Annotated in this window: 52 protein-coding genes, 4 tRNA genes and 2 pseudogenes (1 of these 58 running past the window's edge); 20 read left to right on the top strand and 38 right to left on the bottom strand. The window is 63.7% G+C overall.

Annotated features, from left to right (window positions below; translation table 11 throughout):
• Positions 1-172, bottom strand: partial view of a putative 2-dehydropantoate 2-reductase gene (locus tag ACLEJP_RS23550; RefSeq protein WP_440810397.1) — the start only. Its footprint begins 776 nt before the window's first position; only the first 172 of its 948 coding nucleotides appear in the window; its start codon is at positions 170-172; its stop codon lies beyond the left edge, outside the window.
• Between the two features lie 230 nt (positions 173-402).
• On the opposite strand from ACLEJP_RS23550, the gene ACLEJP_RS23545 reads away from it, so the two are divergent.
• Positions 403-1,479 (top strand): 3-deoxy-7-phosphoheptulonate synthase, encoded by a 1,077-nt coding sequence (locus ACLEJP_RS23545; RefSeq protein ID WP_440810395.1) that lies wholly within the window; start codon positions 403-405, stop codon positions 1,477-1,479.
• Between the two features lie 81 nt (positions 1,480-1,560).
• Here the strand turns inward: ACLEJP_RS23545 and ACLEJP_RS23540 are convergent, their stop codons facing one another.
• Entirely contained in the window at positions 1,561-1,842 is a 282-nt protein-coding gene (locus tag ACLEJP_RS23540) for a GNAT family N-acetyltransferase (RefSeq protein WP_025338432.1), read from the bottom strand.
• Positions 1,843-2,352: 510 nt separating this feature from the next.
• Between ACLEJP_RS23540 and oprI the strand changes: the two genes are divergently transcribed.
• Positions 2,353-2,604 carry an outer membrane lipoprotei OprI gene (gene oprI, locus ACLEJP_RS23535; protein ID WP_003259780.1) on the top strand — a complete coding sequence of 84 codons (252 nt, stop codon included), beginning with the start codon at positions 2,353-2,355 and terminating at the stop codon, positions 2,602-2,604.
• Between the two features lie 132 nt (positions 2,605-2,736).
• On the opposite strand, the gene ACLEJP_RS23530 is transcribed toward oprI, so the two are convergent.
• The 3 genes from ACLEJP_RS23530 to ACLEJP_RS23520 form a co-directional block, all read right to left on the bottom strand.
• Complete coding sequence (locus ACLEJP_RS23530; RefSeq protein WP_225777169.1) at positions 2,737-3,714, bottom strand: L,D-transpeptidase family protein; 978 nt, start codon at positions 3,712-3,714, stop codon at positions 2,737-2,739.
• Between the two features lie 111 nt (positions 3,715-3,825).
• The gene (locus ACLEJP_RS23525) at positions 3,826-4,116 is read right to left on the bottom strand and encodes a hypothetical protein (RefSeq protein ID WP_225777168.1); all 291 of its coding nucleotides are present in this window, start codon (positions 4,114-4,116) and stop codon (positions 3,826-3,828) included.
• A gap of 58 nt (positions 4,117-4,174) precedes the next feature.
• Positions 4,175-4,780, bottom strand: a complete 606-nt coding sequence (locus ACLEJP_RS23520; protein WP_225777167.1) for an arylesterase — start codon at positions 4,778-4,780, stop codon at positions 4,175-4,177.
• A gap of 10 nt (positions 4,781-4,790) precedes the next feature.
• Between ACLEJP_RS23520 and ACLEJP_RS23515 the strand changes: the two genes are divergently transcribed.
• Together ACLEJP_RS23515 and ACLEJP_RS23510 are read left to right on the top strand one after the other, a co-directional pair.
• The gene (locus ACLEJP_RS23515) at positions 4,791-5,474 is read left to right on the top strand and encodes an ABC transporter ATP-binding protein (RefSeq protein WP_440810392.1); all 684 of its coding nucleotides are present in this window, start codon (positions 4,791-4,793) and stop codon (positions 5,472-5,474) included.
• The gene (locus tag ACLEJP_RS23510; protein ID WP_440810390.1) at positions 5,474-7,981 is read left to right on the top strand and encodes an ABC transporter permease; all 2,508 of its coding nucleotides are present in this window, start codon (positions 5,474-5,476) and stop codon (positions 7,979-7,981) included. The genes ACLEJP_RS23515 and ACLEJP_RS23510 overlap by 1 nt, the downstream gene beginning before the upstream one ends.
• Positions 7,982-8,022: 41 nt before the next feature.
• Here the strand turns inward: ACLEJP_RS23510 and greB are convergent, their stop codons facing one another.
• The 4 genes from greB to ACLEJP_RS23490 all read right to left on the bottom strand — a co-directional run bounded on the left by greB (position 8,023) and on the right by ACLEJP_RS23490 (position 11,011).
• Positions 8,023-8,496: a transcription elongation factor GreB gene (gene greB / locus ACLEJP_RS23505; RefSeq protein WP_440810388.1), complete on the bottom strand. Its 474-nt coding sequence runs from the start codon at positions 8,494-8,496 to the stop codon at positions 8,023-8,025.
• A gap of 11 nt (positions 8,497-8,507) precedes the next feature.
• Positions 8,508-8,816: a hypothetical protein gene (locus ACLEJP_RS23500; protein ID WP_225777163.1), complete on the bottom strand. Its 309-nt coding sequence runs from the start codon at positions 8,814-8,816 to the stop codon at positions 8,508-8,510.
• Positions 8,817-9,055: 239 nt separating this feature from the next.
• A complete protein-coding gene (locus ACLEJP_RS23495; protein WP_440810386.1) occupies positions 9,056-9,493 on the bottom strand; it encodes a DoxX family protein in 438 nt (145 codons plus the stop codon).
• A gap of 111 nt (positions 9,494-9,604) precedes the next feature.
• Entirely contained in the window at positions 9,605-11,011 is a 1,407-nt protein-coding gene (locus ACLEJP_RS23490) for a transglycosylase SLT domain-containing protein (protein WP_440810384.1), read from the bottom strand.
• A gap of 152 nt (positions 11,012-11,163) precedes the next feature.
• Here ACLEJP_RS23490 and ACLEJP_RS23485 point away from each other — a divergent pair, with 152 nt between their 5' ends.
• The 3 genes from ACLEJP_RS23485 (at position 11,164) to ACLEJP_RS23475 (ending at position 14,001) form a co-directional block, all read left to right on the top strand.
• Positions 11,164-11,964: a TatD family hydrolase gene (locus ACLEJP_RS23485; protein ID WP_440810382.1), complete on the top strand. Its 801-nt coding sequence runs from the start codon at positions 11,164-11,166 to the stop codon at positions 11,962-11,964.
• A 115-nt stretch (positions 11,965-12,079) separates the two neighbouring features.
• Complete coding sequence (locus ACLEJP_RS23480; RefSeq protein WP_440810380.1) at positions 12,080-13,558, top strand: methyl-accepting chemotaxis protein; 1,479 nt, start codon at positions 12,080-12,082, stop codon at positions 13,556-13,558.
• Positions 13,559-13,632: 74 nt separating this feature from the next.
• On the top strand, positions 13,633-14,001 hold the full coding sequence (locus ACLEJP_RS23475; protein WP_440810378.1) for an Mpo1-like protein: 369 nt from the start codon (positions 13,633-13,635) through the stop codon (positions 13,999-14,001).
• 43 nt (positions 14,002-14,044) lie between these two features.
• Here ACLEJP_RS23475 and ACLEJP_RS23470 read toward each other — a convergent pair whose 3' ends face one another.
• The 3 genes from ACLEJP_RS23470 to ACLEJP_RS23460 all read right to left on the bottom strand — a co-directional run bounded on the left by ACLEJP_RS23470 (position 14,045) and on the right by ACLEJP_RS23460 (position 15,994).
• Positions 14,045-14,842 (bottom strand): acyl-CoA thioesterase, encoded by a 798-nt coding sequence (locus ACLEJP_RS23470; protein WP_440810376.1) that lies wholly within the window; start codon positions 14,840-14,842, stop codon positions 14,045-14,047.
• Between the two features lie 76 nt (positions 14,843-14,918).
• Positions 14,919-15,698 (bottom strand): CHAD domain-containing protein, encoded by a 780-nt coding sequence (locus tag ACLEJP_RS23465; protein ID WP_440810374.1) that lies wholly within the window; start codon positions 15,696-15,698, stop codon positions 14,919-14,921.
• 17 nt (positions 15,699-15,715) lie between these two features.
• On the bottom strand, positions 15,716-15,994 hold the full coding sequence (locus ACLEJP_RS23460; protein ID WP_225777155.1) for a hypothetical protein: 279 nt from the start codon (positions 15,992-15,994) through the stop codon (positions 15,716-15,718).
• Between the two features lie 181 nt (positions 15,995-16,175).
• Here ACLEJP_RS23460 and ACLEJP_RS23455 point away from each other — a divergent pair, with 181 nt between their 5' ends.
• On the top strand, positions 16,176-17,216 hold the full coding sequence (locus ACLEJP_RS23455) for a patatin-like phospholipase family protein (RefSeq protein ID WP_289132593.1): 1,041 nt from the start codon (positions 16,176-16,178) through the stop codon (positions 17,214-17,216).
• A 67-nt stretch (positions 17,217-17,283) separates the two neighbouring features.
• Here the strand turns inward: ACLEJP_RS23455 and ACLEJP_RS23450 are convergent, their stop codons facing one another.
• From ACLEJP_RS23450 to ACLEJP_RS23400, 11 genes are all read right to left on the bottom strand, one after another.
• Positions 17,284-19,155, bottom strand: a complete 1,872-nt coding sequence (locus ACLEJP_RS23450) for a SurA N-terminal domain-containing protein (RefSeq protein ID WP_440810371.1) — start codon at positions 19,153-19,155, stop codon at positions 17,284-17,286.
• Between the two features lie 184 nt (positions 19,156-19,339).
• Positions 19,340-19,612 (bottom strand): nucleoid-associated protein HU-beta, encoded by a 273-nt coding sequence (gene hupB / locus ACLEJP_RS23445; protein ID WP_003250246.1) that lies wholly within the window; start codon positions 19,610-19,612, stop codon positions 19,340-19,342.
• Positions 19,613-19,764: 152 nt separating this feature from the next.
• Entirely contained in the window at positions 19,765-22,161 is a 2,397-nt protein-coding gene (gene lon / locus ACLEJP_RS23440; RefSeq protein WP_440810369.1) for an endopeptidase La, read from the bottom strand.
• A 163-nt stretch (positions 22,162-22,324) separates the two neighbouring features.
• A complete protein-coding gene (gene clpX / locus ACLEJP_RS23435) occupies positions 22,325-23,608 on the bottom strand; it encodes an ATP-dependent Clp protease ATP-binding subunit ClpX (RefSeq protein WP_003250242.1) in 1,284 nt (427 codons plus the stop codon).
• A 108-nt stretch (positions 23,609-23,716) separates the two neighbouring features.
• Positions 23,717-24,358, bottom strand: a complete 642-nt coding sequence (gene clpP, locus ACLEJP_RS23430) for an ATP-dependent Clp endopeptidase proteolytic subunit ClpP (RefSeq protein ID WP_003259400.1) — start codon at positions 24,356-24,358, stop codon at positions 23,717-23,719.
• 91 nt (positions 24,359-24,449) lie between these two features.
• Entirely contained in the window at positions 24,450-25,763 is a 1,314-nt protein-coding gene (tig, locus tag ACLEJP_RS23425; RefSeq protein ID WP_440810367.1) for a trigger factor, read from the bottom strand.
• Between the two features lie 246 nt (positions 25,764-26,009).
• Entirely contained in the window at positions 26,010-26,309 is a 300-nt protein-coding gene (locus ACLEJP_RS23420) for a DUF6388 family protein (RefSeq protein WP_440810365.1), read from the bottom strand.
• 228 nt (positions 26,310-26,537) lie between these two features.
• Positions 26,538-26,613: transfer RNA gene (locus tag ACLEJP_RS23415), tRNA-His, on the bottom strand.
• A gap of 36 nt (positions 26,614-26,649) precedes the next feature.
• A tRNA-Leu gene (locus ACLEJP_RS23410) sits at positions 26,650-26,734 on the bottom strand.
• Positions 26,735-26,786: 52 nt separating this feature from the next.
• Positions 26,787-26,862, bottom strand: a tRNA-His gene (locus ACLEJP_RS23405).
• Between the two features lie 40 nt (positions 26,863-26,902).
• Positions 26,903-26,979: transfer RNA gene (locus ACLEJP_RS23400), tRNA-Arg, on the bottom strand.
• Positions 26,980-27,250: 271 nt separating this feature from the next.
• On the opposite strand from ACLEJP_RS23400, the gene folD reads away from it, so the two are divergent.
• A complete protein-coding gene (gene folD, locus ACLEJP_RS23395; RefSeq protein WP_296234884.1) occupies positions 27,251-28,105 on the top strand; it encodes a bifunctional methylenetetrahydrofolate dehydrogenase/methenyltetrahydrofolate cyclohydrolase FolD in 855 nt (284 codons plus the stop codon).
• Between the two features lie 134 nt (positions 28,106-28,239).
• Here the strand turns inward: folD and ACLEJP_RS23390 are convergent, their stop codons facing one another.
• The 6 genes from ACLEJP_RS23390 to ACLEJP_RS23365 are packed head-to-tail and all read right to left on the bottom strand — an operon-like array spanning position 28,240 to position 34,159.
• Positions 28,240-29,979, bottom strand: a complete 1,740-nt coding sequence (locus ACLEJP_RS23390) for an ABC transporter substrate-binding protein (RefSeq protein ID WP_440810362.1) — start codon at positions 29,977-29,979, stop codon at positions 28,240-28,242.
• A gap of 39 nt (positions 29,980-30,018) precedes the next feature.
• The gene (locus ACLEJP_RS23385) at positions 30,019-30,291 is read right to left on the bottom strand and encodes a DUF2160 domain-containing protein (protein WP_440810360.1); all 273 of its coding nucleotides are present in this window, start codon (positions 30,289-30,291) and stop codon (positions 30,019-30,021) included.
• A 12-nt stretch (positions 30,292-30,303) separates the two neighbouring features.
• Entirely contained in the window at positions 30,304-31,104 is an 801-nt protein-coding gene (locus ACLEJP_RS23380) for a carbohydrate ABC transporter permease (protein ID WP_296234880.1), read from the bottom strand.
• Positions 31,105-31,107: 3 nt separating this feature from the next.
• On the bottom strand, positions 31,108-31,971 hold the full coding sequence (locus ACLEJP_RS23375; RefSeq protein ID WP_440810357.1) for a carbohydrate ABC transporter permease: 864 nt from the start codon (positions 31,969-31,971) through the stop codon (positions 31,108-31,110).
• A complete protein-coding gene (locus ACLEJP_RS23370) occupies positions 31,968-33,065 on the bottom strand; it encodes an ABC transporter ATP-binding protein (protein ID WP_440810355.1) in 1,098 nt (365 codons plus the stop codon). Before ACLEJP_RS23370 ends, ACLEJP_RS23375 begins: the two co-directional genes overlap by 4 nt.
• Entirely contained in the window at positions 33,065-34,159 is a 1,095-nt protein-coding gene (locus ACLEJP_RS23365; RefSeq protein WP_440810353.1) for an ABC transporter ATP-binding protein, read from the bottom strand. Before ACLEJP_RS23365 ends, ACLEJP_RS23370 begins: the two co-directional genes overlap by 1 nt.
• 224 nt (positions 34,160-34,383) lie before the next feature.
• On the opposite strand from ACLEJP_RS23365, the gene ACLEJP_RS23360 reads away from it, so the two are divergent.
• Positions 34,384-36,132, top strand: a complete 1,749-nt coding sequence (locus tag ACLEJP_RS23360; RefSeq protein WP_440810351.1) for a sigma-54-dependent Fis family transcriptional regulator — start codon at positions 34,384-34,386, stop codon at positions 36,130-36,132.
• A gap of 82 nt (positions 36,133-36,214) precedes the next feature.
• Here the strand turns inward: ACLEJP_RS23360 and ACLEJP_RS23355 are convergent, their stop codons facing one another.
• From ACLEJP_RS23355 to ACLEJP_RS23345, 3 genes and pseudogenes are all read right to left on the bottom strand, one after another.
• Positions 36,215-37,903 (bottom strand): putative bifunctional diguanylate cyclase/phosphodiesterase, encoded by a 1,689-nt coding sequence (locus tag ACLEJP_RS23355; protein WP_440810349.1) that lies wholly within the window; start codon positions 37,901-37,903, stop codon positions 36,215-36,217.
• A 13-nt stretch (positions 37,904-37,916) separates the two neighbouring features.
• Entirely contained in the window at positions 37,917-39,086 is a 1,170-nt protein-coding gene (locus tag ACLEJP_RS23350; protein WP_440810411.1) for a methyl-accepting chemotaxis protein, read from the bottom strand.
• A 114-nt stretch (positions 39,087-39,200) separates the two neighbouring features.
• Positions 39,201-39,482 (bottom strand): annotated as a pseudogene (locus tag ACLEJP_RS23345) (PAS domain-containing protein); the annotation flags it as partial.
• 455 nt (positions 39,483-39,937) lie between these two features.
• On the opposite strand from ACLEJP_RS23345, the gene ACLEJP_RS23340 reads away from it, so the two are divergent.
• The 4 genes from ACLEJP_RS23340 (at position 39,938) to ACLEJP_RS23325 (ending at position 43,836) form a co-directional block, all read left to right on the top strand.
• Entirely contained in the window at positions 39,938-41,248 is a 1,311-nt protein-coding gene (locus ACLEJP_RS23340; protein ID WP_440810347.1) for a C4-dicarboxylate transporter DctA, read from the top strand.
• Positions 41,249-41,292: 44 nt separating this feature from the next.
• Positions 41,293-41,997, top strand: a complete 705-nt coding sequence (locus ACLEJP_RS23335; RefSeq protein ID WP_440810345.1) for a FadR/GntR family transcriptional regulator — start codon at positions 41,293-41,295, stop codon at positions 41,995-41,997.
• A 16-nt stretch (positions 41,998-42,013) separates the two neighbouring features.
• Positions 42,014-42,682, top strand: a complete 669-nt coding sequence (locus tag ACLEJP_RS23330) for a GntR family transcriptional regulator (RefSeq protein ID WP_440810343.1) — start codon at positions 42,014-42,016, stop codon at positions 42,680-42,682.
• Positions 42,683-42,774: 92 nt separating this feature from the next.
• Positions 42,775-43,836 carry a hypothetical protein gene (locus ACLEJP_RS23325; protein ID WP_440810341.1) on the top strand — a complete coding sequence of 354 codons (1,062 nt, stop codon included), beginning with the start codon at positions 42,775-42,777 and terminating at the stop codon, positions 43,834-43,836.
• Positions 43,837-43,875: 39 nt separating this feature from the next.
• Here the strand turns inward: ACLEJP_RS23325 and ACLEJP_RS23320 are convergent, their stop codons facing one another.
• A complete protein-coding gene (locus tag ACLEJP_RS23320; RefSeq protein WP_440810339.1) occupies positions 43,876-44,304 on the bottom strand; it encodes a PACE efflux transporter in 429 nt (142 codons plus the stop codon).
• A 103-nt stretch (positions 44,305-44,407) separates the two neighbouring features.
• Here ACLEJP_RS23320 and ACLEJP_RS23315 point away from each other — a divergent pair, with 103 nt between their 5' ends.
• The 3 genes and pseudogenes from ACLEJP_RS23315 (at position 44,408) to ACLEJP_RS23305 (ending at position 47,316) form a co-directional block, all read left to right on the top strand.
• Positions 44,408-45,286, top strand: coding sequence for a LysR family transcriptional regulator (locus tag ACLEJP_RS23315; RefSeq protein ID WP_440810337.1), 879 nt, complete (start codon positions 44,408-44,410; stop codon positions 45,284-45,286).
• Between the two features lie 143 nt (positions 45,287-45,429).
• A pseudogene (gene mcpA / locus ACLEJP_RS23310) lies at positions 45,430-46,461 on the top strand (methyl-accepting chemotaxis protein McpA); the annotation flags it as partial.
• Positions 46,462-46,575: 114 nt separating this feature from the next.
• Positions 46,576-47,316, top strand: a complete 741-nt coding sequence (locus ACLEJP_RS23305) for a methyl-accepting chemotaxis protein (protein ID WP_372241569.1) — start codon at positions 46,576-46,578, stop codon at positions 47,314-47,316.
• Between the two features lie 43 nt (positions 47,317-47,359).
• On the opposite strand, the gene ACLEJP_RS23300 is transcribed toward ACLEJP_RS23305, so the two are convergent.
• The 3 genes from ACLEJP_RS23300 to ACLEJP_RS23290 are packed head-to-tail and all read right to left on the bottom strand — an operon-like array spanning position 47,360 to position 50,005.
• The gene (locus ACLEJP_RS23300) at positions 47,360-48,424 is read right to left on the bottom strand and encodes a YkvI family membrane protein (RefSeq protein ID WP_440810335.1); all 1,065 of its coding nucleotides are present in this window, start codon (positions 48,422-48,424) and stop codon (positions 47,360-47,362) included.
• A gap of 54 nt (positions 48,425-48,478) precedes the next feature.
• Complete coding sequence (locus ACLEJP_RS23295; protein ID WP_225777134.1) at positions 48,479-48,856, bottom strand: RidA family protein; 378 nt, start codon at positions 48,854-48,856, stop codon at positions 48,479-48,481.
• A 12-nt stretch (positions 48,857-48,868) separates the two neighbouring features.
• Entirely contained in the window at positions 48,869-50,005 is a 1,137-nt protein-coding gene (locus tag ACLEJP_RS23290; RefSeq protein ID WP_440810332.1) for an NAD(P)/FAD-dependent oxidoreductase, read from the bottom strand.
• 111 nt (positions 50,006-50,116) lie between these two features.
• Here ACLEJP_RS23290 and ACLEJP_RS23285 point away from each other — a divergent pair, with 111 nt between their 5' ends.
• A complete protein-coding gene (locus ACLEJP_RS23285) occupies positions 50,117-50,710 on the top strand; it encodes a helix-turn-helix domain-containing protein (protein WP_440810330.1) in 594 nt (197 codons plus the stop codon).
• Positions 50,711-50,841: 131 nt separating this feature from the next.
• The gene (locus ACLEJP_RS23280; protein ID WP_289132648.1) at positions 50,842-51,627 is read left to right on the top strand and encodes a sulfite exporter TauE/SafE family protein; all 786 of its coding nucleotides are present in this window, start codon (positions 50,842-50,844) and stop codon (positions 51,625-51,627) included.
• Between the two features lie 3 nt (positions 51,628-51,630).
• On the opposite strand, the gene ACLEJP_RS23275 is transcribed toward ACLEJP_RS23280, so the two are convergent.
• Positions 51,631-52,170, bottom strand: coding sequence for a histidine phosphatase family protein (locus ACLEJP_RS23275; RefSeq protein ID WP_440810408.1), 540 nt, complete (start codon positions 52,168-52,170; stop codon positions 51,631-51,633).
• A gap of 185 nt (positions 52,171-52,355) precedes the next feature.
• On the opposite strand from ACLEJP_RS23275, the gene ACLEJP_RS23270 reads away from it, so the two are divergent.
• On the top strand, positions 52,356-53,558 hold the full coding sequence (locus ACLEJP_RS23270) for an MFS transporter (RefSeq protein WP_440810328.1): 1,203 nt from the start codon (positions 52,356-52,358) through the stop codon (positions 53,556-53,558).
• A 41-nt stretch (positions 53,559-53,599) separates the two neighbouring features.
• On the opposite strand, the gene ACLEJP_RS23265 is transcribed toward ACLEJP_RS23270, so the two are convergent.
• Entirely contained in the window at positions 53,600-55,408 is a 1,809-nt protein-coding gene (locus ACLEJP_RS23265) for an ABC transporter ATP-binding protein/permease (protein ID WP_440810326.1), read from the bottom strand.
• Positions 55,409-55,583: the final 175 nt, after the last annotated feature.

Genomic DNA, 55,583 nt, shown 5'->3' with positions numbered 1-55,583 from the left:
GCAGGGTGCCGTGCACGTCACTGTCCACGGTCAACCCGCGCTCACGCACAACCTCGTACTCGCTGCGCAACAGAAAATGCACATCGCAGCCGGCCCGGGCCAGCATCAACCCATAGAAGCCGCCGATGGCACCACTGCCGATAATGCCGATACGTGGGGTATACGAATGCATGCCGATCTCCCGATAAAAGTCAGGCTTCTTTTTACACAGGTTGCGCAGTGCCGGGCAGCCTGTTTGCGGCAAACACCCGCCATCTCGGAAAAACCCCACACGGACGGGGCCCAGCCCATTGTCGCGCCACCTGTAACGCGCTAAGGTTCGGCTCCCCGCTGCGATTATTCTTGCTGCTGGGCCGCACGGGGATAGTTGGCGGCCGGCACCGTGACCTGACGAGTAACACGATGGCTGATTTACCGATCGATGACTTGAACGTTGCCTCCAACGAGACGCTGATCACCCCCGATCAGCTGAAGAAGGAAATCCCCCTCAGCGCCAAGGCCCTGCAGACCGTGACTGCGGGTCGTGAAGTGGTGCGCAATATTCTCGACGGCAAGGACCATCGCCTGTTCGTCGTGGTCGGCCCTTGCTCCATCCACGACATCAAGGCGGCCCACGAGTACGCCGAACGCCTCAAGATACTGGCCGAGGAAGTGTCCGACACGCTGTACCTGGTCATGCGCGTGTACTTCGAAAAACCGCGCACCACCGTCGGCTGGAAAGGCCTGATCAACGACCCGTACCTGGATGACTCGTTCAAGATCCAGGATGGCTTGCACATCGGCCGCAAGCTGCTGCTGGACCTGGCTGAAATGGGCCTGCCGACCGCCACCGAAGCGCTCGACCCGATTTCCCCGCAGTACCTGCAGGACCTGATCAGCTGGTCGGCCATTGGTGCTCGCACCACCGAATCGCAGACCCACCGCGAGATGGCCTCTGGCCTCTCCTCGGCGGTCGGCTTCAAGAACGGCACCGATGGCGGCCTGACCGTTGCCATCAACGCCCTGCAGTCGGTGTCCAAGCCGCACCGCTTCCTCGGCATCAACCAGGAAGGCGGTGTATCGATCGTCACCACCAAGGGCAACCCGTACGGTCACGTGGTACTGCGCGGCGGCAACGGCAAGCCGAACTACGATTCGGTCAGCGTCGCCCTGTGCGAGCAGGACCTGGCCAAGGCCCGGATCAAGGCCAACATCATGGTCGACTGCAGCCACGCCAACTCCAACAAGGACCCTGCCCTGCAGCCGCTGGTGATGGAGAACGTTGCCAACCAGATTCTCGAAGGCAACCAGTCGATCATCGGGCTGATGGTCGAGAGCCACCTGAACTGGGGCTGCCAGTCGATTCCGAAGAACCTGGACGAGCTGCAGTATGGTGTGTCGATCACCGATGCCTGCATCGACTGGTCGGCTACCGAGAAGACCCTGCGCAGCATGCGTGCCAAGCTGAAGGATGTGCTGCCGCAGCGCAAGCGCGGCTGATACAAGAAGGCGGGGCCGCGTTGTGCCCCCATCGCTGGCTTACCGGCGATGGGGCGCAACGCGGCCCCGCCTTTTTTAGAATCAGACCTTGCTGGAATGCCGCTGCTGGCGCTCCATGTAGCGCTCTACATACGAACAGGACGGAATCACCGTGTAACCCATCTGTTCGGCGTACTCCAGGGCCCGCTCGGTCAGCGCGGCTGCAATCCCGCGACCACGCAGGGCGTTGGGCACGAAGGTGCGATAGATGTCCAGCGTCTGCTTGCCCAGATCCATGTACGTCAGATAGGCACGATGACCGTCCACGTTGGTCTCGAACTGATGACCGGCCTGGTCATGGTGGATGGTCAGCGCTTCGCTCATCACTACTCCTCGCAGGTCTTCTCGGCAGACCCATACCTTAACCGATGGTGGTTTATCCGGCACAGAATCCTCTACGCCACCTGTTGCCCCTTCGACCACCGAACGATTGCAATCGTTCGGAACCTCTGGCACTCACAAGATAGTAGGCGCCGCCAGCGGGATTGCTCAAGGTGGTGGCGGTTAAAAATGGCGAAAATGCAGCCAGAGCGACTCTTGGCCGCATGCCGGCAGGCCACACCGGATGTACTAGGGCTTAAGACGCTGAAGGACAGTTAAAGTCACCGTTAGTTCAGCAAAAAAGTTGCCGTAGTACAAACGCTTGCGCGCCCTGCGCGTTTTTTACACAGTACCTGCCGCGAATCTTGTCAGGACAGCGCCAGGCAACATTTTTTTTGCAGTTCTTGCGCTTAGTCAGTTTACTTACTACAAGTAATGGGTACTATGTACGCCGGCCAGTTTCTCTTTTCCGAGAGATGGCTATTTAATAGAAAGTCCTTGAAGGGGAACACGATGAACAACGTTCTGAAATTCTCTGCTCTGGCTCTGGCCGCAGTTCTGGCTACCGGTTGCAGCAGCGTATCCAAAGAAACCGAAGCTCGTCTGACTGCGACTGAAGACGCAGCAGCTCGCGCTCAAGCTCGTGCTGACGAAGCCTACCGTAAGGCTGACGACGCACTGGCAGCCGCTCAGAAGGCTCAGCAGACCGCTGACGAAGCCAACGAGCGCGCTCTGCGTATGCTGGACAAAGCCAGCCGCAAGTAATAATCCTCACGGATTGTTATGGAGCCGACCCACTTGTGGGTCGGCTTTTTTATTGCCCGCACACAAGGCAAACGCGCCAGGCAGAAACGAAAAGGCCTGCACTAAGGCAGGCCCGGGTGTGTCGCAAATAGCCTACTGCAGTTCGGCAGGAATGCTCGAAACCATTGGCGCAGCGCCCTGGCTCTGGGTGGGCACGGCAATCTCCACCGGCATGCCATCTTCCGCAGCCACCACGTCACGCACCATGTCCCAGTTCATGCGCAGGTTGTTGGCCAGGTCTTCGCGCTTGAGCAAGGCATTGATAACCGCCGTGTGTTTGTCGACTACCGACGGATTGCCCTGGTCGTCCAGCGGCGTGTGCGCCTCCAGATAGACCTTGCCGCCACTGATACCGAACTTGTACGGCTCATTGATGATGCGTACCGGCGTACCCACCGGCACCATCTTCGACAATTCCAGTACGTTGTTGTTGAGCATGCGGAAGCAACCGTGACTGGTACGCATGCCGATACCGAACTTCTTGTTCGAACCGTGGATCAGGTAGCCCGGCACGCCCAGCGTGAACTTGAACGGCCCCAGCGGGTTGTCCGGGCCAGCCGGTACCACGCTCGGCAGGATGTCGCCGTCAGCGGCATGTTCGGCACGGATCGACGCGGGCGGGGTCCAGGTCGGGTTCGGCGTCTTGGCGGTAATCTTGGTGTTGGCGATCGGCGAACCCCAGCCCTCGCGACCGATGCCCAGCGGGAAGGTATGCACCACGTTCTGCCCTTTCGGGAAGTAGTACATGCGGTACTCCGCCAGGTTGATGACGATGCCCTCACGCGGGCCAGGCGGCAGGATGTAGCGCGTCGGCAGTATGATTTCGGTGCCAGCGCCCGGCAACCACGGGTCTACACCCGGGTTGGCAGCGATCATTTCCAGGTAGCCGAGGTCGTTGGCGGTACCTATGTCGGCGAAGGTGTCCTCGTACTTGGCCTTGATCACCTGCACCTGGCCGACGATGTCTTCACCGGGCGGTGGCAGTGGCAGCTCCAGCGCAGCAGCGGGGCCCGCTACCAGCAGGGCGGCCAGGGACAGGCTACGGGTGACGGCAGGAAAGCGCGGCAACATCCGGTAAATCCTTCGAAAGATGGGTCAAGAGAATCGATTGTACACCTGTGCCGAAGCAAGCGGGAGGCATTGCCGCGCTGCAAGCGTTTCAGATGATGAAAGGTGTGACGCTCAGCCGCTCTGCAGCTCCGGCCACACCGGGCGCATGCCACGCCGCTGGGCATCGAGAATGGCGCGGCACAGGTCGCACAGGCGGCCGTCGCGGTAGATCGAGCGCGGCACACCCGACCAGCGTGGCTGCGCCGGCAGCAGGCCACCGCACAGGGTACGGTCGACCGGCACGCCCAGCTCCAGCTGACGGGCCACCAGATGGACGCGGATTTCCTGGCAGGCGAACAGATCGAGCTGCTCATCGGGCTCGATCAGTTGGTAGGCATACAGGGACCAGGCAGGGCGCGGCATCGGGGGCACTCGAAACGGGGGGCGCAACATTAGCCGAAAGCCGGCGCCGTTTAAAGCATCACAGCAAGGGTTTTATCGCCGGCCAGGCATTTTCCAGCAGGCGCTGCTGGGCGGCCTGGGCCGGGTGGATGCCATCGGCCTGCATCAACCCCGGCACACCGCCCACCCCTTCGAGGAAGAACGGCACCAACGGGACCTGTTTTTCCGCCGCCAGCTGTTCATACACCTGGGCGAATGCGCTGGTGTAGCGCACACCGTAATTGGGCGGCAGGCGCATGCCCAGCAGCACCACCTTGGCGCCGGCCTCGCGCGCGCGCTCGATCATCGATGCAAGATTTTGTTGCAATTGCGCCGTCGGTTGCCCGCGCAGGCCATCATTGCCGCCCAACTCCAGCACCACCAGGCTCGGCTTGTGCGCTGCAAGCAGCGCCGGCAGCCGCGCCTGACCACCGGCACTGGTGTCGCCACTGATCGAGGCATTGACCACCTGATCGTCGAAACCTTCGTCCCTGAGCCGGGTCTGCAACAGGGACACCCAGCCCTGGCGGGTATCCAGGCCGAAACCGGCGCTGATACTATCGCCAACAACCAGCAGCGTTCCCGCCGCCGCGCTCTGGGCCAGGCAATACAGGGCCAGACCGGCACTCAACCACCACACTCGCATCGGATTCTCCATGGGCCCCAGCATTCTCGTTGCGCAGAACCTTAGCAAAGTGGTCCCCAGCGCGGAAGGTGACCTGACTATCCTGCATGCGTTGTCCCTCGACCTGGCCCGGGGCGACAGCCTGGCCATCGTCGGCGCCTCGGGGTCGGGCAAGTCGACCCTGCTTGGCCTGCTCGCCGGGCTCGACCGGCCCAGCGCCGGCCAGGTCATGCTCGCCGGCCACGACCTCGGGCCGCTGGACGAGGACCAGCGCGCGCGGGTGCGTGCCGAACACGTGGGCTTCGTGTTCCAGTCGTTCCAGCTGCTCGACAGCCTCAACGCCCTGGAAAACGTCATGCTGCCGCTGGAGCTGGATGGCCGCCGCGATGCCCGTGAACAGGCGCGCACGCTGCTCGAACGGGTCGGCCTGGGCAAGCGCCTGAGCCATACCCCGCGCCAGCTCTCGGGTGGCGAACAGCAGCGCGTGGCCATTGCCCGTGCCTTTGCCGCCCAACCGGCAGTGCTGTTCGCCGACGAGCCCACCGGCAACCTCGACAGCCACACCGGCGAACGCATCAGCGACCTGCTGTTCGAGCTGAACAAGGAACGCGGCACCACCTTGGTGCTGGTTACCCATGACGAACGCCTGGCCCGGCGCTGCCGGCGCCAGATCCGCCTGGACGCAGGCCGCCTGGTGACGCCGCTGGAGGCCTGATGACCCACATGCCGCTGTCCCGCCTGTGCGGCCTGGCCCTGCGCCAGTTGCTGCGCGACATCCGTGCCAGTGAAGTGCGCGTGCTGTTCTTTGCCCTGCTGGTGGCCGTCGCGGCCAGCACCGCCATCGGCTATTTCGGCGCCCGCCTCAACGGCGCCATGCAACTGCGTGCCAGCGAGTTCCTCGGCGCCGACCTGGTGCTGCAGGGCAGCGCCCCGGCCCGCGAACAACAGCTCGCTGCCGGCAAGGCGCTTGGCTTGCGCCATGCCCAGGTGGTCGAGTTCACCAGCGTGGTGGGCGGCGACAACGGCATCCAGCTGTCCAGCGTCAAGGCCGCCGACGGCGCCTACCCGCTGCGTGGGCAGGTACGTAGTGCCGCCCAACCCTATGCCACGGAAACCCCGGGCGGTGGGCCGGCGCCGGGCGAGGCATGGGTCGAACCGCGCCTGCTGGCTGCACTGGGGCTGCCGGTCGGCGCCAGCATCGACGTCGGCATGAAAACCCTGCGTATCAGCCGCGTGCTGACCTACGAGCCGGACCGCGCCAACAACTTCTACAGCCTGACCCCGCGGGTGATGATGAACCTGGCTGACCTGCAAGCCACCGGCGTGATCCAGCCAGGCAGCCGGGTGACCTACCGCGACCTGTGGCGCGGCGAACCTGAGGCGCTGGCGCGCTATCGCCAGGCCGTGGAGAAAGACCTGGCCGCCAACCAGCGCTTGCGCGATACCCGCGATGGCAACCAGCAGATCGGCGGTGCCTTGGGCAAAGCCGAGCGCTACCTGAACATGGCCAGCCTGGTGGCGGTACTGCTGGCCGGGGTCGCCGTCGCGCTGTCGGCGAGCCGCTATGCAGCACGCCGCCTGGACGCCAGTGCCCTGCTACGCTGCCTGGGCCTGTCCCGCCGCCAGGCACTGGGCCTGTACTGCCTGCAACTGGCCATGCTCGGCCTGGCCGCCGCGCTGCTGGGCGCCCTGCTCGGCTGGCTGGCGCAGCTTGGCCTGTTCCGTCTATTGCAGGGTTTGCTGCCAGACGTGGTACCTGGCGGCGGCATTGTTCCGGCACTGGCTGGCAGCGCCACCGGGCTGGTAGCCCTGGCCGGCTTCGCCTTGCCGCCAATTGCCGCACTGGGCAAGGTGCCGCCACTTCGCGTACTGCGCCGCGACCTGCTGCCGATACCGACCAGCAGCTGGCTGGTCTATGGCGCTGCCCTGCTCGCCCTTGGCCTGATCATGTGGCGCCTGAGCCTCGACCTGCTGCTCACCTTCGCCCTGTTGGGCGGCGGCCTGGTCGCCGCACTGCTGCTCGGCGGCCTGCTGTTGCTCGGCTTGCGCAGCCTGCGCCGGTTGCTGGCCGGAGCAACACTGACCTGGCGCCTGGGGCTGGGCCAACTGCTGCGGCACCCCCTGGCTGCCGCCGGCCAGGCCCTGGCATTCGGCCTGATCCTGCTGGCCATGGCGCTGGTCGCCCTGCTTCGCGCCGAACTGCTCGACACCTGGCAAGCGCAGTTGCCCAAGGACGCGCCCAACCACTTCGCCCTGAACATCCTGCCAGATGACCGCGAACCTTTCGCCCGCCAGTTGCATCAGGTCAACGCGACCTCGGCGCCACTGTACCCGGTGACACCAGGTCGCCTGGTGCAGATCAATGCGCAGCCGGTGCAGCAGGTGGTAAGCAAGGATTCGGCCGGCGAGCGTGCCGTGCAACGTGACCTCAGCCTGACCTGGGCCGCCGACCTGCCGGAAGGTAATGAACTGACTGCCGGCAGCTGGTGGCAGGCCCTGCCCGCTGCAGAGGAAATCCCCGGTGTATCGGTGGAAGCGGAACTGGCCAGCAGCCTGAAGCTGCAGTTGGGCGACCTGCTGACCTTCGACATCGGCGGCCAGCAGCACCAGGCCAGGGTCAGCAGCCTGCGCAGCGTGCACTGGGACAGCTTCCAGCCGAACTTCTACATGATCTTCCAGCCTGGCACGCTGCAAGGGTTGCCCACCACCTACCTGACCAGCTTCTACCTGGCGCCTGGCCATGACCTGGATGTGGTGGCGCTGTCACGGGCGTTCCCGGCGGTGACCATCCTGCAGGTTGATGCCCTGCTCGCTCAGCTGCGCAGCATCCTCGCCCAAGTGACCCTGGCAGTGGAATACGTGTTGCTGTTCGTGCTGGCGGCAGGGCTGGCGGTATTGTTCGCGGGCTTGCAGGCGACCCTGGACGAGCGTATCCGCCAAGGCGCCTTGCTGCGCGCACTAGGCGCGGCGCGCCCATTGCTGGTCAAGGCCCGGCGGATCGAGTTCGGCTTGCTGGGTGCCGCCAGTGGGCTGTTGGCGGCGATAGGCTGCGAACTGATAACGCTGGTGCTGTATCGCTATGCCTTCGACCTGCACTGGAGCCCACATCCGTGGCTGCTGGTGTTGCCCCTGGCGGGCGCATTGCTGGTGGGCGGAGCAGGCGTGCTGGGGACGCGACGAGCGTTGAACGCCAGCCCGTTGGCAGTGTTGCGGGAGAGTTGAGGGTTGCCTGTCGCCGCGGAGGCCGGCCCAGGCAATACCCATCACTGGCCGTAGCTGATGCTGTTCACATACCAGGTGGTTTCCCCGGCAGGGGTCTGTACCACCACCTCATCACCTTCCTGCTTTTTCAGCAGGGCACGGGCCATGGGCGAATCGATGGAAATGTAGTCGTTGCGCCCGTAGATCTCGTCGTAGCCGACGATGCGAAACTTCATGGCCTCGCCCTCGTCGTTCTCGATCTCCACCCAGGCACCGAAAAACACCTTGCCTTCCTGCTGTGGCGAGTAGGCCACCACCTTCACATCTTCGAGGCGCTTGCGCAGGTAGCGCACCCGGCGGTCGATCTCGCGCAACAGCTTCTTGTTGTACTGGTAGTCCGCGTTCTCGCTACGGTCGCCCAGCGACGCCGCCCAGGCAACTTTCTGGGTGATCTCCGGGCGGTACACCCGCCACAGGTGATCCAGCTCTTTCTTCAGCGCCTCATGGCCTTCGGTGGTGATGATGTTGGTACTCAACAGCGCACTCCTCAGCGGCGGGTGATCAGGCCTTGGCGCGCGATGCGGGTGAGATGACCGATGACTTCGGCGGCCTCTTCCGGCACCGGGGCCTGGATCACGGCCAGGTCGAAACGGTCATCGCCATACTGCGCGAGGTGGCAGCCGGTATCGGCGAACTGGATCAGGAAGGCACGCGCCTGCCCCTTGCGCCGGGACAGGCCTTCGAGGTGACGCAAAAGAGTGGGCTGATGCTGGCCGCCGAGCAGGATGCGCGGGGTGCGGGACGCCTGGCTGGCTGGCAAAGGGCTCAAACAGACACTGGTACGTGGGCAACTCATGGAGCTTCTCTCCGCCTCGCGAATCCCGCTGGGCAGCGGTGGGAGGCGTCACCGAACCAGCGCTTTAGCGGTATTTCGGATGACCCGGAGGGGGCTGTCCCGCGCCCCGCAAGTAGCTGTTTAAATCGGCGCAGGCGGTATGCTAGAGCGAGCAGCAACAAGTTGCAAGCCGCAGGCAGAAGCAGATCGATCCCCGGTCTGCTCTTGCCTGCGGCTTGCGGCTTGCAACTCGCGGCGGGTTACCGGGCGATCAGGCGGTCCAGCGAGAAGCGCCCGGCGCCTTCGATCAGCACCGCGACGGTACCGGCCAGCAACGCCAGGGCAAACTCATAGCCGTTGTTGGACATGAACAGGCCGTTACCGATGTGCACCGAGAAGATCGCCACCACCAGGGTCACGGTCAACGCCAGGGCCGCCGGGCGCGCCAGCAGGCCGATCAGCAGGGCCAGGCCGCCGAAGAACTCGGCACTACCGGACAGCAAGGCCATCAGGTAACCCGGGGCCAGGCCGATGCTTTCCATCCACTGCCCGGTGCCCTCCAGGCCATAGCCGCCGAACAGGCCGAACAGCTTCTGCGCACCGTGCGCCATGAAGATGATGCCGACCAGGATACGGATGACGCTGAGGCCAGCGCCGGCACGGGTGGAGAACAGTGCGTTGAGGGTGGTGTTGTTCATGTCGAAGCGTCCTTGAAACAGGAAGTTGGGTTGGGATGGCGCCATCATAATCAAATATACGGATATGAAAATCGCAAAAAACCCAACATAACAATCGATAAAATCGATTTGTTAGCGTTTCGCTACACGCTCCAGCCCGGCACGCTCCCGATTGAAGGCCAGGAAGTACTTGTTCACGCTGTTGACGAAATTGACCGGCCCCATGCCCACCTGCTCCATGGCAATGCGTTCGGTCTGGAAAAACCACTGGTTGCCGTTCAGCCCACGCCGCCGCGCTTCGGCGCGCATGGCCTGGACCCGTTCGGGGCCGAGGTTGTAGGCTGCCAGCACGAAGGCCATGCGTTCCCGCTCATTGATCTTCGCGCTGGCAAAGAACTTGCGCCGGATCAGCGCCAGATAACGGGCGCTGGCCTGGACATTGCCATCCACCGTGGCAGTGTTGCTCACCCCCACGCGCTGCGCAGCCGAAGGCGTGATCTGCATCAGGCCATGGGCGCCGCCGGTACCGCGAGCAGACGGGTTGAGCGTCGACTCCTTGAACGCCAGCGCGGCCAGGTTGAGCCAGTCGATCTGCTGTGCCTCAGCGTGTTTCTGCAGCACTGGCCGCAGCGCGTTCAGGCGCTGGCGGTCCTTGCTGGCCAGCGGGTTGTGCACCCGGTACTGGCGGCGGTAGATGCGCTCGAACGCAGCATCCTGGTTGTCCGGCGCTCGGTAGCCCTGTAAAAAGCGGTCGACCGTGGCCAGCAACTGTGGCGCATCGCGGCCTACGTACCAGCGCATGGCTTGCGGGGCCCCCAGCTGTACACGGTTGTCCAGGCGCAGCCGCGGCATCACCCGGGCCCAGCGCCGGGCAATCGGCTGCTCGATCACGGTCAGGTGATAGATACCGGCCTGGACCATCTCCAGGACGTCCTCAACCGCCAGGGTCGAGTCGACCCATTCCACCTTGATCGGCGCACGTTTGCGCAGTGCCAGCTGCTGGTTCAGCTGCTGGATCAGCGGGCCGGCGGCGCTGGCGCTGGTCAGCGCCACCGTGCGCCCGGACAGCTGCTCGACGTGGCTGAAACTGCGTTCCCCCTTGCGCCCCACCAGGACCAGCGGCACCTGGTCGAGCACCGGGGCGCTGCTGCTGACGCCGCGAACCGCGCCAGGGTCGAGCAGCTCGCCCGGCACGGCCAGGTCGCCCTCGCCACGCGCCAGGGCGCCCAGCAGTTGTTCCTTGGCGCGCGGAATCAACTTCAACTGGATCTCCTGGCCATCGGCGGCGCGGGCATTGAGGTAATGCTCCAGGGCGCGCAGGCGATAGTATTCGATGCCGACCGGCTCGCCCTTGACCTCTCCCGAGCTGTTGCGGCTCTGGTTGACCAGCACCCGCAGTACCTGGCTGCTGCGAATCTGTTGCAGGTCGCGCACTTTGGCAGGTGGCGTGTTCTGCTGCGGTCCCGGCAGGCGCGCATGTGCCGGCCCGGTCAAGGCCAGACCCAGCGTCAGCAGTAGAATGAGCCAGCATCGCGGCATGCAGAATGTCCGTGGTCGGTGGCGACACCATGGAAAGCGCCGCCAAGTGAGAAAAGACGGCAAAAGACCATGGCAACAGCATGAAGTTCTTGGTTTTTTCGCAAAAACAAGGTTTTTGCTATGCTGGCCGCCCCGCGGCACGAGGTAGCACCATGCAACTGATCGATATCGGCGTCAACCTGACCAACAGCAGTTTCCACGACCAGCAGGCCGCCGTCGTCGAGCGCGCCCTCGAAGCCGGCGTCACGCAGATGGTGCTGACCGGCACCAGCCTGGCAGTCAGCGAGCAGGCGCTGGAACTGTGCCAGCAGCTGGATCCGAGCGCTGCGCACCTGTTCGCCACGGCGGGTGTGCACCCGCATGATGCCAAGGCCTGGGATGCCGCCAGCGAGCACCGCTTGCGCCAATTGCTGGCTGAACCGCGGATACGCGCGGTGGGCGAATGTGGCCTGGATTTCAACCGCGACTTCTCCCCTCGCCCGCAGCAGGAAAAAGCCCTGGAAGCACAGCTGGCACTGGCTGCCGAGCTGCACCTGCCAGTGTTCCTGCATGAGCGCGATGCCAGCGACCGTTTGCTGGCCATTCTCAAGGGCTACCGTGACCACCTGACCGGCGCGGTGGTGCACTGCTTCACCGGCGAACGTGATGCGCTGTTCGCCTACCTGGACATGGACCTGCATATCGGCATCACCGGCTGGATCTGCGACGAGCGCCGCGGCACCCACCTGCATCCGCTGGTGGGCAACATTGCCGAGGGGCGATTGATGCTGGAGAGCGATGCACCTTACCTGCTGCCGCGCAGCCTGCGACCCAAGCCCAAGAACGGGCGCAACGAGCCGGCGTTCCTGCCAGAGGTGCTGCGCGAGGTGGCCTTGCATCGAGGGGAGTCGGCCGAGCATACGGCCGCGCATACCACGGCGACGGCGCGAGCGTTTTTCCAGATTCAGAGCTGACGCAATGGGGCGCCAGATTTTTCTTGATACACATCAACACCCGGTCAGGCGGATGCAGGCACAATGATGGCACCTTGCCAATATTGTTTCCGCTCAACTCAGAGAAGACCTGCCCATGGGTGCCTGGCTTAGCAATGTTTCCCTGAAGTACAAGTTCTGGGCCGTCAACGCGGTGGCCTTTGTCACGACCTTGCTGCTGGTGCTGTATGCCGTGCATCTCGAGCAGCGCGCCCGCGCCGAAGCCGCGCAGGCGCAGGCCGCCGCGCAAGCGCAATTGCTGGCTGCCTGGCCAGCAGGTCAGCCGCTGCCGCGCGCGGCCAACGTCATCAGCTGGCCAGCGGGGCAAACGCCCAGCTTCGCCGGCGAGCCCCTCGATGGCCTGCGCAATGCCCAGGGCTGGGTCGAACTGCCAAGCGCCTGGCTCCTCGGCGACAACCCGTTGCGCGGCGCGCAGGTGCTGCGCAGCGGCACTCAACAAGTGGCGGTGCTGGCCCAATCGCCAAGCCTGCGCCAGGTGTTCTTCGACCGTTTCAGCAACTATGCGGTGTGCGTGCTGATCCTCATGCTGGCCATGCTGGGCGCCTCGCAACTGCTGATCCGCTTCCTGCTCAGCCAGCTCAACACCCTCAAGGACGTGATGCTGCACGTAGAAAAAACCGGCGACCTGGCAGCCCGCGTACCATTGGCCTGTGGCGACGAGGTCGGCCAGATGGCCGGGGCCTTCAATGCCATGCAGGCCACTTACCACCGGGTGGTCAGCACCGTCGCTCACACCGCCGCTCAGCTGGACTCCGGTGCCGCGCGCCTGGCGGCCAGCATGAGCGACGTCCGCCACGGCATGCTTGGCCAGCAGAGCGAGACCGACCAGGCGGCTACTGCCATCAACGAAATGTCGGCGACGGTGCACCACATTGCCCAGCATGCCGGCGCCACCCGCGACCTGTCACAAACCGCTGACAGCCTGGCCGGTAGCGGCCAGGAGGTGGTCAGCCGGGTGCAGGATTCGATTTCCGGGCTGTCCAGCGGCGTGCAACAGACAGCCGAGATGATTCGCCAGCTTGCTGAGGACAGCCAGAAGATCAACGGCGTGGTCAACGTGATCCACAGCATCGCCGAGCAAACCAACCTGCTGGCTTTGAACGCCGCCATCGAAGCCGCGCGCGCCGGCGACCTTGGGCGTGGCTTCGCCGTGGTGGCCGATGAAGTGCGCAACCTGGCCAAGCGCGTGCAGACGTCCACCGACGAGATCACCACCATGGTCTCGGCCCTGCAGTCAGGCACTCGCGACGCAGTGGAATTCATGCAGGAGAGCTCGTACAAGGCCGACGACTGTGTCAGGCAGGCCAGGGAGGCCGGTGCAGCATTGGCCGAGATTACCGGGGCCGTGGCACAGATGCGCGAAAGCAACACGCAGATCGCCGTGGCCGCCGAGCAGCAAAGCCAGGTGGCAGAAGAAATGAACCGTGCGGTGGTGAGCATCCGCGATGTCACCGAGCAGACCGTGCAGCAGACGGTCGGCTCGGCGACCACCAGCAGCGAACTGGCGACGCTGGCCGGCGAGCTGAACAAGGCGATTGGCCAGCTCAAGCTATAGTCACCATAGCCAGCCTCGATTGGCCCCCGCTCGGGGGCCGCACTAAGCTTTGGGCATAGCGAGAGGAAATGCCCATGAGCAAACGTCTGCCCAACCTGCACGCCTGGCAATGGCGCGGCTACCACCAGAACCACCGCCACCCGACCAACCTGGTACTGCACCTGATCGCCGTACCGTTATTCATCCTTGGCGCGCTGCTGGTCCTGTCCGGGCTGTTCAGCCTGGACCTCGGCCAGCTTGCCGTCGGTATCATCGCCTTGATCGCCGGCCTGGGCCTGCAACGCCAGGGCCATCGGCTGGAGGCGGAACAGCCGGAACCGTTCGCGGGCCGCAAGGACGCCGTACAGCGCCTGCTCACCGAGCAGTTCATCACCTTTCCACGCTTCGTGCTCAGCGGCGCCTGGTGGAAGGCCTGGCGCGAGCGACACAAACACCGTCAGTGATCGGTTGCGACCAGGCCGCAGGCCTGCGGCGGCCGAAATCTGGCTAGGCGAACACCGTCACAGTCTGGCGGCTCAATGCCAGCAGCTCGCCCTGTGCTGTCCACAGTGTCGCGGCGGCATGCCCGTAACCATCGCGCGCATATTCGGTTTCCACGCAATAACGGCACCAGTCGAGGGTCGACAACTGCGGTGTGGGCTGGACGAATTCAATGGTCCAGGTCAGGGTGCTGCCCGCAGCGGGCTGCCTGAGGAACGGCATCAGGCTTGGCGGCCAGGCATCGACCAACGCCAGCAGGTGCGCCTCGCTGAGCGGAGCTTCAGCCACCCCACGCAAACGCACCCAGCCGCCCATATGGCGTGAAGGGTTGCCACTGAACGGAAGGCCACCGACCGCCCAGCGCAGGGCCACGTGCTGCATGAAATCAGGGGTAATGCCTTTGATATGCGGCAACTCGGGGGCCGAATCCTCGAGCGCTTTCATGTCCATGGCCGGCAACGCCGGCACATCGACCACAGACGGCCGTCCGGTACCGAAATTGCCCTGCACCAGGGTCACCACCTGGCCGTCCTGAACGGCACGCCCCAGCAAGGTACTGACCGCCTTGCCTTCGCGCAGCACCTCGGCCTCGAAGCGGATTGGCACATCCGCTGCCGCCGGTGCAACAAAACTGATAGCCAGCGACCGCACAGGGCGACCATCGGTGATTTTCCGGCGCATGGTCTCATACACCAGGGCCGCCATCAGCCCGCCAAACACGGCGCGGCCCTGGGCCCAGCTCGGCGGGATACTGACCGCATCGGGGCTGGCCCGCACGGCGTCGAGCAATTGATTGAAGTTCATAGGCTGGCTCCTGCATGCCGCGAAAAGGTCTGCCCATCCTAGCCAGCAAGCCCTTGGCGATCAGCCCGCATATCGGTCATTGTTCGGGCTTTCGCCGCGCCAGCGCCCGCTGCAGGGCATCCAGGGTCACATCCGACTGGCGCTCTGCTTCGTGCAGCTCCTGCTCCCAGGCGGCTTTGCAAGGCGCCAGATCGGCCTGCTCGCGCGCCTGCAACAGCCATTGCAGACGGTCATGCCAGTCACCCAGGTCGCCCTGGGCCTGCTTCAGCAGGCGCCGCAGCGTGTTGCCCGCATGGTCGAGCTGCGGGTAGGCCTCGTCGCCGTAACGCGCGCGCTTGATCAGCAAGCGCAGGCGGTGGCGATCGTGGGACGGGTCCTGCAGGGCCTGGCGCAGTTTTCGCCACTGTTTGACCAGGCGTTTGTCGATCCGCTTTTCCAGCGACCTGGTCAGGCCTTCGCGGTCGGCCGCACGCAGGAACAGCGGAAACGCGTCGACGATCGCCAGCACCCGCGCCAGTTGCGGGCTGTCAGCGACGCTGGCAAATGTCCTGTCACGCCCTTCCACGCGGCGTTGCCCGGCCTCGGTAATACCACGCCCGATCAGTTCGGCCGCCAGTACCTCGCGGTCACGCAGCGGCGTCGTCAGTGCCCCCAGCGCCCTGGCGGCATCCTCCAGCTGCTCGACCCCGGGTAACCCGCGCAAGGGCCGCAGCAGGCTGCGCAGACGCCGCAGCGTGGTGCGCAGGTCGTGCAGGGCCTCGCTGTCGGTGTCGGCAGCCAGGCGTTCGCGGCAGGCCAGCAGACGCACCTGCAAGGCCAGTACCTGGGCCACTACATGATCGAGCATGGCAGGCATTCAACGATGCTCCCTGATCAGCGCCCGGCGCGCGACTCACGAATGTAGAAGCGCGCCTTTTCGGCTTTGCGAGTGCAGCTTTCATAGCCTTCGAACTGCTGCTGGGTCTTGGCTCCGGTCAGCAGCGACAAGGCTTTGGAATAGCTCACGGCACCGGCGAAGCCTTCGGCCTTGGCCAGGTCCAGTTCCTTCCAGGCGGCATCCAGTTGGCTCGCGCAACTTTCGCGATAGGCCGTCTTGCCCGCACAGCCAGCGAGGGCCAGGGCAATCAGTGGAAGGCAGATCCAGGCTTTCATCGATAAATACCTCAATGGAAAAAAACAGTGGCCGTTCGACGCCTCAAAGGCTCAAAAGTGCCGTTCCCGGGCCAGCTTTGCATGGCCAGTTCAATTACAGTAGCCCAGTGCGATCTACATTGAAGCACAGGCAACGATGGGTGCATTGTAGAACCATGCTTGCACGGGCCGGGGGATGTTCATGAGCAAACGCGTGGCGCTGGTATTGGGATCGGGCGGAGCCCGGGGGTATGCACACATCGGTGTGATCGAGGAAATCGAGCGCCGCGGCTACGACATCGCCTGCATTGCCGGCTGTTCGATGGGCGCCGTGATCGGCGGCATCTACGCGGCTGGCAAGCTGGACGAATACAAGAACTGGATCGAAAGCCTCGACTACCTGGACGTGCTGCGCCTGGTCGACGTCAGCTTTCGCCTCGGCGCAATTCGCGGCGACAAGGTGTTCGGGCAGATCCGCAAGATCGTCGGTGAAATCAACATCGAGCAATTGCGCATCCCTTATACGGCCGTGGCAGCCGACCTTACCAACCAGCAGGAAATCTGGTTCCAGGAAGGCTGCCTGCACCAGGCCATGCGTGCCTCGGCGGCTATCCCCAGCCTGTTCACACCGGTGATGCAAGGCAACCGCATGCTGGTCGACGGTGGCATCCTCAACCCGTTGCCGATCGTGCCGGTGGTGTCCAGCCACTGCGACCTGATCATTGCGGTCAACCTCAACGCCACCAACCAGAAACAGTACCAGTTGCCGGTGATAGAACGGCCAGCGGCCTTCAGGATGCGCTTTGATGCATTGCTCAGCTCGCTGGGGTCACGCCTGCCGTTCCGGCGCAAGCCGGCAGAAGAGCTGATTCGCATCGAGCAGGAAATCGTCGCCGAAGGGCTCGCACCGCCCAACCCGTGGCTGGCCGATGCCGCCGACCCGGAAGGCCAGCAGCCGGCAGCGGCCCCGGAACGCGAGGGCGCGCCAAAGTCGGCGACCGGCTCGTTCATCATCGACAACGTGGGGCCCGCTTCGCTGCTGGACCTGATCAACCAGAGCTTCGAGGTGATGCAGACGTCGTTGGCGCAATACAAGATCGCCGGCTATCCACCGGATGTGCTGATCAACGTGCCCAAGCGGGTATGCCGGTTTTTCGAGTTCTACAAGGCGCCTGAGCTGATTGCCCTGGGGCGAGAGATTGCGCGGGATACGCTGGATAATCATGAAGGGGTGAAGCGCTAGGCCGGAACAGGCGGCGGAAACAGAACAGGCCGCACTGGGCGGCCTGTTCGTTCATGCTTCCATCACCTTAGTAGCGGGTGATGTCTGCCTTGGCTTCCAGCTGCTTGCGGTAGGCCGCAAAGTCCTGCTGGCCGGCACGCGACGCGAGGTAGCGGCGAATCTGCTGCTTCTCTTCGTCGGTAGCGGTAGCGCCTTCGTTGACGCCCTTGAGCTGCAGTACGACCAGGCTGCCGTCACGCAGCACCACGCTGCCATACACCGGCTTGTCCTTGGACTGCGGCTTGGCCAGGCGGAACAGCGCCTGCAGCTCGGCCGGGTCGATTCCGTCCTCGCCGCGGGTGACCGCCTCGTAGGCTTTCCAGCCCTGCCCTTCGTGCACGCTAGCCGTGCTGATGGAACCGTCACGCAGGCCGGCAATCAGCTTGTCAGCCTTGGCCTTGAGTTCGGCAGTGGCCTTCTCTTTGGCCAGGTGTTCGCGAATGTTGTTGGCCACAGCTTCCAGCGGCAGTTGCTCCGGCTTGCGGTGCTCCTTGACGCGCAGGACCACGGTGGTTTCCGGGTCGAGTTCGATGGCGGTGCTGTTGGCACCCTCATCCAGCACTTCTTCGGAGAACGCAGCCTGCACCACCGAACGGTTGGCAGTGATGCCTTCGCCGCCCTCACGACCGAAGGCTGCAGAGGTGTGCACCTTCAGGTTCAGGTCCTGGGCCGGCTGGGCCAGGTCGGAAGCCTCGTAGGCGGCATCCTGCAACTGTTTGCTGGCATCGACGTAACGCTGCTCGACCAAGGGAATCTTCAGGTCCCGGGTCAGCTTGTCCTTGAGGCTGGCAAAGCTCGGTACTTCCGGTGCCTGCACGCCCAGCAGCTTGATCAGGTGATAGCCGAACTGGGTACGCACCGGCGCGGAAACCTGGCCATCCTGCAATTTGTACAGGGCATCCTCGAACGCCGGGTCATAAACACCCGGGCCGGCGAAACCAAGGTCACCACCGCTGCCGGCCGAACCTGGGTCCTGGGAGAATTCCTTGGCCAGTGCGGCAAAATCCTCACCCTTGGCCAGACGTTGCGCGATCTCTTCGGCACGGGCCTTGGCCTGGGCGTCGGTGACCTTGTCGTTGACCTCGATCAGGATGTGCGCAGCGTGACGCTGCTCGGCGAGGTTGGCGATTTCCTTCTCGTACTGGGCCTTGAGTTCTTCGTCGGTCACCTTGACCTGGTCGAAGAACGCCGACTTCTTCAGCTCGACGTAGTCGATCACCACCTGGTCAGGCGACATGAACTCCTTGGCGTGCTGGTCGTAGTGCGCCTTGACTTCTTCGTCGCTGACCTTGACCGCAGCCGGGTCGGCCTTGAAGGTCAGGGAGGCGAAGTCACGGGTCTGCTTCTCCAGGCGGGCAAAGGCATCGACCTGCTGGTCGGTGACGAAGCTGCTGCCGGCAAGGCCGGTGCGCAGCTGGCCGATGAGCATTTCCTCGGCCAGCATGTCGCGGAACTGCATGCGGCCGTAGCCCATCTGGCGGATGACCTGGTCGAAGCGGTCGGCGCTGAACTTGCCGTCAACCTGGAATTCCGGTGTCTGCAGGATGACCTGGTCCAGCGCCGCCTCGGAGAAGGCGAACCTGGCGTCTTCGGCGCCTTGCAACAGCAGCTTGCGGCTGATCAGGCCCTTGAGTGCCTCTTCACGCAGCAACTTGTCATCCAGCAACGCCGGGTCGAAATCCTTGCCCAGCTGTTGCATCAGCTGGCGGCGCTGCATGTCGGCCGCCTGGCTCAACTCGTTCTGGCTGATGGTCTGGCCATTCACCTTGGCGGCGTCCTGGCTGTGAGTAGCGGCCTGGAAAATGGCTTCGAAGCCGGTCAACGCCATCAACACGACGATAAGGCCGATGATGGTCTTGGCAATCCAACCTTGTGAATTGTCCCTGATATTTTGCAGCATGCGTCCCCCAGAAACGGCTGTACCACTGCGTCGACAACCGCGGAGCGTGGGTAGAAACCTGATAAAAGAAAGGCGCATCCGAGGATGCGCCTTTTCTTAGCAAACGTGTCAGGCGGGAACGTTTGCGCCCCCGCCATCAGCGTGCTCGGACCTGGCCAGGCCGGGTCCGGCTGAAAGAGACGACTTAGTTGACGGCGTCTTTCAGGCCTTTGCCAGCCTTGAAACCTGGAACCTTGGCGGCTTCGATCTTGATTGCCTTACCGGTTTGCGGGTTGCGGCCGGTGCGCTCAGCGCGCTCCTTGACCGAGAAGGTACCGAAGCCAACCAGTACCACATCGTCACCTTGCTTCAGGGCGCCGGTGACGGATTCGATGACTGCGTCCAGCGCACGGCCGGCTACAGCTTTCGGGATGTCAGCAGATGCGGCGATAGCGTCAATCAGTTCCGACTTGTTCACTCTAAGTCCCCTTATTTCTCAATTGAGTTTGTTTCTAAGTATGTAATGAAAAGCTTATGAAACGTGCGCTGGGTGGCCTGATGACACTAGCGTGCCGCTTTATAGCAAGGCCCCGAAAAAACTGTCAAGGAACGCCCCCCAGCCAGAAACTACTAGTGCGTGCTGATTCTTTCCTTAGCATCGCCGTCGCGCTTTTCATCTTTCGCGACAATCTCCGGAGCCACATCTGGCAAGGGCTCCGGGGCGTATTGCAGCGCAATTTGCAGGACTTCGTCAATCCATTTGACCGGTTTGATCTGCAGATCCTGTTTGATATTTTCCGGAATCTCCTTCAGATCGCGAACATTCTCCTCGGGAATGATCACCGTCTTGATACCACCACGGTGTGCCGCCAGCAGTTTTTCCTTCAGCCCGCCAATCGCCAGCACCTGGCCACGCAAGGTAATTTCACCGGTCATGGCGACATCGGCACGCACCGGAATCTGCGTCAGTGCCGAGACCAGTGCGGTGCACATGCCGATACCAGCGCTCGGGCCGTCCTTCGGCGTGGCGCCTTCAGGCATGTGGATGTGCACGTCGTGCTTCTCGTGGAAGTCGGCGGCGATCCCCAGGCTGCGCGCCCGGCTGCGCACCACGGTCTGGGCGGCAGTGATCGATTCGACCATGACATCGCCCAGCGAACCGGTCTTGATCAACTGGCCCTTGCCGGGGATGACCACGGCTTCGATGGTCAGCAGTTCGCCACCCACCTGGGTCCAGGCCAGGCCGGTGACCTGGCCGATCTGGTCCTGCTGCTCGGCCAGGCCATAGCGGAACTTGCGCACACCCAGCAGGTGCTCCAGTTGCTCGCTGGCCACCTTGACCTTGACCTGCTTCTGCCCGGTATGTTCCTTGACCACCTTGCGGCAGACCTTGGCGATCTGCCGCTCGAGGCCACGTACACCTGCTTCGCGGGTGTAGTAGCGGATGATGTCGCGGATCGCCGAGATGTCGACTTCCAGCTCTTCCTTCTTCAGGCCGTTGGCCTTGACCTGCTTGGGCACCAGGTACTTGACCGCAATGTTGATCTTCTCGTCCTCGGTATAGCCCGGCAGGCGGATGACTTCCATCCGGTCGAGCAGCGCCGGCGGAATGTTCATCGAGTTCGAGGTGCACAGGAACATCACGTCCGACAGGTCGTAGTCGACCTCCAGGTAATGGTCGTTGAAATTGTGGTTCTGCTCGGGGTCGAGCACTTCGAGCAGTGCCGAGGCCGGATCGCCACGCATGTCGCTGCCCATCTTGTCGATTTCATCCAGCAGGAACAGCGGGTTGCGCACTCCCACCTTGGTCATCTTCTGGATCAGGCGACCGGGCATGGAGCCGATGTAGGTACGGCGGTGACCACGGATCTCGGCCTCGTCGCGCACCCCGCCCAGGGCCATGCGCACGAACTTGCGGTTGGTGGCCGCAGCGATCGACTCGGCCAGCGAGGTCTTGCCGACGCCAGGCGGGCCGACCAGGCACAGTACCGGGCCACGGATCTTCTTGACGCGCTTCTGCACGGCAAGGTACTCGAGAATGCGGTCCTTGACCTCTTCCAGGCCATAATGGTCGGCATCGAGGATCTCCTCGGCCTTGGCCAGGTCCAGGCGCACTTTGCTCTGGGCCTTCCACGGCACCTGCACCAGCCAGTCGAGGTAGGAGCGGACCACCGTGGCCTCGGCCGACATCGGCGACATCTGCTTGAGCTTGTTCAGCTCGGCCTGGGCCTTGGCCAGGGCATCCTTGGGCAGGCCAGCGGCTTCGATGCGCTTTTTCAGCTCTTCGACTTCGTTGTGGCCTTCGTCGCCATCGCCGAGTTCCTTCTGAATGGCCTTCATCTGCTCATTCAGGTAGTACTCGCGCTGGCTGCGCTCCATCTGTTTCTTGACCCGACCGCGAATGCGCTTCTCGACCTGCAGCAGGTCGATTTCCGCATCCAGCAGCGCCAGTACATGCTCGACGCGGGTTGGCAGGTCGACGATTTCGAGAATTTCCTGCTTCTGCTCGATCTTCAGGGCCATGTGCGCGGCCATGGTGTCGACCAGGCGCCCAGGCTCTTCGATGCTGTTCAGCGACGACAGCACCTCGGCGGGCACTTTCTTGCCCAGCTGCACGTACTGTTCGAACTGCGACAGCAGGGTGCGCACGAAGACTTCCGATTCGCGCTCGGCGGCATCGGCTTCGTCGATCAGGGAAACCTCGGCGCGGATGTGCCCTTCCACTTCGCTGAAGCGCTCGACAGCACCACGCTGCTCGCCCTCGACCAGCACCTTGACGGTGCCATCGGGCAGTTTCAGCAGCTGCAGCACGGTGGCAACCGTACCGACGCGATACAGCGCGTCTTCGCCCGGGTCATCGTCGGCCGGGTTTTTCTGGGCCAGCAGCAGGATCTGCTTTTCGCCCGTCATCGCCGCCTCAAGGGCTTCGATGGACTTTTCGCGCCCCACGAACAGCGGGATGACCATGTGCGGGTAAACAACGACATCGCGCAATGGCAAAAGAGGCAAGTCGAGGGTGGTCTTCATGATTTCGCCTCTACAGCGGCCTTGTGGCCGGAAAACGGTGGAAATGATGCTTGGACCTAATGTGGGGGCACGCCTGGGAAATTACAAGCGCTAGCGCAGGAAAAGCAGAAAGGGGCCCGTAGGCCCCCTCCTTGCTTGCAAGCGTCAGCAGCCATCGCCTGGATCAGGCGTCCGGCGCAGCCTTGGCTTGCGGCTCGCTGTTTTCGTAGATCATCAGCGGCTGCGAAGTACCCTCGATGACGCTCTCGTCGATCACCACCTTGCTGACATCCTTCTTCGAAGGAATCTCGTACATGGTGTCGAGCAGCACGCCTTCGAGGATCGAACGCAGGCCACGGGCGCCGGTCTTGCGCTCCAGGGCCTTGCGCGCAACGGCCTTGAGCGCATCGCTGCGGAACTCGAGGTCGACGCTTTCCATCTCGAACAGCTTGGCATACTGCTTGGTCAGGGCGTTCTTCGGCTCGGTGAGGATCTGCATCAGCGCAGCTTCATCCAGCTCGTCGAGGGTCGCCAGCACCGGCAGACGGCCGACGAATTCCGGGATCAGGCCAAACTTGACCAGATCGTCCGGCTCGACCTCACGCAGCGACTCGCCAACCTTCTTGCCCTCTTCCTTGCTGCGCACTTCGGCGCCAAAACCGATGCCACCCTTGGTGGAGCGGTTCTGGATGACCTTTTCCAGGCCCGAGAAGGCGCCACCGCAGATGAACAGGATGTTGCGGGTATCAACCTGCAGGAATTCCTGTTGCGGGTGCTTGCGGCCGCCCTGCGGCGGTACCGAGGCCACGGTGCCTTCGATCAGCTTCAGCAGTGCCTGCTGCACGCCCTCGCCCGAAACATCACGGGTGATGGACGGGTTGTCCGACTTGCGCGAGATCTTGTCGATCTCGTCGATGTAGACGATGCCCATCTGGGCCTTTTCCACGTCGTAGTCGCACTTCTGCAACAGCTTCTGGATGATGTTCTCGACGTCCTCACCCACGTAACCAGCTTCGGTCAGGGTGGTGGCGTCAGCAATGGTGAACGGCACGTTCAACAGGCGTGCAAGGGTTTCGGCGAGCAGGGTCTTGCCCGAGCCGGTCGGCCCGATGAGCAGGATGTTGCTCTTGCCGAGCTCGACTTCGTCACCCTTCTTGTCACGCTGGTTCAGGCGCTTGTAGTGGTTGTACACCGCTACGGCCAGCACCTTTTTCGCGCGCTCCTGACCAATCACGTACTGGTCCAGGATGCCGCTGATTTCTTTCGGCGAAGGTAATTTGTGCGCGCTGCTTTCGGCCTGGGCTTCCTGCACCTCCTCACGGATGATGTCATTGCACAGGTCGACGCACTCGTCGCAGATAAATACCGAGGGCCCGGCAATCAATTTGCGCACTTCGTGCTGGCTTTTGCCGCAGAAGGAGCAATAGAGCAATTTGCCGCTGTCCTCGCCGTTACGGGTGTCAGTCATTCGATCGATCCAATCCGGTAGGCTTGCAACACAAGATGAAGGCAATTGCGGGCTTTTTCAAGTCCGCAGGTAGGCGCTTTCCGCGCCTACCTGCTCTGGCACCCCGGTTCAGGAGGCCAGTTGCCGCTTGTCGTAGACCGAGTCGATCAGGCCGTACTCGGCCGCGCGCGAGGCGCTCATGAAGTTGTCACGTTCGGTATCACGCTTGATGGTCTCGAGGTCCTGGCCGGTGTGATAGGCCAGCAGCTCGTTCAGACGGGCCTTGATATTGAGGATTTCCTGGGCGTGGATCTCGATATCGGTGGCCTGACCCTGGAAGCCGCCCAGCGGCTGGTGGATCATCACGCGCGAGTTCGGCAGGCAGTGACGCTTGCCCTTGGCACCTGCGGCCAGCAGGAAGGCGCCCATGCTGCAGGCCTGGCCGATGCAGATGGTCGAGACGTCCGGCTTGATGAACTGCATGGTGTCGTAGATCGACATGCCGGCGGTGACGGAACCGCCCGGCGAGTTGATGTACAGATGGATATCCTTGTCCGGGTTTTCTGCTTCCAGGAACAGCAGTTGCGCCACGACGAGGTTGGCCATGTAGTCCTCTACCGGGCCAACCAGGAAGATCACACGCTCCTTCAACAGGCGCGAGTAGATGTCGTAAGCGCGTTCGCCACGGGCGGACTGCTCGATAACCATCGGGACCAGGCCGCCTGCGGCCTGGATGTCAGAGCTCTGCTGAATATAAGAATTGCGGGACATGTCCTGCGCTCACTCCCAAATAGTCATGGCTTGAATACGCACAAGCCAGCTCGAAGGCTGGCTTGTGGGGGTTTCCTACGAGAGAAGCCTGTTACTCAGCGGCGGCAGGGGCCTGTGCTGGCTTAACGGCATCTTCGTACGAGACCGACTTGTCGGTCACAGTCGCTTTCTGCAGAACAGTATCTACAACTTGTTCTTCCAGCACAACCGAACGGACTTCGTTCAGTTGCTGGTCGTTCTTGTAGTACCAGGCGATGACCTGCTCAGGCTCCTGGTAGGCCGAAGCCATTTCCTCGATCATTTCGCGAACCTTGCCTTCGTCCGGCTTCAGTTCGAACTGCTTGACCACTTCGGCGACGATCAGGCCCAGGACCACGCGACGCTTGGCTTGCTCTTCGAACAGCTCGGCCGGCAGTTGCTCAGGCTTGATGTTGCCACCGAACTGCTGAACAGCCTGCACGCGCAGACGGTTGACTTCGTTTTCCAGCAGGGCTTTCGGCACTTCGATCGGGTTGGCGGCCAGCAGACCGTCCATGACCTGGTTCTTCACCTTGGCCTTGATGGCCTGGCGCAGCTCACGCTCCATGTTCTTGCGAACTTCGGCGCGGAAGCCTTCAAGGGTGGTTTCCTTGATGCCGAACTGGGCGAAGAATGCTTCGTTCAGTTCTGGCAGCACCGGGGCAGCAACGCTGTTGACGGTGATGGTGAACTCGGCGGCCTTGCCAGCCAGGTCCAGGTTCTGGTAGTCCTCGGGGAAGGTCACGTTGACAACGCGCTCTTCACCCGCCTTGGCGCCAACCAGGCCGTCTTCGAAGCCCGGGATCATGCGGCCGGAGCCCAGGACCAGCTGGGTCCCCTTGGCCGAACCGCCAGCGAACACTTCACCGTCGACCTTGCCGACGAAGTCGATGTTGACCTGGTCGTCTTTCTGCGCAGCGCGCTCGACGGCCTCGAAACGGGTGTTCTGCTTGCGCAGCACTTCCAGCATGTTGTCCAGGTCGGCGTCAGCCACTTCGGCGCTCAGGCGCTCGACGCTGATCGACTCGAGGCCGGCAACGGTGAACTCAGGGAACACTTCGAAGGTGGCGACGAACTCCAGGTCCTTGCCCTTCTCGAAGGACTTCGGCTCTACCGCAGGGGCGCCAGCCGGGTTCAGCTTCTGCTCGACGATGGCTTCATAGAAGGAAGCCTGGACCAGGTCACCGAAAGCCTCTTGACGAGCATCGGCCTCGAAGCGCTGACGGATCACGCTCATCGGCACCTTGCCTGGGCGGAAGCCGGCAACCTTGGCGCGCTTGGCAGTCTGTTGCAGACGCTTGTTGACTTCGTTCTCGACGCGCTCGGCCGGAACGGCGATGGTCATGCGGCGCTCGAGAGCGGAAGTGTTTTCAACAGAAACTTGCATGGATATTCCTCGTTGCACAGACGTTAGCCGGCGTTAGCCCGACTCCAGAATCAAGGGCAAGCATTCTAGTGAGTCGCGCAGCAGAAGTCACCCCACCCGGGACGACGGGAAGCCACGCCGGTCGATTAGCTTTCAAGGCCCCTACGGCATGCCGCAGGGCCTGCTTCAAAAAGGACTGCGCGGCGCCTTGGGCGCCCAACAGCCGAAATACCTTGTCAAACAACTGCCGCAACGAATTCGCTTCCTTTATTCAGGATCGATCTCGTTGAACTGGCAGTACTCTTCCCATTCCATCCGCAGCGCTTCAGCCACCTCGCGGTGCGTCTCCAGGCGCATGGCCTGCAGCTGCTCCGGGGTTTCGGCGATCAGTTGCAGGGCCAGCTCCCAGGGCTGGATGCCCTGCTCCTCGGCTGCATCTTCGAAAGCCCATTCGATCTGCTGGGCCTGCTCGCGCGCATCCAGTTCGCGGATTTCCTCCAGCAACTGCGGGTTGGCTTCAGCGAAGCGTTGCAGCGCCAGGGCCTGGCGGGCTTCTTTTGCGATCATCAGGTTGTTCCTCTGCCGACCAGCTGGGCCGGTGTTTCAACCGGCTGAAATCTAACAGCTTTTATTGGGGTGCCACCAGAGGATTGCAAGGTGGATCGAGTTATGGCTGCGAAGTTCATGGCTTGCGCCTTGTGGCGCCCGATCTCACAGGCACCACAACCTCCAAGGCATACACCCCAAAAACAACAAAGGCGCCCGGTCTCACGACCAAGGCGCCTTCGAAAAATATGGGGTGGACGATGGGAATCGAACCCACGACAACTGGAATCACAATCCAGCGCTCTACCAACTGAGCTACGCCCACCATATTGCGGTCTTGCGGTACAACCTTACAGAAGCATGGTGCGGACGAAGAGACTCGAACTCTTACAGCTTGCGCCGCTGGAACCTAAATCCAGTGTGTCTACCAATTTCACCACGTCCGCGTAACGCTTAAAACAAAGGCGCCAGATGCTATCGCGGCGCCTTTGAAGAATATGGGGTGGACGATGGGAATCGAACCCACGACAACTGGAATCACAATCCAGCGCTCTACCAACTGAGCTACGCCCACCATATTGCATTACAACCACTTGCTTGCCAAAGATGCCTAATGGCGCACCCGGCAGGACTCGAACCTGCGACCATCCGCTTAGAAGGCGGATGCTCTATCCAGCTGAGCTACGGGCGCTTAAGCTTGAAGCCTAACCGAACGAGACATTAACAGGTAACTGTCAAACCACTCATTCTGCCCGACTTCGCCAACCAGTGCTAGGCTGTGCCCGACAAGTGCGGCGAATCTTATAGGCGAGCCTGAATGTCGTCAACACCTTTCTCAAAAAAATTTAAATTATTTAAGGGCTTAGGGGATTTGCCCGACCACCCGCCTTTGCCCTTGGCCCGTGTCGTGCGAGAATGCGCCCTCTTTAATTGTTTCCTTCTCGATGGTTAATCACGCGTCTATGACTGCACACCTAATCGATGGCAAGGCGATCGCCGCCAGCCTGCGCCAGCAGATCGCTCAACGTGTCGTGGAGCGTCGCCAGCAAGGCCTGCGTACACCCGGCCTGGCAGTGATCCTGGTCGGCACCGACCCCGCCTCCCAAGTCTATGTCTCGCACAAGCGCAAGGACTGCGAAGAGGTCGGTTTCATTTCGCAGGCGTTCGACCTGCCCAGCGACACCACGCAGCAGGCCCTGACCGAGCTGATCGACCGCCTCAATGACGACCCGGCCGTCGATGGCATCCTCCTGCAACTGCCACTGCCGGCGCACCTGGACGCCTCGCTGCTGCTCGAGCGCATTCGCCCGGACAAGGACGTGGACGGTTTCCACCCGTACAACATCGGCCGCCTGGCCCAGCGCATCCCGCTGCTGCGCCCGTGCACGCCGAAGGGCATCATGACCCTGCTGGAAAGCACCGGCCAGGACCTGTACGGCATGAACGCGGTCATCGTCGGCGCATCCAACATCGTCGGCCGCCCGATGGCCATGGAACTGCTGCTGGCCGGCTGCACCGTGACCGTCTGCCACCGTTTCACCAAGGACCTGGCCGGCCATGTCGGGCGTGCCGACCTGGTGGTCGTGGCTGCCGGCAAGCCGGGCCTGGTCAAGGGCGAATGGATCAAGCAAGGTGCCATCGTCATCGACGTCGGTATCAACCGTCAGGACGATGGCAAGCTGGTCGGCGACGTGGTCTACGAGACCGCCCTGCCGCGCGCGGGCTGGATCACCCCGGTGCCGGGTGGCGTCGGGCCGATGACCCGGGCATGTCTGCTGGAGAACACGCTGTATGCGGCGGAAGAGCTGCACAAGTAATACCGCGTGAAATGAAAACGGCACCTCTGGCAGGTGCCGTTTTTTTTTGCCTGGCGTGGGAGGTTTAGCGCCTATGAGATCGAGCGCCGCGCGGGCGGCGCTCGATTCACGCATCAACCCAAATCCTCAGCCGATCACTTCCTGCCCGCCTCCCAAGACTTGAGCAGTTCGCTGTAGCTGACCGTCTCGCCCTTGGGCTTCTCGTTGGCCAGTTTCGGTTTCGGTGCGCCAGGCTGGTCGAACCAGTACTGCGCATCCCGCTCCGGGTTCAGCTTCGGCGCGCAGGTGGCCTGGGCATTGGACCGTTGCAGACGCTCCATCATCCGGTCCTGGTCGCGGGCCAGCCCATCCAGGGCTTCCTGCGGGGTTTTCTCGCCGCTCGCCACCTCGGCGATATGGCTCCACCACAGCTGCGCCAGGCGCGGATAATCCGGCACGTTGGTGCCGGTCGGGGTCCACTGCACCCGCGCCGGGCTGCGATAGAACTCCACCAGCCCGCCCAGCTTGGGCGCCAAGTCAGTCATCGCCTGGGAGTTGATGTCCGATTCACGAATCGGCGTGAGGCCGACGATGGTCTTTTTCAGCGATACGCTCTTGGAGGTGACGAACTGGGCGTACAGCCAGGCCGCCAGCCGTTGCTTCTCCGGGGTGGACTTGAAGAAGGTCCACGAACCGGTGTCCTGGTAGCCCAGCTTCATCCCCTCCTCCCAGTACGGCCCCTTCGGTGATGGCGCCATGCGCCATTTCGGCGTGCCATCGGCGTTGACCACCGGCAGGCCGGGCTTGGTCATGTCGGCAGTGAACGCGGTGTACCAGAAGATCTGCTGGGCGATGTTGCCCTGGGCGGGCACCGGGCCTGCTTCGGAGAAAGTCATGCCCTGGGCTTCCTTGGGCGCATAGGCGCGCATCCAGTCGACGTACTTCTGCGTGGCATAGACCGCAGCCGGGCCGTTGGTGTCACCACCACGGGTCACGCTGGAACCCACCGGGTGGCAGTCCTCCACGCGAATGCCCCATTCATCCACCGGCAGGCCGTTGGGCAGGCCCTTGTCGCCGCCACCGGCCATGGAGAACCAGGCGTCGGTGAAGCGCCAGCCCAGCGACGGGTCTTTCTTGCCATAGTCCATGTGGCCATAGACGCGCTTGCCGTCGATTTCCTTGACGTCTTCGGTGAAGAACCGGGCAATGTCCTCGTAGGCCGACCAGTTCACCGGCACACCCAGCTCGTAACCGTACTTGTCCTTGAACCTGGCCTTCAGCTCGGGCCGTTCGAACCAGTCGGCACGGAACCAGTACAGGTTGGCAAACTGCTGGTCGGGCAACTGGTAGACCTTGCCATCAGGTGCGGTGGTGAAGGAAATGCCGATGAAGTCCTTCAGGTCGAGGGTCGGCGAGGTGTAGTCCTTGCCCTCGTTGGCCATCAGGTCGGTGATCGATTCCACCTTGCCATAGCGAAAGTGCGTACCGATCAGGTCGGAATCGTTGACCCAGCCATCATAGATGTTCTTGTCCGACTGCATCTGTGTCTGCAGCTTTTCCACCACGTCGCCTTCCTGCAGCAGGTCGTGGGTCAGCTGGATACCGGTGATTTCACTGAAGGCCTTGGCCAGTACCTTGGACTCGTACTCATGGGTAGTGATGGTTTCGGACACGACATTGATCTTCATCCCACGGAACGGCTCAGCTGCCTTGATGAACCACTTGAGTTCGGCCAGTTGCTGTTCAGGAGTGAGGGTCGACGGCTTGAACTCGCTGCCGATCCATTTCTTCGCCGCGTCCTCGTACTGGTCGGCCCAGGCTGTGCCCTGCGCGCCGGCCAGCACCAGCAATGCGGCCAGGGTCAAATGTCGCCTGTTGTACTTGTTGTCGAACATTGTGATCTCCCGTTTCAGTTATTCCACAGGGCCGTTCGCTCAGCCCCAGCGCAGCACCACCAGCAGCCACACCAGAGACAGCAGCGAGGCTACCCACAATGGCCACTCGCTGACGCCAACCACCAGCAGATGCAGGTAGGCGCTGGCCAGCAGGCCGATGAACAAGCGGTCGCCACGGCTGGTCACCAGCGGTAGAAAGCCGCGTCGCTCCACACAAGGCCGGCGCAGCTCGAGCAAGGTCATGCCCAGCAGCAGCACACCCACGGCGGCGAAGAACAACGCCGTCGGCAAGGTCCAGGCCATCCATTCCATGCCCTACCCTCCTCAGACCCGGCCCAGGGCAAAACCCTTGGCCACATGGTTGCGCACGAACCAGATCACCAGCATGCCGGGCAGGATGGTCAATACCCCCGCCGCTGCCAGCACCCCCCAGTCGATACCCGAGGCCGACACCGTACGGGTCATCACCGCGGCGATCGGCTTGGCATTCACCGAGGTCAGCGTGCGCGCCAGCAGCAGTTCGACCCAGGAAAACATGAAGCAGAAGAACGCCGTGACGCCGATGCCGGAGCCGATCAGTGGAATAAAGATCTTCATAAAGAAGCGTGGGAAACTGTACCCGTCGATGTAAGCCGTTTCGTCGATTTCCTTCGGCACACCCGACATGAAGCCCTCCAGGATCCACACCGCCAGCGGCACGTTGAACAGGCAGTGAGCCAGGGCCACGGCAATATGGGTGTCGAACAGGCCAATCGACGAATACAGCTGGAAGAACGGCAGGAGGAACACCGCCGGCGGCGCCATGCGGTTGGTCAGCAGCCAGAAGAACAGGTGCCGGTCGCCGAGGAAGCGGTAGCGCGAGAAGGCGTACGCCGCCGGCAGCGCCACCAGCAGCGAAATCAGTGTGTTCAGGCACACGTAGTACAGCGAGTTGATATAACCGCTGTACCAGCTGGCATCGGTGAAGATCACCCGATAGTTGTCGAGGGTGAATGCCTGCGGCCACAGGGTCAGGCTACCGAGGATCTCGGTATTGCTCTTGAACGACATGTTCAGCAGCCAGTAGATCGGCACCAGCAGGAAGAAGAAGTACAGCAGCAGGGCCAGCGATTTGCGTGTGCTCATGGCCTAGTCCTTGTCGGCATGGGTCATGGCTGTGTAGAACAGCCACGACACCAGCAGGATGATCAGGAAGTAAACCAGCGAAAACGCCGCCGCCGGGCCCAGGTCGAACTGGCCCACGGCCATGCGCGTGAGGGTCTGGCTGAGGAAGGTGGTCGCGTTGCCGGGCCCGCCACCGGTCAGCACGAAGGGCTCGGTGTAGATCATGAAGCTGTCCATGAAGCGCAGCATCACCGCGATCAGCAACACGTTCTTCAGCTTCGGCAACTGGATATGGCGAAACACCGCCCAGCCCGAGGCGCGGTCAATGCGCGCGGCCTGGTAATACACATCGGGGATGGCGCGCAGGCCCGAATAGCACAGCAGCGCGACCAGCGAGGTCCAGTGCCAGACGTCCATCACCAGCACGGTGAGCCAGGCGTCGAACGGGTCGCCGGCGTAGTTGTAGCTGACCCCCAGCCTGGCCAGGGTGGCGCCGAGCAGGCCGATGTCGGCACGGCCGAAGATCTGCCAGATGGTGCCGACCACGTTCCACGGGATCAGCAACGGGATCGCCATGACGATCAGGCACACCGACGCCATGCGCCCCCTGGTCGGCATGGTCAGGGCGATGGCAATGCCCAGCGGGATCTCGATCAGCAGCACGCAGGCGGAATAGATGAACTGGCGCAGCAGCGCGTCATGCAGCGCCGGGTCGCGCAGCACCTGGCGGTACCAGTCGGCGCCGACGAAGTAACGGTTGGACTGGTCGAAAATGTCCTGCACCGAGTAGTTGACCACGGTCATCATCGGCACCACGGCACTGAATGCGACCAGCAGGAACACCGGCAGCACCAGCCACCAGGCCTTGTTGTTGGGCACCTTGTTCATGGCGCCACCTCCAGCAGCACATCGTCTAGATACAGCATCAGCCACTGCGCCGGCAGGCTGACCCAGGCCTGGGCCACAGGCACTGGGCGGTCCTCGCCCTGGCGTGCCTTGAGCGCGACGCCGCCCAGCTCGAGGGTGACGATGCGGTAGGTGCCCAGGTCCTCGACGTCCAGCACCCGTGCCGGGTAGGCATCCTCGAACGGGCTGTCCCACAGCTGCACGAATTCGGGGCGGATGCCGACCTGCAGGCGCCCGCCTGCCGTCGCCGCCAGACGCTCACGCAAGCCATCCGGCAGTGGCAGGTGGATATCGCCGAAACTCACCCCGCCCGCCTCGGCACGCACCTCGATCAGGTTCATTCCGGGGCTGCCGATGAAATAGCCGACGAAGGTGTGCCGCGGCCGCTCGAACAGCTCGCGCGGGGTGCCGAACTGGACGATGCGCCCGCCGTGCATCACTGCGATCTTGTCGGCGAAGGTCGAGGCTTCCAGCTGGTCGTGGGTGACGTAGATCATGGTGATGTTGAACTGCTCGTGGATCTGCTTGAGCTTGCGCCGCAGCTTCCACTTCAGGTGCGGGTCGATCACCGTCAACGGCTCGTCGAACAGGATCGCCGACACATCGTCGCGCACCAGGCCACGGCCCATGGAGACTTTCTGCTTTTCGTCGGCACTGAGGTTGCGGGCCTTCTTGCGCAACGCCGCGGTCAGGTCGAGCACCTCGGCAATCTCCTCGACCCGGGCACGCACGCGGGCTTCGTCGAGGCCCTGGTTGCGCAGGGGGAACGCCAGGTTGTCGTACACCGACAGGGTGTCGTACACCACTGGAAACTGGAACACCTGGGCGATGTTGCGCGCCTGCGGCGGCAACTGGTTGACCGGCTTGCCGTCGAACAGCACCTCGCCATGGGACGGCGTCAACAGCCCGGAAATAATATTGAGCAAGGTCGACTTGCCACAGCCCGACGGCCCCAGCAAGGCATAGGCACCGCCCTGCTCCCACACATGTTCCAGTGCGTGCAGGGCATAGTCCGCCTCGCTGGCGGGCTGGCGGCTGTAGCTGTGCGCCAGTTGGCGCAGACGGATTTCGGCCATCACCCTCTCCTTGCCTGGCGCAGCCCGGGGGCCTGCACCAGCGCCCCGGCACTGTCGAACACGAACAGCTTGTGGGTGGGAATGAACACGCGGATCGGCGTGTCCACCTGGTATTCGTGTACCCCTGGCAAATGCAGGGTCATGCGCCAGTGGTCGTTGCGCACATGCAGGAAGGTCTCCGAGCCACTGATCTCGGCAAGCTCGACCAGCACGGCCAGCTCCAGGTCATCGTCGTGGGCCGGCACCAGGCTGATGTGGCTGGGCCGCACGCCAAAGCGGTAATCGCCTTCGGCAAGCGGCTGCAGGTCGGCATTGCGGGCAAAGTGCACGGCCTGGGCCAGGCTCACCTCGTTGCCACTGATACGACCGGGCACCAGGTTGATCGGCGGTTCGGAAAACAGCTCGGCGGCCAGCACGCTGCCGGGGCGCTGGTATACCTCGGCGGTAGGGCCACTCTGGACGATCCGGCCTTCGTGCACGAGCGTCGTGGTGCCGCCCAGCGCCAACGCTTCGTTGGGCTCGGTGGTGGCATACACGGCAATGCAGTGGCGCGCCGCGAACAGCTCGCGCAGCTCCTGGCGCAGGCCCTCGCGCAGCTTGTAATCGAGGTTGACCAGCGGCTCGTCGAAGAGGATCAGCGAGGCATCCTTGACCAGCGCCCGGGCCATCGCCGTGCGTTGCTGCTGGCCACCGGACAGCTCCAGCGGCAGGCGTTGCAGGTAGGCTTCGATGCGCAGCATCTCGGCGGTTTCCTGCACCCGCCGGCGGATCTCCGGTTCGGCCATGCGTGCCTGGCGCAGCGGCGAGGCGATGTTCTCGTACACGCTGAGGGTGGGGTAGTTGATGAACTGCTGATACACCATCGACACGTTGCGCTGGCGCACCGGCACGCCGGTCACGTCCTGGCCATTCATCAGCACCCGCCCACGGTCCGGGCGGTCGAGCCCGGCCATCAGGCGCATCAGGCTGGTCTTGCCGGCCAGGGTGCGGCCCAGCAGTACATTGAACGAGCCGGGTTCGAAGCGCAGCGAGGCATCGACGATCCAGGCCTGGTTGTCGACGCTGCGGCTGACCTGTTCCAGCACCAGGGACATGGCGTGGCCTTCTTGTGATTGTTGTCTGCCGAATACAGCCAGTTTCGTGCCAGTTACGCCGCACCCGTCTGGCCCGCGCCCTGCCCGGCAGCCCGGTCAAGGTACAGGTTCACAAGTGAACACAAGCGTTGAACAACTGAACACTCGCGGGTTTGACATTGAACAACCGTGAACGACACTGAACAGCGGTCGGCTCCATTACAACAATCACACAGGACAGGCCCATGGCCGCATCCGCTTCGACCCATGCCCAACTGATCCAGGCCTCCTGGGCCCGCTGCCGCGAGCATGGCCTGCAACCCCAGCACGCCCCGGATTTCGACTGCCTGACCCGCGCCGAGCTGAACGCCGTGCTGGAGCGGCGCCAGGCGCTGCTGCGCTTGACCCGCGAGGCGGTATTGCCGCATTACGCACACCTGCTGGGCAATGCCAGCTACCTGGTGATGCTGGCCGATGCCAGCGGCTGCCTGCTCGATACCTGGGGCTCGCGACGCTTCATCGAGCCACGCCAGCAGCACGGGTTCAGCGCCGGCGCCCACTGGCACGAGCGTGGCGTCGGCACCAACGCCCTGGGCACCGCACTGGTCTGCGCCGAGGCCATTCACGTGGGCCAGGACGAGCACTTCCTGCGCCAGAACCGCTATATGTCCAGCGCCGCCGCGCCACTGTTCGACGCAACGCGGCAACTGGTCGGGGTGCTCGACGTCGCCAGCGACGGCTACCTGCCCGCCAGCCAGACCCTGGGCCTGGTACGCATGATGAGCCAGAGCCTGGAGAACCGCCTGATCCTTGCCGAACATGGCGAGCGGCATGCCCAGCTGATGTTCAACAGCGCTTCCGACAACCTCGACAGCCCCTGGGCCGGCCTGCTGGTGTTCGATGAACAGGGCCAGGTGCTGGCGGCCAATCACCGGGCCGACAGCCTGCTCGGCGGCAACCCGCTAGGGCAGAACGTCGAGCAGCTGTTCCAGCTGCCGCTGCCGCAACTGCTCAGCCACCCCCGGCAACAGCCTTTCGCCTTGCAGGCCACCGGGCGCAACCGCTTTCATTGCCAGTGGCAGCCTGCCCGGGAGGCCACCTGCCGCCCCACCGCCAGCAGCACCGACCCGCGCCTGGAGAAAGCCCTGGCGCAGGCCAGCCTGCTGCTGGAGAAGGACATTCCGGTGCTGGTGCAGGGGGAAACCGGCGTCGGCAAGGAAGTGTTCGTCGACACCTTGCACCGCGCCAGCAGCCGCGCCGGCCAGCCGCTGGTCGCGGTGAACTGCGCGGCAATCCCCGCCGAGCTGGTGGAGTCGGAGCTGTTCGGCTACGACAGAGGCGCGTTCACCGGTGCCCACCACAAGGGCAACCCGGGGCTGATCCGCAAGGCTGACCATGGCATCCTGTTCCTCGATGAAATCGGCGACATGCCGCTGCCGACCCAGGCCCGCCTGCTGCGCGTCCTGCAGTCACGCAGCATCCAGCCGCTGGGCAGCGGCGAGCCGGTAGCGGTGGATATCCGCGTGGTGTCAGCGAGCAATCGTGACCTGGCCGAAGAAGTGCGTGCCGGGCGCTTTCGCCAGGACCTGTACTACCGCATCGCCGGGCTGGCAGTGCGGCTGCCACCGCTGCGCGAACGCAGCGACCGGCGCCAGCTGATCGAGCAGGTGCATGCTCGTTACCGTGAGGCCGGGCAACCTGCACGGCTGCCGCCAGCCATTGTCGAGCTGTTCGACCAGCATCCTTGGCCAGGCAATATGCGTGAACTGGTGAGCGTGCTGCAGGTGGCGCTGGCCTTGGCCGGCAACGGCCCGGTCGGCCTGGAACACTTGCCTGCGAGTTTCCTGGCCGAGGCGCAGGTGCCGGTACCGCTGGTGGCCGCAGAGGCAGACCTGCAGGCGCTGGTGCAGCAGGCCAATGGCAACCTGTCGGCGGTGGCACGTGCGCTGGGGATCAGCCGCACCACGCTGTACAAGCGCCTGCGGCAACTGTAGCCACCCGAATGGCGCCGCAGCGCGCCACTCAGCGCGTCAGCCGCTCACCCGCAGGCCAATGCTTGCTGCGCCGACTCACCTCTCAAGGGTCGCGCCACTGCGCCGGCTGCCGGTAGGCCTGTGCCCAGTTTCCGACCTCACTGGCCGGCATCGGCCGGGCAATGCAGTAACCCTGCGCCAGTTCGCACCCCAGGCCCATCAGCACCCGGCCGTGCTCGACGCTCTCTAGCCCTTCGGCAATCACTTCGCGGCCGAATGCTCGCGCCAGGCCGATCACCGCTCGGGTCAGCGCCAGGTCGTCCTGGTCGTGCAGGATGTCGCGCACGAATGACTGGTCAATCTTGATCGTCTGGGTCGGCAAACGCTTGAGATAGCTCAGTGACGAGTAGCCGGTACCGAAGTCATCCAGGGAAAAGCGCACGCCCAGCGCGCGGCAGGCGTCGAGGCAGCGGCCGACGTGCTCCAGGTTATCGATGGCCACCGACTCGACGATTTCCAGGTCCAGCCGCGCCGGGTCAGCCTCCGGGTGCTCCGTCAGCAACTGCCGCAGACGCTCGGCAAAGTCATTGCGTTGCAAGTGTCGCGCGGCGATGTTCACGCTCAACGACCAGGGCCGCCCTTCGCGCTGCCAGGCCTGCAACTGACTCAGCGCCTGGTCGAGCACCCATTCGCCGATCTCGACGATCAGGTCGGTCTGCTCGACCCAGGGCAGGAAGTCGCCGGGCGGCACCAGCCCGCGCCCTGGCCGCTGCCAGCGCAGCAACGCTTCGAAGCCCAGCACCTGGCCGCTGCGCAGGTTGACCTTGGGCTGGAAGTGCAGGCACAGCTCGTTGTCGTGCAGCGCCCGGCGCACCCGTGCCACGGTCTGGTGGGTGGCCTTGAGCTCCTGCTCCTGGGTCACGTCGAACAGGTGATAGCGGTTGCGCCCGCGCTGCTTGGCCACGTACATGGCCTGGTCGGCATGGCGCACCAGGGTGTCGGCGTCCTCGTCGTCCTGTGGGTACAGGGTCACGCCGATACTGGCGCTGAGCGACAAGTGCTGCTCACGCACCACATACGGCGCCGCCAATGCCCGCAGCACCCGGCGCAACACCGCCGGCAACTGGCGGCCTTCGTCGACATCGCGCAGGATCAGCACGAACTCGTCTCCCGACAGGCGGGCCACGGCATCCCCTTCGCGCAGGATGTGCTTCAGGCGCTGCGCCACCTCAACCAGCAGCAAGTCACCCATGGCATGCCCGTAACCGTCGTTGACCGCCTTGAAACCATCGAGGTCGAGCATGCACACCGCCAGCGCAATGCCTTCGCGGCGCGAACAGGCGAGCGCCTGGTTCAGCAGGTCGGACAGATAGGCGCGGTTGGGCAGGCCGGTAAGCACGTCGTGGCCCACCCGCCATTGCAAGGTATGCAGCAGCTGGCGTTTCTCGGTGACATCGAAGCGGATCGACACGTACTTGCGCACCTGGCCGCTGAGCGGGTCGACCAGCGGCACCATGGTACTGTCGACCCAGTACAACGAGCCGTCCTTGGCACGGTTGCAGATTTCGCCTTTCCATACATGGCCAGCGGCCAGGGCTCGCCACATGCCGACGAAGAACGCCGGTTCGTGCAAGCCGGAATTGAGGATGCGGTGGTTGGCGCCGAGCAGTTCTTCGCGGCTGTAACCCGAAATGCTGCAGAACTGCTGGTTGACGTAGGTGATGTTCCCGCGCAGGTCGGTTTCGGAAAAGATCGCGGCCGCGTCCACGGCCGCGCGATAGTTGTCATCCATAAAGCATCCTGCCTTAACGGTTGAAACGCTCCACAAGGGCACGCAATCCGGCGCACACCTGTTCCAGTTCGGCGCCGCGCGAGGCGGCGGCGTTGGCGCTGTGGGCGCTGTGCTGGGCGATGCCGGCGACGCCATTGATCTGCCGCGAGACGTCTTCGGCCACGGCAGACTGCTGCTGGGAGGCCGTGGCCATCTGCTGGCTCATGGCGCTGATGCGCTGCACCGCTTCACGGATGCCATGCAGCGCCTGGCGGGCCTCCTGCACCTGGGCGACGCCCTGCTCGGCACCGTCGATGCCTTGGCTGGCGATCGCCACGGCCTCCTCGGCCCCGCTGCGCAAGGCATCGATGATAGCCTGGATGTGCAGGGTCGACTGCCGGGTCTTGTCGGCCAAGGCCCGCACTTCATCCGCCACCACGGCAAAGCCACGGCCCTGCTCGCCGGCACGGGCCGCCTCGATGGCGGCGTTGAGTGCCAGCAGGTTGGTCTGCTCGGCGATGCCACGGATCATCCCGGTGGCCTCGGCAATCGAGCCGGTCTGGCCAGCCAGCTGCGTGACCGCCTGGTTGATCTGCGTCACGGTACCCGCCAGGGTGCGAATCGCCGCGCCGCTGGCATCGGCCACCTGACTGCCCTGCTCGGCCAGCAGGTGCGCGGTATGGGCCTCGGCAGCGGTCAGCTGTACATGGCTGGCGACCTCGCCGATGGAGGCTGCCATCTGGTTCATGGCAGTCGCGCTCAGGTCGGTTTCCGCCCGCTGCTGCAGCAGCGCCGCCTCGGTACTGCGCGACAACTTACCGGCATCATGGGCAGCCACGGCCATCTGTGCCGCCAGGTCGCTCAACCGGGTCAGTGCCGTCTTCAGCCGCGCCTCTTCGCTGATCAGCATCAGCTGCAGTTGCCCGCCAGCACCGGGCAAGTCGCTGTAGGTCAAGGCGGCAACCGGGTCGGCGAAGGTGCCGTCGGCGCCCTGCACGATCTGCTGCAACTGGCGCCCCACGGCATTGCGTGCCAGCAACCCATAAGCCAGGAACAACCCCAGGGTCAGCCCTTGCGCCACCGGGCCAGGCCATAGCTGGTTGGCCCCCAGCGCCAGCCCCCCGCCCGCAAGCGGCACGGCCAGGTCGCGCGCCAGCAACGACAGGCGCCGTGGCCACGGCAACACGGCCTGGCCGTTGCGCATGCGCGCATACACGGCCTCGGCCCGGGCCACCTGTTCACGCGTCGGGCACACCCGTACCGACTCATAGCCCACCACCCGCCCGGCCTCGAGGATCGGCGTGACGTAGGCGTTGACCCAGTAGTAGTCGCCGTTGCGGCAGCGGTTCTTGACGATGCCCATCCAGCTCTTGCCGGCCTTGAGGTAGCGCCACATCAGTTCGTACACCGCAGGCGGCATGTCCGGGTGGCGCACCAGGTTGTGCGGGCTGCCGATCAGTTCGGCCTCGCTGTAGCCACTGATGGCGGCGAATTCGGGGTTGCAGTAGGTGATCAGGCTGGCCGTGTCGGTTGCAGAAATCAGCCGCTGATCAGCGGGGAAACGTTGCTCGACCGGGGTGACCGGGAGATTGAGACGCACTATGAGACTCCATTCATATAAACGCCAGACGCCAGCTCGCGGACGATTATTGGGATAACCACCCCAAACATCGGCCGCTTCGTGACTGACCGGTCGCGCGCGGATTCTACGAGTTCAGCTGCATAAAGCAAATAAACCTTATGAATCATGGCGTTATCGAAAAAAATGAGGTCGGGCCGAGGCCTGGCAAGCGGATTGCTAAAGGTGTGTCAGGCACCCGCTGACGCTGTTTGATTCGTGCAAATGCCGTGTGCGGCATGCACCGAACTAGAGCCCTACAGGCCGGGACGCCCCAAACTGGTCAGACCGGTAAGGCCAAAAATCCTTGCAATGCAGGATATTTCGCGCTTTTATGGCTTCGCGCTGAAAAACCGGTAAGACCACAATAATTAAGTCCTGCGCTCTTTCGCCCCGTGCGGCTACCGAAGCAAGGACACCGATCAGAGACTCCTCCCATGCTCAAATGGTGCTCGCGTTCGATCTTCCTTCAAGTCGTGCTCGGCCTTGCCCTCGGCATCGCCTGCGGCCTCAGCTTCCCCGACCTTTCCCTGCAACTGAAACCGCTTGGCGACGGTTTCATCAAACTGATCAAGATGCTCATCGGCCTGATCGTGTTCTGTGTGGTAGTCAGCGGCATCTCAGGCGCTGGCGACCTGAAGAAGGTCGGGCGTATCGGCCTGAAGTCGGTGATCTACTTCGAAGTGCTGACCACCCTGGCATTGGTGATCGGCCTGGTGTTCGCCTTCAGCAGCGGTATCGGCAGCGGCGCCAATATCCACCTCGACCAACTTTCCAGTGCCGACGCCAGCAGCCTGGCCGAACGCGGCCAGCACATCCACGGTGCCACGGCATTCTTCCTGGAGCTGATCCCCACCTCGGTAATCGGCGCCTTCGCTGACAACAACATCCTCCAGGTGCTGCTGTTCTCGGTCCTGTTCGGCAGTGCGCTGAACCTGGTCGGCGATTCGGCAGCCGGCATCTCGCGGCTGATCAACGAACTGAGCCACGTGATCTTCCGCATCATGGGCATGATCGTGCGCCTGGCGCCGCTTGGCGTGTTCGGTGCCATCGCCTTCACTACCAGCAAGTACGGTCTGGAATCGCTGCAACACCTGGGCGGGCTGGTGGCACTGTTCTACCTGACCTGTGCCGGCTTCGTGCTGATCGTGCTGGGCACGGTCATGCGCCTGTCGGGCCTGAGGCTGCTGCCGCTGATCAAGTACCTGCGCGAAGAACTGACCATCGTCCTCGGCACGGCTTCTTCCGACGCCGTGCTGCCACAGGTCATGCGCAAGCTCGAGCACCTGGGCATCGGCACCTCGACCGTCGGCCTGGTGATCCCGACCGGCTACTCGTTCAACCTCGACGGTTTCTCCATCTACCTGACCCTGGCCATCGTGTTCATCGCCAATGCCACCGGTACACCGCTGGCAATGACCGACCTGCTGACCATCCTGCTGGTGTCGCTGGTGACTTCCAAGGGCGCTCACGGCATCCCAGGCTCGGCGCTGGTGATCCTCGCCGCTACCCTGACCGCCGTACCGGCGATACCGGTGGTCGGCCTGGTGCTGGTGTTGGCGGTGGACTGGTTCATGGGCATCGGCCGGGCGCTGACCAACCTGATCGGCAATTGCGTGGCCACCGTGGCCATTGCCCGCTGGGAGAAGGACATCGACCTGGAGCGGGCGCACAACGTGCTGGACGGCAAACCTGGTTTCGCAGTCACGCCGCGCAAGCAACCCAACAACCATCAACAGGAATTCTGAGCGAACGTGGCCGGCCCTGATGCCGGCCCTTCCAGGAGCAAACCGTGATCAGCTCATCGACCGTCGTCAACTCCGTGGTGGAAAAACTGCGCCAGGCCCTCGCCCGAGGCCAATGGCGCAGCGGTGACATGCTGCCGGGCCAGCGCGAGCTGGCCGAACAACTGGGCATCAGCCGGCCGAGCCTGCGCGAAGCGGTGACCGTGCTGGAGACGCTGGGCCTGGTGCGCTCGCTACCGGGCAAGGGCGTGCTGGTGCTGGACGCCGATGCCGCCGTTCAGGAGCCCGCGCTGGACACCAGCGCGGCGGCCAGCCTGGCCGACGTGCTGGAACTGCGCTACACCCTCGAGCCGTTCATCGTCGGCCTGGTGGCACAGTCGGCCAACAGCCAGGACATCGGCCAACTGCGCCTGACCCTGATGGACATGCGCGAAGCGCTGGAAGCCGCAGACAGCGAAGCCGGGGTCAGTGCCTACATCGCCTTCCATGAAGCCTTGTTCGCCCTGACCACCAACCCGATCTTCCAGAGCGTGGTGCAGCAGACCGGCAATGCCCTCAAGCAGAGCGCCGACATGCTGCGCAAATCGCCAGAGCACCTCGCCGCCCGGCTGCAGGAAAACGAAGCGGTGGTGCGCGCCATCCGCGAACGCAACAGCGCCCAGGCCAGTGCCCAGATGCGCCAGCATATCCTCGCCGAAGGCTTGCGCATGGGCATCGCCCTGAACATTCCGGACGAACACCCGCATCCATGACCCCAGGAGAGCGACCATGAATGCCGCCCCCCACTTGCCGGCCCTGCTCGCGGCCGGCGAAACCCGCCTGTCGGCCGAGCAGATCTACCCGCGGCTGTTCGATGCCATTCTTGAACAGCGCCTGCCCCCCGGCAGCCTCCTGCCCGAGCAGGCGCTGGGCCATGCGTTCGGTGTCAGCCGGACGGTAATCCGCCGCGTGCTCGGGCGCCTGTCCGACCAGCAGGTAGTGGTGCAGCGCCCCAGCCACACCGCGCACCTGGCCGCGGCCGACCCGGCGCAGGCACGCCAGGTACTGAGTGCCCGGCGCCTGGCCGAAACCACCTTGATCACCCTCGCCGCCCAGCGCGCCCGGCCGCTGCAGATACGCCAGCTGCGGCAGCTGGTGGAGCGCGAGCGCCAGCACCATGAAAGCGGCGAGCGCTGTGCAGCGATCCGCCTGGGCGGCGAATTTCACCTGAAGCTGGCGCAGGTGGCTGCCAATACGCCACTGGCACGCTTTCTCAATGGGCTGGTGCCGATGACGTCGCTGATCATCGCCCGCTACGAATCGCCGTGCTGCGACCACTGCGCGTGGCAAGAGCACGCGGCGATCATTGATGCCGTGGAGCAAGGCGATGGCGCAGCGGCCTTGGCGCTGATGCACCAGCACCTCGACCGCCTGGAAGAAAAACTCGATCTGGAATAAAGCCTGCAGGAGCTGATGGGCTGCACAGCAGCCCCCTCCAGGCGACCCTATACTGCGTTGACCACCTCAGCCTCTACCAGGGAGGCGGTTGCGTGAGCATTCGAGTTCTTCTGCTGCCATGCCTGCTGCTGGCCCTCGCCGGTTGCGCAGGCAAGCGTCCGCCTGCCCCGCCGCCACCGGTGGTACTCACCGCTGCCACCTGGCAACACATCGACCAGGAACTGATCGACGCCTCGGTCGGTGCCGCCGGTTCGGCCAACGACTATGCCCGACGCTCGATGCGGGTGTGGAAGGAACAAGTGCAACAGCGCACCGAAAGCGACTTCATCCCGTGGTTCACCGGCTACTGGACCCAGCAATGGCTGACCCTCAAGGTGGCCTGGTACAAGCTCGACAGCGGCGAAGGCCGCGAGCCGGCAGAAAAACGCCTGGCGTTGTACCTGCAGGAGCAGTACCACAAACGGGTGATCGAGCCGGTGGCCGAGCAGATCAACCCCGAAGGCATTCGCGACCGTGCCTGCGAGCTGTACCTGCAACTGCTTGGCCAGCAATTGCCAGCCATCATCGGTCGCTACAGTGCCCCTCCCGAGCAGTTCAGCCAGCGCCTCAACCGCATCCCGGCCATCGCACTGGGGCCGCCGGATGCGCGCAACGCCAGCCTGTACCAACTGCTACGGGCCAAGTCACTGGCCCAGCAACCGGCCTGGCAGGCCCTGCGCCAGCACTTGCACCAACAGGCCAGAAAAGGCCCCGGCAGGACCGAGGTCGGGCTGAATTCGGTGGCCACGCAGGCCAGCGAGAAGCTCGGCGCAACCTTGGCCCCACGCGGTATCGCCAGCGCCGTGGCGTCGGCCGTAGGCAAGGTGGCGGGGGCGATGATTTCGATTGCAGCAGCCGGCTACGGGATGATGACCCATGACCGCGAACACCCACAGATGGTCGAGCAGTTGCGGGTGATCCTCAACGTGGCGTTGAACCAGGAATGGCAAGAGCTGATGGAGAACCGCCAGAGTGGTGCCATGGCGGGCGTCTACTACCTGTCGGGGCAGGTCGAGGACAGCCTGCTGGCGAGTGCACCACGGCCGGCTGAACAAGCGGTCGAGCAGCAGGTGAAACAGCAGCAGGAGCCTTTGATCATACGCCTGCCGCCTTAGCAGCCGCCTGTACCGACCGTGCCGCTGTCACAGGCGGCATCAGGCTGGCGCCATGGCCGAGCTGGGCAAGCCGAAGAGCCGGTCGAACGCCCAGTTGTAGACAAAGGTGTAGCACGGCACCAGTACAATGAAGGCCATGTCCACCAGCAATGCCTCCAGCAATGTCATGCCCAGCCACCAGGCAATCAGCGGGATCAGGTAGACCACCAGCGTCAGCTGGAAGCCGATGGCATGCGCCAGCCGTCGCGCCACGCTGCGCCCGCGCGTGGCCTGGCGGCTTTCCCAATACTCGAACAGCGTGTTGTAGATCAGGTTCCAGAGCATGGCGATGGTGGTGATCATCACTGCCAGAGGCCCGGTATGCGAAGCCTGGGTATCCGACAGGTAGGCCAGCCCGAGGGTCGACATGCACAACCCGATCAGTTCATAGAAAGCCACGTAGACCAGTTTGCGTTTGAGTCCCTGCACCGGGGTTACCTCTTGCTGTGGAAAAGCGATGGGGTGCGATCATGCTTCATCGTTCTTGACAGAAAAAGTCAGCAGCTGTCAGATCCACTGAAAGGAGGCTGACATGAACTTTTCCAGCGACAACATCCAGCTGTTTCTCGCCGTGCTCGACCGCGGTTCGTTTTCTGCCGCCGCACGCATGCTGCAACGCGTGCCGTCGGCGGTGAGCATGGCCATTGCCAACCTTGAGGCTGAACTGGGCTACAGCCTTTTCCAACGTGGCCCGCGCGAAGTGCGCCCGACCGCACAGGCGCTGGCCCTGGAGCCCCACGCCCGGCTGATCGCCGAGCAACTGGGGTTGCTGCAGGTGCATGCACTGGAGCTGTCCCAAGGCCTGGAAAGCAGCCTGACCCTGGCCGTGGTGCCGGATATCGACCAGCGCCCGCTACTGGCCGCCATCGCCGGCCTCGGGGAACGCCACCCGCTGCTGGACATCGCCCTGTTCAGCGCCCCGCAGGAAGAAGCCCTGCAGCTGCTGGACAGCGGGCGTGCCGATCTCTGCGTGGCCTTTGCCGGGCTGCAGGTCGATGCCCGCCGTGGCTTCCAGCACATCGGCATGGAGTCGCTGGTGGCCACCCTGTCCCCTGCCCACCCGGCCTTGCGCGATGGGCGCATCCAGTACCTCGAGGACCTGACCCGGGTGCGCCAGATCCTGGTGCGCAGCCGCGACTTGCCGCTGAGCGACCCGCGCCCGCTGATCGGTGCCACGCACTGGTCCACCGACAGCTTCGACCTCGCCCTGCAGATGGTCGAGGCCGGGCTGGGCTGGGGCGACCTGCCGCTGTCGCGGGTCGCGCCTTTGCTGGCCAGCGGGCGCCTGGTGCGGCTGGATTTTCACAACACGCGCAACGAGTTGCAGTTACCGGTACACATCCTCTGGCGCAAGCAACAACCGTTGCGAAAGGCCGCACGCCTGTTGATCGAGCAGCTGCGCAGCCAGTGATTACCGTCCGTCGAAACGGCTGTCAGAAATTTCCTTAGGCGCTTCAACCTTTTACCGCGCACGCCGATATCCCTATCGATAGGTTCCGCAGTGTGTCATGAGCGCGCTGCGCCCCTCCCCTCATTGGCCCAAGGTCTCGAAACATGAACCTGAAATTTCGCCACAAGATCCTGCTCAGCGCCTGCGGTGTCGTGGTCCTGGCATTCGCCCTGTTCACGCTCTACAACGACTACCTGCAGCGCAACACCATCCGCCAGAACATCGAGGCCTCGGTACAGCAGTCCGGTGCACTGACCGCCAGCAGCGTGCAGAACTGGATGAGCGGGCGCATCCTGGTGCTGGAAAACCTGGCCCAGGACATCGCCGAGCAAGGTGCTGGTGACAACCTGGCGGGGCTGATCGAGCAACCTTCCTACACGCGCAATTTCCTGTTCACCTACCTCGGCCAGGCCAACGGAGCATTCACCCAGCGCCCCAATGCGCAGATGCCCGCCGGTTATGACCCACGCCAGCGGCCCTGGTATGGCGCTGCAGCCAACGCCGGGCAGACGGTACTGACCGCCCCGTACCAAGGTGCTGTCGGCGGCCTGATGGTCACCATCGCCACGCCGGTGAAGAGCAAGGCCAGTGGCGAGCTCATGGGTGTGGTCGGCGGTGACGTGACCCTCGATACCCTGGTCGAGATCATCAACTCGGTCGATTTCGGCGGCATCGGCCATGCCTTCCTGGCCGACAGCAGTGGCCAGGTGATCGTCAGCCCCGATAAAGACCAGGTGATGAAGAACCTGAAGGACATCTACCCTGGCAGTAACCTGCGGGTTGCCACCGGCATGCAGGATGTCACCCTCAATGGCCAGGACCGCATCATCTCCTTCGCCCCGGTGGCCGGCCTGCCTTCGGCGCAGTGGTACATCGGCCTGTCGATCGACAAGGACAAGGCCTACGCCGCGCTCAGCCAGTTCCGCACCTCGGCGATCATCGCCATGCTGATCGCCGTGGCCGTCATCGCCGGCCTGCTCGGCTTGCTGATCCCGGTGCTGATGAGCCCGCTGACCACCATGGGCCGGGCCATGCGTGACATTGCCGAGGGCGAAGGTGACCTTACCCGCCGCCTGGCCGTGCAGAACAAGGATGAATTCGGCGAGCTGGCCAGCTCGTTCAACCGCTTTGTCGAGCGCATTCACGCCTCGATCAGCGAAGTGTCCTCGGCCACCCGCCTGGTGCACGACCTGTCGGAGAAAGTGATCAACGCCTCGAACGCTTCGATCATCGGCTCTGAAGAGCAGAGCATGCGCACCAACAGCGTCGCAGCGGCAATCAACCAGCTGGGGGCGGCCACCCAGGAAATCGCCCGCAACGCCGCCGATGCTTCGCAGCATGCCAGTGGCGCCAGCGAACAGGCCCACGGGGGCCGTGAGGTGGTCGAAGAGGCGATCAATGCCATGACCGCGCTGTCGCAGCGCATCAGCGAATCCTGCGCGCAGATCGAAACGCTCAATGCCAGCACCGACGAAATTGGCAAGATCCTCGACGTGATCAAGGGCATCTCGCAGCAGACCAACCTGCTGGCGCTGAACGCCGCCATCGAGGCAGCCCGCGCCGGTGAAGCCGGCCGTGGCTTTGCCGTGGTGGCCGACGAGGTGCGCAACCTGGCGCACCGCACCCAGGAGTCGGCGGAAGAGATCCACCGCATGATCACCAGCCTGCAGGTCGGCTCGCGGGAAGCGGTGCACACCATGAACACCAGCCAGGTCTCCAGCGAGCAGACCGTGCAAGTGGCCAACCAGGCCGGCGAGCGCCTGGCCAGCGTGACCCAGCGCATTGGCGAGATCGATGGCATGAACCAGTCGGTGGCGACCGCTACCGAGGAGCAGACCGCCGTGGTCGAGAGCCTCAACCTGGACATCACCCAGATCAACGCGCTGAACCAGCAAGGGGTGGAAAACCTCAACGAGACCCTGCGCCATTGCGACCAGCTGGCCCAGCAGGCCGGGCGCCTGAAGCAGCTGGTGGGCAGTTTCAGGATCTGACCCTGGATCCCAGGCGGCAACAACCAGTTGCCGCCTGGGGCCTCTACACCACCGCTTCTTTCCCAGCCCTGCCCCGCCGTACCCAGGCCAGCAACACCGCCGCCATCAGCACGAAACCCAGATAGCCGAACAGCGGATACACTTCGCCTACCAGGCTGATGAACCCCGCCAGGCTGCAGCCGAACGCCACCACCCCGGTCACCAGCGAGCCCCAACGGAACTTCGCGGTACCCGCTGGCAACAACCGCGAAAGGAAGGAAAACAGCGTACCCACTGCGGTATTGACGATCATGCCGAAGATGATCAGACACATCAGCAGCCCCAGCAATGGCGACACCTCGTTGGCAATCGACAACATCGGCATCGGCAGGTCGGCCACGCTGTCCAGGCGTGACAGCAGCCCCGCACTCATTACCAGCATCAGGCCACCCAACACCACGCCACCGAGCAGCCCTCCCCACATTGCGCTTTTCTCGGTCTTGGCCGAGCCGCCCAGAATGGCCAGGATCGGCGCACCGGCAACCACGTTGTAGGACACATACAGGAATGCCCCCAGCAGCCAGTGGCGAGCACCGGGCTGTTGCTGGCTGGCCAGCTGATCGAGCTGGGCGAAGCTTTGCGCACGGGTGAACACGGCATACAACGCGATTGCCGACGCCACCAGGACCAGCAGCGGCGTAATGGCGCCAATCGCCACGATGACCTTGCGTACATCCAGGCACACGATGCCCACCACTACCAGCGTCACCAGCACGCTGCCAGCCAGTGCCGGTATGCCGAACTGCTGCTCCAGCAAGGCGCCGCCGCCAGCCAGCATGACCACGGTGACGGCGAACATGAAGAAGCTGATCAGCCAGTCGACGAACAGGCCCAGGTGACGCCCGCAGATGGCCTCGATCACGTCCTTGTGCGAGGTGGCCTGCAGGCGCTTGCCCAACCCTGCCAAGGCCATGCCGAGCAAGGTGAACAGGGCCGTGCTGAACAGGGCTCCGACCAGCCCCCAGGCACCGAAATCGACGAAGAACAACAGCAGTTCCCGCCCCGAGGCGAACCCCGCCCCCACGATCACGCCAACGAACGCGCCGGCAATATTCAGCTGTTCCTGCATGTGCACCTCTGGATTTTATTGTTGTTGTGTCACTGGCCGCTTTTGCACGCCAGGTCAGGACTCGCCGACGAACGCCTGCACTTCAATCTCCACATCCACCCCCAGCGCCAACGCCGAGGCCACGGTCGAACGCACCGGCAGCGCCGCGCCGAAGAATTCCTTGTACACCTCGTTGAAACCGGCGAAGTGGCTCATGTCCGACAGCCACACCGTGGCCTTCACCACCTGGTCGAAACGCGCACCGCAGGCCGCCAGGCTTTCGCCGATACGCTCGCAGGCCGCACGGGTCTGCGTCTGGATGTCGCCACGCAGCACTTCGCCAGCAGCGTTCATCGGCACCTGGCCGGAGAGGAAAAGAAAGCCGCCAGCCTTCACCGCACGGGAAAACGGGAATGGCAGGCTGCTGGGGAAACGCTCGATCTCATTGCTCATGTGTTGCTCCTTTCAGGGTTGCTGGAAACGGGCCGGGGACAGGCGCTCGGGCGCCACGCCCTGGCTGACAAGTTCGGCGCACAGCGGTTGGCCGAGCAGCAGGTCGGCGGCCAGGCGCGAGGCCCCTGCCGCGGACTGGATGCCATAGCCACCTTGTGCCGCCAACCAGAAAAACGCCGGCGCGTGCGCATCGAAACCGATCACCAGGTCACCGTCGGCGACGAACGAGCGCAGCCCGGCCCAGGTGTGGCTTGGCCGACGGATCGCCAGGGTGGTCATGGCTTCGATGTTGAAGATACCCAACGCCACATCGAGTTCTTCGGGCGCGGCGTCCTGGGGTTCGACCGGGTCGGCATTGGCTGGCGAACCCAGCAGTTGGCCGGCGTCGGGCTTGAAGTAGAAGCTCTCGTCGACGCCAATCACCGCCGGCCAGCGGGCAAAGTCCTGGTCTGCCGGGCCGGGGAAGGTGAAGGCGCTGCGCCGGCACGGTTGCAGGCCGATACGCGCCACGCCGCACTGCTCGGCCACGCGGTCGGCCCAGGCCCCTGCAGCATTGACCAGCCGCCGCGCCTGCACATGGCTGCCATCGCCCAGGGCAACCTGCCACAGCTGATCCAGGTAGCGGGCCTGGATCAGCTCGGCGTTGCAGCGCAACTCCCCGCCGGCCAACCGATAGCCACGCAGGAACCCTTGATGCAAGGCATGCACGTCCAGATCCATGGCCCCCGGTTCCAGCACCGCGCCGGCCAGCTTTTCGCCACGCAGGCACGGCACCAGGGCCAAGGCGGCGTCGCGGTCCAGCAGGCTGACTTCGGTGCCGTTGGCCAGGTTCTGCGCATGGGCCTGCTCGAGCAGCCCACGCTGCTCCAGGCTGGCCACGTACAGGCAACCACGCGCCTCCAGCAGCGGGTGCTCGCAGAAGCCAGGCGGTGGCGCGTCGTAGAAGGCCCGGCTGGCGCGGGTCAATGCCTGGATCTGCGGGGTTCCGTAAGCCTCCATGAACATCGCTGCCGAACGCCCGGTTGAATGGTAGCCAGGCTGGGCTTCACGCTCGATCAGCAGCACTTTTTGCTGACCCGCCAGGCGATAGCCCAGCGATGCGCCGGCGATGCCGGCACCAATGATCAGGGTGTCGTAGATAGGGGTCATGCACGCTCCCGGGCGAATTATCATTTATGAGAATTCTAATATATGAGAATTTCGGCAGATGCAAGTGTCCAAGGTAAGATGCCCGACCCATGATGCCTGCCGAGAACCCGAATGCCCGCTGCCCTACCCCTGCTGGACCGTGCCGTAGTCGGTCAGCGCCTGCGCCAGGTGCGCAAGACACGCCAGATGACCCTGAAGCAATTGTCCGAGGCCAGTGGTGTGCCTGTGTCCACCTTGTCGAAGATGGAACTGGCTCAGGTTTCGGTGAGCTACGAAAAACTCGCCGCCGCGGCCCGGGCGCTGAACGTCGACATCGCCCAGCTGTTGCGTGCCGGTGGCACGGTCACGGCGCCGGTACCGGTGACCGTTGTGGTCGATTCGCTGCCGGCGGCGGCCGGCTACTCGACCGGCACCTACGATTATCACCCGATCGCTGGCGACTTCCCCGAGCGCCGCATGACGCCGGCCTACGCGCGTATCATCGCGCGCGAGCGCGGCCAGTTCGACGACTTCATCCGTCACCCCGGGCAAGAATTCGCACTGGTACTGCGCGGGCGCGTGCGCATTGAATTCGAAACCGGCGAAGCAGTGAGCATCGGGCCACAGGAGACCGCGTATTTCGACAGCCAGGTAGGGCATATCTACTTGTCGGAGAGTGACGACGGCGGCGATGCGCACGTGATGGTGGTGATGACCGATCGCTGACCCGCGCTGTCAGGCTACCGGCGTAGCCCGTCTCGGTTATAACCTAATAACGAACAAGTCTATTTGGCTATAAAAAAATCTATATGCTGGCTGCATCCGATAACGGGCAAAGTTGGGCAGTCGAGTAGCGTATGGATGTAGGTTCTTTCGGTTTCACCATTGCGGGACTGATCGTGGGTTTTATCGTCGGCATGACCGGCGTCGGTGGCGGTTCGCTGATGACCCCGATCCTGTTGTGGTTTGGCATCAGCCCGGCAACGGCCGTCGGTACCGACCTGCTCTATGCTGCCGTGACCAAGGCCAGTGGCGTCTGGGTGCATGCCCGCAACAAGAACGTCGACTGGAAGATTACCGGCCTGCTCAGCCTTGGCAGCGTGCCCGCAGCGGCGCTGACCCTGTGGTTCCTCAGCACCCTGCACACCGACACCTCGGCACTCAACGCCATCATCAAGCAAGGCCTGGCGGTGGTGCTGATCCTCACCGCGCTGGCCATCCTGTTCAAGTCGCGCCTGCAAGCCTTCGCCAGCCGTCATGCCGGCGACCACTATCACCTCAGCGACCGCAGCCTCAACATCCTCACCGTGCTCACTGGCGTGGTGCTCGGGGTAATGGTCACCCTCACCTCCATCGGTGCCGGCGCCCTGGGTACCGTGGCGCTGTTCCTGCTGTACCCGTTCCTGGTCACGCGCCGCCTGGTCGGTACCGAGATCGCCCATGCCGTGCCGCTGACCCTGGTGGCGGGCCTGGGCCACGCGGGGATGGGCAACATGGACTGGTCGCTGCTGGGTTACCTGTTGCTGGGCTCGCTGCCGGGCATCTACCTGGGCAGCCACCTCACCGGGCGGATTTCCGACCGCGTGTTGCGCCCGTGCCTGGCGGCGATGCTGTTGCTGATCGGCTACAAGCTGGCGTTCTGAACCTCACCCCAGGCGCAAGCGCCACTGCCCGGTAAAACTCAGCGCTAGCCGCGACAGCGGCAACACGTCGATCCGCTGGCCGGCACCCAACGGGCAACCGAGTACCTCCACCAGCACCGCGCGCATGACCAACGGGTGGGTGACCGCCAGCCACTCTCCCGGTCTGTCGAAAGCCGCCAACCAGGCGGCCATGCGCTGGCAAAGCGCAACGAATGACTCACCCCCATGCACAGTGCTGGACGGGTTCTGCAGCCATTCGGCCAACGCCTGCGGTTGCTCGGCTTGCAACTGCTTCAGTGTCAGCCCGTGCCAATGCCCCAGGTCGCAATCGGCCAGCGCCGCCTCGACCTCCACCTGGCCCGACAACAATGCCGCCGTTTCGCAGGCCCGCCGCTCCGGCGCAGTCAGCACCGACACCCCGGAAAGGTCAGCGAAAGGCTGCTCGGCCAAGGGCAGGATACCGTCGTCGGCATGATGCAGACGCCCGGTCTTCTGGGCCTGGGTCAGGGCATGGCAGATCAGGGTCAGGCGTACGGCTTTCACCGGCTTGTTCTCACGCGTGGCAGGGGATGCATGGTTTAGCATGCCGGGGCAGTTCTTGCCGCAACAATCGTGCTCGGTAGCCCCGTCGCGACACAAAACGCCTGACGGGTATATGCCGGTCACCCTTTGCATCCTGCGCGCTGGCTCCTACAGTTTGGAGCGTAGCGACCCTGCAGAGACCCGCGATGCACAGCCACGAGCAAAGCCGCCCGATGGGCGCCAGCAAAAACCTGCTGAAGATCCCCCGCAGCGTCTGGGCGTTGGGCTTCGTGTCGATGTTCATGGATATTTCTTCGGAAATGATCCACGCCCTGCTGCCGTTGTACATGGTCACGGTGCTCGGCACCTCGGTGGTAGCAGTGGGTGTGATCGAGGGCATCGCCGAGGCGACCGCCTCGATCACCAAGGTGTTTTCTGGCGCCCTGAGCGACCGCTTGGGCAAACGCAAGCTGCTGACAGTGCTGGGCTATGGCCTGGGGGCGCTGACCAAGCCGGTGTTCCCCCTGGCCTCGGGGCTGGAGTGGCTGGTCGCGGCGCGTTTCGTCGACCGGGTTGGCAAAGGTATCCGCGGAGCGCCGCGGGACGCGCTGGTGGCCGATGTCACGCCGGTCGAACTGCGCGGCGCCGCCTTCGGCCTGCGCCAGGCACTCGACACTGTCGGTGCCTTCCTTGGGCCGTTGCTGGCGATCGCCTTGATGTGGACCACGGCGAGCCATTTCCAGGCGGTGTTCTGGGTGGCGGTGATTCCGGCGTTCCTGGCGGTGTATATCCTCATCGCCTTCGTGCATGAGCCAGAAACGCCAGCCACCTCCAGACCGGTGCGTTCCCCGCTGGCACTGCATGCACTGGTCCACCTGGGGCCAGCCTATTGGCGGCTGATCGGCCTGGCTACGCTGTTCACCCTCGCCCGCTTCAGCGAAGCGTTTTTGCTGCTGCGTGCACAGGACATGGGCCTGGCGCCGTTGTGGGCACCGGCGGTGCTGGTGCTCATGGCCTTGGCCTACTCGCTGTCGGCCTATCCCGCAGGGGCCCTGTCGGACCGCCTGGGTCGCCGGGCCGTATTGATGATGGGGCTGGGCTTGCTGATCGCCGCCGACCTGCTGCTGGCCTTGCTGCCAGGCTGGGCCGGGCTGGCCCTGGGGGTTGCCGCCTGGGGGCTGCACCTGGGTTTCAGCCAAGGCATTTTTGCCGCCATGATTGCCGACAGCGCCCCCGCCGAGCTGCGCGGTACGGCTTTCGGCCTGTTCAACCTGCTGACCGGGGTGGCGCTGCTGGCGGCCAGCGTAGTGGCTGGGCTGCTGTGGGATGCAGCCGGTTTCCATGCAACCTTCCTGGCCGGGGCGGGGTTTGCCGGCTTCACGCTGCTGGGCATAGCATTGCTGCGCTGAGACCGGCTGAAGGCCCATTCGCGGTTGCGCGCTGAAACCCACTACACCAGCGCCGGGTGCTGCTCCAATAGCGACCAACCACCCTGCCCATCCATCTCCAGACGATGGGTATGGAACCCCGCCAACGTGCTGCGGTGGCCGACACTGACCAGCAAGGTCGTTGGCATTTCCGTGCGCAACAGCGAGTACAAGGCATGCTCGAGACCTTCGTCCATGGCGGATGTGGACTCGTCGAGGAACACCACCTGGGGCCGATTGAACAGTACTCGGGCGAACGCCAGGCGTTGCTGTTCGCCGACCGAGAGAATGTGTGACCAGTCACAATTGACTTCCAGGCGCTCGGCGAGATGGCCAAGGTTGACCTGGCGTAACACCTGCTGCATGCGTGTTGCGTCTTCCGGGTTGCCAGCCTCCGGGTAGGCAATGACAGCGCGCAGATCACCCAGCGGCAGGTAAGGCCGTTGCGACAGGAACAATGCCTGATGGCCCATCGGCCGCCTGACCACGCCCTCGGCATACGGCCAGAGACCCGCCAGCGCACGTAGCAGTGTGGTCTTGCCGCTGCCCGACGGGCCCTTGATCAGCAGGGCCTGGCCGGCGCGCAGGTCGAGATCCAGATCGGCGATCAGGGTGTGCCCGTCCGGGCGCAGCACCTGCAGCCGAGAGATCTCCAGGGTGTGCGCCTGGTCTTGGGTAGCAATACGCGGCAAGGCACTCGCCTGCTCGTTGGCATCGAGGAAGCCGGTAAGACGGTCGAGGGTCGCCCGATACTGGGCGAACGCATCATAGGACTCGCGGAAAAACGACAACGAATCCTGCACCTGACCGAAGGCCTGGGAGGTCTGCATGACATCGCCCAGCTTGATCGCCCCGCTGAAGAAGCGTGGGGCCTGGAGAATGAACGGAAATACCACCGCAACCTGGCTGACACCCAGGTTGAAGCCGCTGAACTTGAGGTTTCGGTAAACCAGTGCCCAGGCGTTCAGGATCAAGGCGCCAAAGCGGCCCAGCAAGGTACCACGCTCGACCTGCGCCCCCTGGTAGAAGGCAATGTTCTCGGCATTCTCGCGCAGGCGCATCAGGGCATAACGGAAGTTGGCGGTGAGCTTCTCGTTGAGGAAGTTCAGGCGAATCAGTGGGCGGCCGAGGCGGAAGGCAATCCAGGTGGCGACAATGACATACAGGTACACGGCAAATACCATCGCCCGCGGGATCTCCACGCCGGCGACCGCCAACGGGGCGGACAGCCCCCAGAGGATCCCGGTGAAGGCCACCAACGACACCAGCGCACTGACCGCGCCCAGCGCCAGGGTCACCGAGTTGCTGACGAAGGCGTTGACGTCCAGTTCGATACGCTGGTCAGGGTTGTCTACCGGCTCGGCGAGGAACCGGCCACGGTAGTAGGCGTCACCTTGCATCCAGTCATGGGTCAGGCGCTCGGTGAGCCAGACCCGCCATTTGATGCTGAACGCCTGGCTTACATAAAAATTGAACAGCGAGCGTAGTACGTGGATGGTAGCCAATATCGCGAAGACGCCGAGCAGGTACCAGAAGGCAGCTTGGTCAAGGCCCTGCAAGGCGCTGTAGAAGCCGTTGTACCAGAACGAGAACAGCACGTTCAGGCGTACCGAGAACAGCGTCAGCACGAGTAGCAGGGCGAATACCAACAGCGGTTGCCAGCTGCGCCTGACATTGAAATATGGCCCGGCAAGCTGCCAGAACTGCCTGCCCCAGCGCGTATAGCGGGCGGCCAGCGTGGCGATTGCAGCAAAGCTGACAAAGGTGGTGAACGAGGCGATTGCCAGCCAGCTCAGGCTCTCTTGCAGGGCCTGGTGCCAGTTCATTTCCATGGTGGGTTTCCGTGCTGAGTGTTTCCGCGAGCGTAACATTGTGCGCGGCTTCCCCAGGCCTAAATGACGCACTTTTCATGATTGCGCTTGAACACTGTGCGCGCCTGGTGCGTTGGCCGCCACAAAGACAAAACCCCTACCTGCATACGCAGATAGGGGTTTTGCGAAATGAATC

The sequence above is a fragment of the Pseudomonas sp. SMV7 genome, from assembly GCF_052041995.1.
GTDB lineage: Bacteria > Pseudomonadota > Gammaproteobacteria > Pseudomonadales > Pseudomonadaceae > Aquipseudomonas.
This window is presented reverse-complemented; position numbering and strand designations above follow the sequence as displayed.

Coding starts and splice junctions, on each gene's coding strand:
- ACLEJP_RS23355 (WP_440810349.1), bottom strand. CDS start 37,903: ATGGATGACAACTATCGCGCGGCCGTGGACGCGGCCGCGATCTTTTCC.
- ACLEJP_RS23360 (WP_440810351.1), top strand. CDS start 34,384: ATGGCCGCATCCGCTTCGACCCATGCCCAACTGATCCAGGCCTCCTGG.
- ACLEJP_RS23500 (WP_225777163.1), bottom strand. CDS start 8,816: ATGAGTTGCCCACGTACCAGTGTCTGTTTGAGCCCTTTGCCAGCCAGC.
- ACLEJP_RS23365 (WP_440810353.1), bottom strand. CDS start 34,159: ATGTCCCTGGTGCTGGAACAGGTCAGCCGCAGCGTCGACAACCAGGCC.
- ACLEJP_RS23295 (WP_225777134.1), bottom strand. CDS start 48,856: ATGAGCAATGAGATCGAGCGTTTCCCCAGCAGCCTGCCATTCCCGTTT.
- ACLEJP_RS23465 (WP_440810374.1), bottom strand. CDS start 15,698: ATGCCTGCCATGCTCGATCATGTAGTGGCCCAGGTACTGGCCTTGCAG.
- clpP (WP_003259400.1), bottom strand. CDS start 24,358: ATGTCCCGCAATTCTTATATTCAGCAGAGCTCTGACATCCAGGCCGCA.
- ACLEJP_RS23265 (WP_440810326.1), bottom strand. CDS start 55,408: ATGGAAATGAACTGGCACCAGGCCCTGCAAGAGAGCCTGAGCTGGCTG.
- ACLEJP_RS23530 (WP_225777169.1), bottom strand. CDS start 3,714: ATGTTGCCGCGCTTTCCTGCCGTCACCCGTAGCCTGTCCCTGGCCGCC.
- ACLEJP_RS23350 (WP_440810411.1), bottom strand. CDS start 39,086: ATGCGCAACGGCCAGGCCGTGTTGCCGTGGCCACGGCGCCTGTCGTTG.
- ACLEJP_RS23330 (WP_440810343.1), top strand. CDS start 42,014: ATGAATGCCGCCCCCCACTTGCCGGCCCTGCTCGCGGCCGGCGAAACC.
- ACLEJP_RS23375 (WP_440810357.1), bottom strand. CDS start 31,971: ATGAACAAGGTGCCCAACAACAAGGCCTGGTGGCTGGTGCTGCCGGTG.
- clpX (WP_003250242.1), bottom strand. CDS start 23,608: ATGACTGACACCCGTAACGGCGAGGACAGCGGCAAATTGCTCTATTGC.
- ACLEJP_RS23280 (WP_289132648.1), top strand. CDS start 50,842: ATGGATGTAGGTTCTTTCGGTTTCACCATTGCGGGACTGATCGTGGGT.
- ACLEJP_RS23385 (WP_440810360.1), bottom strand. CDS start 30,291: ATGGAATGGATGGCCTGGACCTTGCCGACGGCGTTGTTCTTCGCCGCC.
- ACLEJP_RS23515 (WP_440810392.1), top strand. CDS start 4,791: ATGGGCCCCAGCATTCTCGTTGCGCAGAACCTTAGCAAAGTGGTCCCC.
- ACLEJP_RS23285 (WP_440810330.1), top strand. CDS start 50,117: ATGCCCGCTGCCCTACCCCTGCTGGACCGTGCCGTAGTCGGTCAGCGC.
- ACLEJP_RS23460 (WP_225777155.1), bottom strand. CDS start 15,994: ATGAAAGCCTGGATCTGCCTTCCACTGATTGCCCTGGCCCTCGCTGGC.
- ACLEJP_RS23380 (WP_296234880.1), bottom strand. CDS start 31,104: ATGAGCACACGCAAATCGCTGGCCCTGCTGCTGTACTTCTTCTTCCTG.
- ACLEJP_RS23520 (WP_225777167.1), bottom strand. CDS start 4,780: ATGCGAGTGTGGTGGTTGAGTGCCGGTCTGGCCCTGTATTGCCTGGCC.
- lon (WP_440810369.1), bottom strand. CDS start 22,161: ATGAAGACCACCCTCGACTTGCCTCTTTTGCCATTGCGCGATGTCGTT.
- ACLEJP_RS23490 (WP_440810384.1), bottom strand. CDS start 11,011: ATGCCGCGATGCTGGCTCATTCTACTGCTGACGCTGGGTCTGGCCTTG.
- ACLEJP_RS23315 (WP_440810337.1), top strand. CDS start 44,408: ATGAACTTTTCCAGCGACAACATCCAGCTGTTTCTCGCCGTGCTCGAC.
- ACLEJP_RS23540 (WP_025338432.1), bottom strand. CDS start 1,842: ATGAGCGAAGCGCTGACCATCCACCATGACCAGGCCGGTCATCAGTTC.
- ACLEJP_RS23455 (WP_289132593.1), top strand. CDS start 16,176: ATGAGCAAACGCGTGGCGCTGGTATTGGGATCGGGCGGAGCCCGGGGG.
- ACLEJP_RS23470 (WP_440810376.1), bottom strand. CDS start 14,842: ATGAACTTCAATCAATTGCTCGACGCCGTGCGGGCCAGCCCCGATGCG.
- ACLEJP_RS23480 (WP_440810380.1), top strand. CDS start 12,080: ATGGGTGCCTGGCTTAGCAATGTTTCCCTGAAGTACAAGTTCTGGGCC.
- ACLEJP_RS23485 (WP_440810382.1), top strand. CDS start 11,164: ATGCAACTGATCGATATCGGCGTCAACCTGACCAACAGCAGTTTCCAC.
- ACLEJP_RS23305 (WP_372241569.1), top strand. CDS start 46,576: ATGCGCACCAACAGCGTCGCAGCGGCAATCAACCAGCTGGGGGCGGCC.
- folD (WP_296234884.1), top strand. CDS start 27,251: ATGACTGCACACCTAATCGATGGCAAGGCGATCGCCGCCAGCCTGCGC.
- oprI (WP_003259780.1), top strand. CDS start 2,353: ATGAACAACGTTCTGAAATTCTCTGCTCTGGCTCTGGCCGCAGTTCTG.
- ACLEJP_RS23545 (WP_440810395.1), top strand. CDS start 403: ATGGCTGATTTACCGATCGATGACTTGAACGTTGCCTCCAACGAGACG.
- ACLEJP_RS23475 (WP_440810378.1), top strand. CDS start 13,633: ATGAGCAAACGTCTGCCCAACCTGCACGCCTGGCAATGGCGCGGCTAC.
- ACLEJP_RS23300 (WP_440810335.1), bottom strand. CDS start 48,424: ATGCAGGAACAGCTGAATATTGCCGGCGCGTTCGTTGGCGTGATCGTG.
- ACLEJP_RS23420 (WP_440810365.1), bottom strand. CDS start 26,309: ATGATCGCAAAAGAAGCCCGCCAGGCCCTGGCGCTGCAACGCTTCGCT.
- ACLEJP_RS23495 (WP_440810386.1), bottom strand. CDS start 9,493: ATGAACAACACCACCCTCAACGCACTGTTCTCCACCCGTGCCGGCGCT.
- ACLEJP_RS23340 (WP_440810347.1), top strand. CDS start 39,938: ATGCTCAAATGGTGCTCGCGTTCGATCTTCCTTCAAGTCGTGCTCGGC.
- tig (WP_440810367.1), bottom strand. CDS start 25,763: ATGCAAGTTTCTGTTGAAAACACTTCCGCTCTCGAGCGCCGCATGACC.
- ACLEJP_RS23450 (WP_440810371.1), bottom strand. CDS start 19,155: ATGCTGCAAAATATCAGGGACAATTCACAAGGTTGGATTGCCAAGACC.
- ACLEJP_RS23390 (WP_440810362.1), bottom strand. CDS start 29,979: ATGTTCGACAACAAGTACAACAGGCGACATTTGACCCTGGCCGCATTG.
- ACLEJP_RS23290 (WP_440810332.1), bottom strand. CDS start 50,005: ATGACCCCTATCTACGACACCCTGATCATTGGTGCCGGCATCGCCGGC.
- ACLEJP_RS23525 (WP_225777168.1), bottom strand. CDS start 4,116: ATGCCGCGCCCTGCCTGGTCCCTGTATGCCTACCAACTGATCGAGCCC.
- ACLEJP_RS23270 (WP_440810328.1), top strand. CDS start 52,356: ATGCACAGCCACGAGCAAAGCCGCCCGATGGGCGCCAGCAAAAACCTG.
- ACLEJP_RS23510 (WP_440810390.1), top strand. CDS start 5,474: ATGACCCACATGCCGCTGTCCCGCCTGTGCGGCCTGGCCCTGCGCCAG.
- ACLEJP_RS23370 (WP_440810355.1), bottom strand. CDS start 33,065: ATGGCCGAAATCCGTCTGCGCCAACTGGCGCACAGCTACAGCCGCCAG.